Origin of the sequence: Veillonella sp. CHU594 (assembly GCF_003992265.1) — a bacterium.
Classification (GTDB): domain Bacteria; phylum Bacillota; class Negativicutes; order Veillonellales; family Veillonellaceae; genus F0422.
In genome coordinates this window covers 1-57,671 of sequence record NZ_RQVB01000008.1, presented here as the reverse complement: position 1 = coordinate 57,671, position 57,671 = coordinate 1, and the positions used below count along the sequence as shown (strand labels likewise).

The 57,671-nt window shown below is 40.9% G+C and carries 50 protein-coding genes and 8 tRNA genes (1 of these 58 running past the window's edge); 46 read left to right on the top strand and 12 right to left on the bottom strand.

The window, feature by feature from the left end:
• From EO111_RS06270 to EO111_RS08475, 4 genes are all read left to right on the top strand, one after another.
• Positions 1 to 333 carry the end of an Ldh family oxidoreductase gene (locus EO111_RS06270; protein WP_127011035.1) on the top strand. The gene continues 789 nt to the left of window position 1, outside the view, so only the last 333 of its 1,122 coding nucleotides appear in the window; its start codon lies off the left edge, out of view; the stop codon is at positions 331 to 333.
• Between the two features lie 217 nt (positions 334 to 550).
• The gene (locus EO111_RS06265) at positions 551 to 2,185 is read left to right on the top strand and encodes an L-lactate permease (protein ID WP_062403562.1); all 1,635 of its coding nucleotides are present in this window, start codon (positions 551 to 553) and stop codon (positions 2,183 to 2,185) included.
• 311 nt (positions 2,186 to 2,496) lie between these two features.
• Positions 2,497 to 3,159, top strand: coding sequence for a PepSY domain-containing protein (locus EO111_RS06260; RefSeq protein ID WP_126940820.1), 663 nt, complete (start codon positions 2,497 to 2,499; stop codon positions 3,157 to 3,159).
• Positions 3,160 to 3,550: 391 nt separating this feature from the next.
• A complete protein-coding gene (locus tag EO111_RS08475; RefSeq protein ID WP_370447269.1) occupies positions 3,551 to 3,631 on the top strand; it encodes a putative holin-like toxin in 81 nt (26 codons plus the stop codon).
• Between the two features lie 263 nt (positions 3,632 to 3,894).
• On the opposite strand, the gene EO111_RS06255 is transcribed toward EO111_RS08475, so the two are convergent.
• Genes EO111_RS06255 through EO111_RS06245 form a run of 3 tightly spaced genes read right to left on the bottom strand, consistent with a single transcriptional unit; the run spans position 3,895 to position 5,620 of the window.
• Positions 3,895 to 4,125: a hypothetical protein gene (locus EO111_RS06255; protein ID WP_038144502.1), complete on the bottom strand. Its 231-nt coding sequence runs from the start codon at positions 4,123 to 4,125 to the stop codon at positions 3,895 to 3,897.
• A complete protein-coding gene (locus EO111_RS06250) occupies positions 4,122 to 4,838 on the bottom strand; it encodes a metallophosphoesterase (protein ID WP_127011034.1) in 717 nt (238 codons plus the stop codon). Before EO111_RS06250 ends, EO111_RS06255 begins: the two co-directional genes overlap by 4 nt.
• Entirely contained in the window at positions 4,838 to 5,620 is a 783-nt protein-coding gene (locus tag EO111_RS06245) for a DUF4931 domain-containing protein (RefSeq protein ID WP_127011033.1), read from the bottom strand. Before EO111_RS06245 ends, EO111_RS06250 begins: the two co-directional genes overlap by 1 nt.
• Positions 5,621 to 5,709: 89 nt before the next feature.
• Between EO111_RS06245 and EO111_RS06240 the strand changes: the two genes are divergently transcribed.
• From EO111_RS06240 to EO111_RS06210, 7 genes are all read left to right on the top strand, one after another.
• The gene (locus tag EO111_RS06240; RefSeq protein WP_127011032.1) at positions 5,710 to 6,237 is read left to right on the top strand and encodes an 8-oxo-dGTP diphosphatase; all 528 of its coding nucleotides are present in this window, start codon (positions 5,710 to 5,712) and stop codon (positions 6,235 to 6,237) included.
• Positions 6,234 to 7,376 (top strand): A/G-specific adenine glycosylase, encoded by a 1,143-nt coding sequence (mutY, locus tag EO111_RS06235; RefSeq protein WP_127011031.1) that lies wholly within the window; start codon positions 6,234 to 6,236, stop codon positions 7,374 to 7,376. Before EO111_RS06240 ends, mutY begins: the two co-directional genes overlap by 4 nt.
• A 22-nt stretch (positions 7,377 to 7,398) precedes the next feature.
• On the top strand, positions 7,399 to 8,574 hold the full coding sequence (locus tag EO111_RS06230) for a metallophosphoesterase (protein WP_127011030.1): 1,176 nt from the start codon (positions 7,399 to 7,401) through the stop codon (positions 8,572 to 8,574).
• A 599-nt stretch (positions 8,575 to 9,173) separates the two neighbouring features.
• Positions 9,174 to 10,115, top strand: coding sequence for a metal ABC transporter solute-binding protein, Zn/Mn family (locus EO111_RS06225; RefSeq protein WP_062403587.1), 942 nt, complete (start codon positions 9,174 to 9,176; stop codon positions 10,113 to 10,115).
• Between the two features lie 26 nt (positions 10,116 to 10,141).
• The gene (locus tag EO111_RS06220) at positions 10,142 to 10,861 is read left to right on the top strand and encodes a metal ABC transporter ATP-binding protein (RefSeq protein WP_371413128.1); all 720 of its coding nucleotides are present in this window, start codon (positions 10,142 to 10,144) and stop codon (positions 10,859 to 10,861) included.
• 8 nt (positions 10,862 to 10,869) lie between these two features.
• Positions 10,870 to 11,718, top strand: coding sequence for a metal ABC transporter permease (locus EO111_RS06215; RefSeq protein ID WP_127011028.1), 849 nt, complete (start codon positions 10,870 to 10,872; stop codon positions 11,716 to 11,718).
• On the top strand, positions 11,715 to 12,560 hold the full coding sequence (locus tag EO111_RS06210; RefSeq protein ID WP_127011027.1) for a metal ABC transporter permease: 846 nt from the start codon (positions 11,715 to 11,717) through the stop codon (positions 12,558 to 12,560). Before EO111_RS06215 ends, EO111_RS06210 begins: the two co-directional genes overlap by 4 nt.
• Before the next feature lie 196 nt (positions 12,561 to 12,756).
• Here the strand turns inward: EO111_RS06210 and EO111_RS06205 are convergent, their stop codons facing one another.
• On the bottom strand, positions 12,757 to 14,841 hold the full coding sequence (locus EO111_RS06205; protein ID WP_009353181.1) for an OPT family oligopeptide transporter: 2,085 nt from the start codon (positions 14,839 to 14,841) through the stop codon (positions 12,757 to 12,759).
• 194 nt (positions 14,842 to 15,035) lie between these two features.
• Between EO111_RS06205 and EO111_RS06200 the strand changes: the two genes are divergently transcribed.
• On the top strand, positions 15,036 to 15,815 hold the full coding sequence (locus tag EO111_RS06200) for a hypothetical protein (RefSeq protein ID WP_127011026.1): 780 nt from the start codon (positions 15,036 to 15,038) through the stop codon (positions 15,813 to 15,815).
• A 156-nt stretch (positions 15,816 to 15,971) separates the two neighbouring features.
• Here the strand turns inward: EO111_RS06200 and EO111_RS06195 are convergent, their stop codons facing one another.
• On the bottom strand, positions 15,972 to 16,784 hold the full coding sequence (locus tag EO111_RS06195; protein ID WP_009353221.1) for a transglycosylase domain-containing protein: 813 nt from the start codon (positions 16,782 to 16,784) through the stop codon (positions 15,972 to 15,974).
• A gap of 366 nt (positions 16,785 to 17,150) precedes the next feature.
• On the opposite strand from EO111_RS06195, the gene EO111_RS06190 reads away from it, so the two are divergent.
• Together EO111_RS06190 and argH are read left to right on the top strand one after the other, a co-directional pair.
• A complete protein-coding gene (locus EO111_RS06190) occupies positions 17,151 to 18,365 on the top strand; it encodes an argininosuccinate synthase (RefSeq protein WP_009353173.1) in 1,215 nt (404 codons plus the stop codon).
• Positions 18,365 to 19,786, top strand: a complete 1,422-nt coding sequence (argH, locus tag EO111_RS06185; protein ID WP_127011025.1) for an argininosuccinate lyase — start codon at positions 18,365 to 18,367, stop codon at positions 19,784 to 19,786. The genes EO111_RS06190 and argH overlap by 1 nt, the downstream gene beginning before the upstream one ends.
• A gap of 158 nt (positions 19,787 to 19,944) precedes the next feature.
• Here argH and EO111_RS06180 read toward each other — a convergent pair whose 3' ends face one another.
• Positions 19,945 to 21,003, bottom strand: coding sequence for a TIGR00341 family protein (locus EO111_RS06180; protein ID WP_127011024.1), 1,059 nt, complete (start codon positions 21,001 to 21,003; stop codon positions 19,945 to 19,947).
• 365 nt (positions 21,004 to 21,368) lie between these two features.
• Here EO111_RS06180 and EO111_RS06175 point away from each other — a divergent pair, with 365 nt between their 5' ends.
• A complete protein-coding gene (locus EO111_RS06175; RefSeq protein ID WP_062403614.1) occupies positions 21,369 to 21,566 on the top strand; it encodes a hypothetical protein in 198 nt (65 codons plus the stop codon).
• A 445-nt stretch (positions 21,567 to 22,011) separates the two neighbouring features.
• Here the strand turns inward: EO111_RS06175 and EO111_RS06170 are convergent, their stop codons facing one another.
• Entirely contained in the window at positions 22,012 to 23,022 is a 1,011-nt protein-coding gene (locus EO111_RS06170) for a YeiH family protein (protein WP_127011023.1), read from the bottom strand.
• 336 nt (positions 23,023 to 23,358) lie between these two features.
• On the opposite strand from EO111_RS06170, the gene EO111_RS06165 reads away from it, so the two are divergent.
• From EO111_RS06165 to EO111_RS06150, 4 genes are all read left to right on the top strand, one after another.
• Complete coding sequence (locus EO111_RS06165) at positions 23,359 to 24,114, top strand: exodeoxyribonuclease III (RefSeq protein WP_126937749.1); 756 nt, start codon at positions 23,359 to 23,361, stop codon at positions 24,112 to 24,114.
• Between the two features lie 21 nt (positions 24,115 to 24,135).
• Entirely contained in the window at positions 24,136 to 24,801 is a 666-nt protein-coding gene (locus tag EO111_RS06160; RefSeq protein ID WP_127011022.1) for an ATP-binding cassette domain-containing protein, read from the top strand.
• A complete protein-coding gene (fetB, locus tag EO111_RS06155) occupies positions 24,788 to 25,561 on the top strand; it encodes an iron export ABC transporter permease subunit FetB (RefSeq protein ID WP_127011021.1) in 774 nt (257 codons plus the stop codon). The genes EO111_RS06160 and fetB overlap by 14 nt, the downstream gene beginning before the upstream one ends.
• A 152-nt stretch (positions 25,562 to 25,713) precedes the next feature.
• On the top strand, positions 25,714 to 26,970 hold the full coding sequence (locus EO111_RS06150; protein WP_127011020.1) for a Glu/Leu/Phe/Val dehydrogenase: 1,257 nt from the start codon (positions 25,714 to 25,716) through the stop codon (positions 26,968 to 26,970).
• A gap of 244 nt (positions 26,971 to 27,214) precedes the next feature.
• Here EO111_RS06150 and pyrE read toward each other — a convergent pair whose 3' ends face one another.
• The gene (pyrE, locus tag EO111_RS06145; RefSeq protein ID WP_126939506.1) at positions 27,215 to 27,802 is read right to left on the bottom strand and encodes an orotate phosphoribosyltransferase; all 588 of its coding nucleotides are present in this window, start codon (positions 27,800 to 27,802) and stop codon (positions 27,215 to 27,217) included.
• A 2-nt stretch (positions 27,803 to 27,804) separates the two neighbouring features.
• Complete coding sequence (gene pyrF / locus EO111_RS06140) at positions 27,805 to 28,518, bottom strand: orotidine-5'-phosphate decarboxylase (RefSeq protein WP_009353169.1); 714 nt, start codon at positions 28,516 to 28,518, stop codon at positions 27,805 to 27,807.
• 143 nt (positions 28,519 to 28,661) lie between these two features.
• Between pyrF and EO111_RS06135 the strand changes: the two genes are divergently transcribed.
• The 10 genes from EO111_RS06135 (at position 28,662) to EO111_RS06095 (ending at position 36,386) form a co-directional block, all read left to right on the top strand.
• Positions 28,662 to 28,931 (top strand): ACT domain-containing protein, encoded by a 270-nt coding sequence (locus EO111_RS06135; RefSeq protein WP_009353203.1) that lies wholly within the window; start codon positions 28,662 to 28,664, stop codon positions 28,929 to 28,931.
• 12 nt (positions 28,932 to 28,943) lie between these two features.
• Positions 28,944 to 30,302, top strand: coding sequence for a PFL family protein (locus EO111_RS06130; RefSeq protein ID WP_009353184.1), 1,359 nt, complete (start codon positions 28,944 to 28,946; stop codon positions 30,300 to 30,302).
• A 35-nt stretch (positions 30,303 to 30,337) separates the two neighbouring features.
• A complete protein-coding gene (locus EO111_RS06125; protein WP_009353153.1) occupies positions 30,338 to 31,294 on the top strand; it encodes a 2-hydroxyacid dehydrogenase in 957 nt (318 codons plus the stop codon).
• A gap of 151 nt (positions 31,295 to 31,445) precedes the next feature.
• Positions 31,446 to 32,519, top strand: coding sequence for an iron-containing alcohol dehydrogenase family protein (locus tag EO111_RS06120; protein ID WP_127011019.1), 1,074 nt, complete (start codon positions 31,446 to 31,448; stop codon positions 32,517 to 32,519).
• Positions 32,520 to 32,859: 340 nt separating this feature from the next.
• Positions 32,860 to 34,062: a P1 family peptidase gene (locus EO111_RS06115; protein WP_127011018.1), complete on the top strand. Its 1,203-nt coding sequence runs from the start codon at positions 32,860 to 32,862 to the stop codon at positions 34,060 to 34,062.
• Positions 34,063 to 34,121: 59 nt separating this feature from the next.
• Positions 34,122 to 34,197, top strand: a tRNA-Asn gene (locus EO111_RS06110).
• Between the two features lie 5 nt (positions 34,198 to 34,202).
• Positions 34,203 to 34,277 (top strand) — tRNA-Glu (locus EO111_RS06105).
• Positions 34,278 to 34,280: 3 nt separating this feature from the next.
• Positions 34,281 to 34,356: transfer RNA gene (locus EO111_RS06100), tRNA-Val, on the top strand.
• Between the two features lie 653 nt (positions 34,357 to 35,009).
• Positions 35,010 to 35,102: a putative holin-like toxin gene (locus tag EO111_RS08405; RefSeq protein WP_240629366.1), complete on the top strand. Its 93-nt coding sequence runs from the start codon at positions 35,010 to 35,012 to the stop codon at positions 35,100 to 35,102.
• A 342-nt stretch (positions 35,103 to 35,444) separates the two neighbouring features.
• Complete coding sequence (locus EO111_RS06095) at positions 35,445 to 36,386, top strand: RluA family pseudouridine synthase (RefSeq protein WP_240642259.1); 942 nt, start codon at positions 35,445 to 35,447, stop codon at positions 36,384 to 36,386.
• A gap of 209 nt (positions 36,387 to 36,595) precedes the next feature.
• Here EO111_RS06095 and prmA read toward each other — a convergent pair whose 3' ends face one another.
• On the bottom strand, positions 36,596 to 37,531 hold the full coding sequence (gene prmA / locus EO111_RS06090; RefSeq protein WP_164727613.1) for a 50S ribosomal protein L11 methyltransferase: 936 nt from the start codon (positions 37,529 to 37,531) through the stop codon (positions 36,596 to 36,598).
• Between the two features lie 488 nt (positions 37,532 to 38,019).
• Positions 38,020 to 39,381: an amino acid permease gene (locus tag EO111_RS06085; protein WP_009353213.1), complete on the bottom strand. Its 1,362-nt coding sequence runs from the start codon at positions 39,379 to 39,381 to the stop codon at positions 38,020 to 38,022.
• 268 nt (positions 39,382 to 39,649) lie between these two features.
• On the opposite strand from EO111_RS06085, the gene fusA reads away from it, so the two are divergent.
• The 16 genes from fusA (at position 39,650) to EO111_RS06015 (ending at position 52,477) form a co-directional block, all read left to right on the top strand.
• Entirely contained in the window at positions 39,650 to 41,719 is a 2,070-nt protein-coding gene (gene fusA / locus EO111_RS06080) for an elongation factor G (RefSeq protein ID WP_127011016.1), read from the top strand.
• A gap of 426 nt (positions 41,720 to 42,145) precedes the next feature.
• Positions 42,146 to 42,244: a putative holin-like toxin gene (locus EO111_RS08470; RefSeq protein ID WP_370106795.1), complete on the top strand. Its 99-nt coding sequence runs from the start codon at positions 42,146 to 42,148 to the stop codon at positions 42,242 to 42,244.
• A 334-nt stretch (positions 42,245 to 42,578) separates the two neighbouring features.
• Positions 42,579 to 43,052 carry a YhcH/YjgK/YiaL family protein gene (locus tag EO111_RS06075; RefSeq protein ID WP_127011015.1) on the top strand — a complete coding sequence of 158 codons (474 nt, stop codon included), beginning with the start codon at positions 42,579 to 42,581 and terminating at the stop codon, positions 43,050 to 43,052.
• 146 nt (positions 43,053 to 43,198) lie between these two features.
• On the top strand, positions 43,199 to 44,107 hold the full coding sequence (locus EO111_RS06070) for a DMT family transporter (protein WP_127011014.1): 909 nt from the start codon (positions 43,199 to 43,201) through the stop codon (positions 44,105 to 44,107).
• Between the two features lie 153 nt (positions 44,108 to 44,260).
• Positions 44,261 to 45,142, top strand: a complete 882-nt coding sequence (locus EO111_RS06065; RefSeq protein ID WP_127011013.1) for a prephenate dehydrogenase/arogenate dehydrogenase family protein — start codon at positions 44,261 to 44,263, stop codon at positions 45,140 to 45,142.
• A gap of 312 nt (positions 45,143 to 45,454) precedes the next feature.
• Positions 45,455 to 45,865, top strand: coding sequence for a hypothetical protein (locus EO111_RS06060; RefSeq protein WP_127011012.1), 411 nt, complete (start codon positions 45,455 to 45,457; stop codon positions 45,863 to 45,865).
• A complete protein-coding gene (locus tag EO111_RS06055; protein WP_127011011.1) occupies positions 45,862 to 47,205 on the top strand; it encodes an MATE family efflux transporter in 1,344 nt (447 codons plus the stop codon). Before EO111_RS06060 ends, EO111_RS06055 begins: the two co-directional genes overlap by 4 nt.
• A 564-nt stretch (positions 47,206 to 47,769) precedes the next feature.
• Positions 47,770 to 47,931, top strand: a complete 162-nt coding sequence (locus EO111_RS08325; RefSeq protein ID WP_164725679.1) for a hypothetical protein — start codon at positions 47,770 to 47,772, stop codon at positions 47,929 to 47,931.
• Positions 47,932 to 48,194: 263 nt separating this feature from the next.
• On the top strand, positions 48,195 to 49,241 hold the full coding sequence (gene cobT / locus EO111_RS06050; protein ID WP_127011010.1) for a nicotinate-nucleotide--dimethylbenzimidazole phosphoribosyltransferase: 1,047 nt from the start codon (positions 48,195 to 48,197) through the stop codon (positions 49,239 to 49,241).
• Positions 49,234 to 50,298 (top strand): nicotinate-nucleotide--dimethylbenzimidazole phosphoribosyltransferase, encoded by a 1,065-nt coding sequence (locus tag EO111_RS06045; RefSeq protein ID WP_127011009.1) that lies wholly within the window; start codon positions 49,234 to 49,236, stop codon positions 50,296 to 50,298. The genes cobT and EO111_RS06045 overlap by 8 nt, the downstream gene beginning before the upstream one ends.
• Positions 50,299 to 50,541: 243 nt before the next feature.
• Positions 50,542 to 50,616 (top strand) — tRNA-Gly (locus tag EO111_RS06040).
• Positions 50,617 to 50,626: 10 nt separating this feature from the next.
• Positions 50,627 to 50,702 (top strand) — tRNA-Asn (locus EO111_RS06035).
• A gap of 27 nt (positions 50,703 to 50,729) precedes the next feature.
• A tRNA-Lys gene (locus EO111_RS06030) sits at positions 50,730 to 50,805 on the top strand.
• 10 nt (positions 50,806 to 50,815) lie between these two features.
• A tRNA-Glu gene (locus EO111_RS06025) sits at positions 50,816 to 50,890 on the top strand.
• Positions 50,891 to 50,893: 3 nt separating this feature from the next.
• A tRNA-Val gene (locus tag EO111_RS06020) sits at positions 50,894 to 50,969 on the top strand.
• A 134-nt stretch (positions 50,970 to 51,103) separates the two neighbouring features.
• Positions 51,104 to 52,477 carry an LPO_1073/Vpar_1526 family protein gene (locus tag EO111_RS06015; RefSeq protein WP_127011008.1) on the top strand — a complete coding sequence of 458 codons (1,374 nt, stop codon included), beginning with the start codon at positions 51,104 to 51,106 and terminating at the stop codon, positions 52,475 to 52,477.
• A 150-nt stretch (positions 52,478 to 52,627) separates the two neighbouring features.
• Here the strand turns inward: EO111_RS06015 and EO111_RS06010 are convergent, their stop codons facing one another.
• Positions 52,628 to 53,338, bottom strand: coding sequence for a Crp/Fnr family transcriptional regulator (locus tag EO111_RS06010; protein WP_009352800.1), 711 nt, complete (start codon positions 53,336 to 53,338; stop codon positions 52,628 to 52,630).
• A 254-nt stretch (positions 53,339 to 53,592) separates the two neighbouring features.
• Here EO111_RS06010 and hcp point away from each other — a divergent pair, with 254 nt between their 5' ends.
• A complete protein-coding gene (gene hcp, locus EO111_RS06005) occupies positions 53,593 to 55,158 on the top strand; it encodes a hydroxylamine reductase (protein ID WP_009352798.1) in 1,566 nt (521 codons plus the stop codon).
• The last annotated feature ends 2,513 nt before the right edge of the window (positions 55,159 to 57,671 follow it).

Here is a 57,671-nt window from a genome sequence, read left to right as displayed (position 1 = left end):
TCCAATAAATGTATGACTGGTGGCCGTTCCAATATTTGTCATGGTTTCATGGCTATTAACCCAGCTATCTTCGGTAACCCAGAAGATGTTAAAAAACACTTCTCCACATTCTTACAAGAACTTCGTGAAGCTCCTAAAGCTGAAGGTGCTGAACGCATCTACACTCATGGTGAAAAAGAAGCAGAAGCTATCGAAGTTTGCCGTAAAGAAGGTGTGCCAGTTATCGACAAAACTGTGGCAGAATTGTTCGACGTATGTAACTTGTTGAAATTGGATCCTAAAAAATACTTCGGCGACTATGAACCACCTAAAGCAGTTGCTTCCAACTACTAATTTGCAGTTCAATAGCTGACAATTACAAATCTTTATCGATGCAGAATCAGTAGTTTTGTATCCCTAAGGAATACTTCTTAGAGACTGGTAACAGTCAACATCTTTGAACATATGAGAGAGGGAATCTGTGGATTTCCTCTCTTTTTGTTTATACCACACTGTGGCGTATGCTAGAATTGAATTACAGTGATTCACACTATAGAAAGGGATTGTTAATATGGATATATTTTTAGCAGTCTTGCCGATCCTATGGCTTATCGTAGCATTGGCAGTATTAAAAATGCCTGCATGGAAAGCATGTTTGGCAGCAGCAATTGGTACATATATTTTAGCTGTATTCTACTATGGAGAAAATGCATATATTATGTACACAGGAGCTATGGAAGGTGTAGCTCTTGCAGTTTGGCCAATTCTTTTGGTTATTACAGCAGCAATTTTTACATATCAATTAGTAGTTCATACAAAAGCTATGGAAACTATTAAAGTTATGTTATCTTCCGTAACTAGTGATATGCGTATCTTAGCCGTATTGTTAGCATGGGGCTTTGGTGCTTTCATGGAAGGTATGGCAGGTTTTGGTACAGCCGTTGCGATTCCAGCAGCGATGATGGTAGCAGTAGGATTTGATCCATTGAAATCCATCTTGGCTTGTTTAGTAGCAAACTCCGTACCAACTACATTTGGCTCTATAGCGATTCCAACAACAACATTGGCATCTTTGACTGGTCTACAACCAGCTGAATTGGGTACATTCATTGCAGTGCAATTATTCTTCTTAAACGTAATTACTCCATTCTTCATCGTAGGCATCATTGCGGGCGGTGTGAAAGCAATTAAAGGTGTATTTGTACAAACTTTATTAGCTGGTTTAGCATTGGCGATTCCTGAATTATTGATTAGCATGTATGCAGGTGGTCCTGAGTTAGCCGTTATGGGTTCTTCTATTGTAATCATGGGTGTCATCATTGCTATCGCAAAATTAATGCCTGTTAATGATCCAGAATACAAAGTTGAAACTGGCGCTGCACGTACAGTATCTGCTAAAGAAGGTTTAATTGCAGCATCTCCATTCATTTTGATTTTCATCTTGTTAATTGGTACATCTAAATTGGTGCCAGCTGTATATAATGCTTTGATGGTATTTAAAACATCTGTACCTATCCATGCTGGTGTAAATGCAAAACCTTACACATTCGTTTGGATTGCGACTCCTGGTATCATGATTTTCATTTCCGCTTTAATTGGTGGTTTTATCCAAAAAGCAGGTCTTGGAACTCAAAAACAAGTATTAACTAATACTTTCAAAACTTTGAAATTAACGTATGTAACAATCATTTCTGTAGTAGTAACTGCAAAATTGATGACATACTCTGGTATGACTGGCATGATTGCGAATGCATTAGTAGCTGCTACCGGTAGTATGTACCCTGCATTTGCTCCTGTAATTGGTGCATTGGGTGCCTTCTTGACAGGTTCTGGTACAAATGCGAACGTATTGTTCGGACCATTGCAAACAGCAGCGGCTCATCAATTGACACCTGGTCATGATACATTAGCATTGTGGTTGGCAGCAACTAACTCTGGTTCCGCTGGTGTTGGTAAAATGTTCTCCCCACAAAGTATTGCGATTGCCATCGGTGCCGTAGGTCCTGCTCTTAACACATTCATCGAAGAACACAAAATCGATGCACAAAAAGCTGACCAATTACGTCATTCCATCGATGCAAGTTCCATCATGGTTCATGTAGCTAAATACTTCTTGTTATACTTAGTTATTTCTGGTATTTTTGCTTACTTCGGTCAAGAATTCTTCCCACAATTGGAAGGTATCTTAACAATGGTTAAGCACTAATTACTATCTAGCATACTAAAACAGATAAAGAGACAACATTTCGGTGTTGTCTCTTTTTGTATTTGTTGAGTTTATATAGTTTGAAATAGCTTTCACTATGATGTATTAATATTTGTATATAAATGAGGAAATATATGTATGTAGCAGGGATTAAAACTTCATCTAATATTCATCATAACTTCATAGTTGGCTCATATTTTTTTCATGCTTTTTTCATATATAAAAGGTAAGATATAAACAAGTTAGAAATAACGAATATTCCTTAATAGAAAAACAAGACACGATGCATAGGGCACGTGAAGGAGGAAATTATGAAAAAAATGTTTCGTTTAGGAGCTGCTGTAATGGCTCTAGGTGCAGGACTTATGATGGCAAGTGGTGTAGCGAATGCTGCAAAAGTACAAGGTGTTCCTGCGGATCAAATGGCAAAAATTAATTCTTGGAATGGTGTAGGTAGTGTGGTACCTAGCGTATTACCATTGAGTGATGTAGATTATAAAGGGGTTGTAACAACTTTCAAATCCTTATATCCAGATGCACAAATTGTAGGTATTTCTTATGATGGAAAACATAATCCAACCTATGAAGTAGATGGCATTGTGGACGGTCTAAAAATTGAAATGCATATCCGTGAAAATGGAGATATTTTAAACACAGAAGTAAAACCAATGAAACAAGGTAAACATATGAAACAACAAGGTTCCATGATGTATGGGCAAGCTATGAAAGGTAGCCATAGTATGTCTAAAGCCTTTGATGTGAATGATATTATCATGCCAGAAGTAGCAGAAACAAAAGCTCAAGAAAAAGTGGGCGGTGCCTTTGAAGCCATGGATTGGTCTGTAGAAAAAGAACATGGTCGTCTAGTATATGAATTAGATATGATCGATGGCAGTGGTAAAGAAGCTGAAGTCAAAGTAGATGCAATGACTGGCGAAGTTATCAATGTAAAAGCAAAAACTAGCAAATACTAATCTTAGTATTATTCTCCTTAAAACTCCCTTACTATATAAATACAAATAACACAAACAACATAAATACCCCCCTTTTTAAGACGTCACTGGCTTCGTTATGAAACCAGTGGCGTTTCTTTTACTTAGCAAAGGGAAGAGCACGACATATTCCTCCACAAACTGATACTACGTTAGGTTTGCTCCGGAACATGTCGTGCTCTTCTAGTATTACTTTATTTAGATCAAAAAGGAACGCCACTGGTATTCTACACGCAACTGCGTTCCTTAGGGAATTGATAATTATTTTAATCTATATCAACGAAATGTAAAAATATGCTATACTATAAATATAGAAGATCTATCAACGTGAGTTGGGCTCATCTCTTCCTAATCATTGGGAGGAGGGAATACTATGACACCATTCGAGTTTTTTAGTTTACTAATACAATTTGGAATGTTGGTTATAGCATTTTTAACTTACTTAAATATGTAAGTGAAAAGCCTAACGTCAACATAAGTGTTGCAAGTACTTAACACGTTAGGCAAATCAAATTTCTAGTATTTGAGATGAGCCTAACGCCTAAGACACGTTGATGGCTCTTCTTTTGTTATGTTTAGTATAACATAGTTTGTCGCGTAAGGATACTTATTTTATTATAGGTGGTACTCTATTATGAATGACATATAATATTGCCATAGTATATACATGAATGAATTTGTCAAAATATAGTGCAACCAATATAGGTAGATGGTGCCTTAAAATGACCGTTTGCCTAGTTTTGGGTGCTTACACGGTTTTAATGTATATCGATCGATGATACGGCATGCTTCGTCTAGGGTTAGGTCTTCTTTTGTAGGCCCTTGTTCGAATATGCATCGAGGGTCGCTGGAGCCAACTTCTCCGGCGGGTAGGTATAGGTATTCTGAGTTATGAGGGTCACCAAAGATGTACCCTGCTTGTAAGTGTTCTTTGTGGATACGGCTCATGGTATCTCCTTCATCATAAAATTAGCAGCATCTGCTGAGACTAAGTGTAATTGTGTATGCCCCCAATGAGAAGGTACTTTTTGAAATGATGCTTTGTCATGTAAATGACCAAACACGCAGTGATCTACTTGGTACTGTTCTAGTAGGTCCGTAAATCCATTGGCATGATTTTCTAAGGTGGGTGGATAGTGCAGTAACAGTATGCGTGTTATCTGAGATGGGTCATCACCACTTTCAGTAATAGCAGTTTCCATAGCGTCTAGAGCTGCTTTAGTACGGATTAATTCCCGCTCATAGATGTGGCGGTCATCAGCTTCTTTAAAGAAAGGGTCTTGTGGATAGATATAGCCTTTCGTGCCACCGAAGGCGATGCCATTATGGTACAAACCTCTACCTTGTAAGAATGTGATACGTCCTTCCATAAGAGTATTCATTTTTTGCAGGCTTGTCCACCAATAATCGTGATTGCCACGAATCATAAACTTTTTCCCAGGCAGGGTTGCAATGGTATCTAGATCTAACTTTGCATCACTAAGGCGCATAGCCCAAGACATATCACCTACTAGAAAGACTAGATCATCAGGCTCTATATGTTCTCGCCAGTGTGCTTGGATACGTTCCCAGTGGTTATCCCAGTGTGGACCGAAGATGGTCATAGGTTTTGTTGGTGGTTGCCCAGATAGGTGTAAATCGCCAATGGCAAAAACTTTCATTAAACCTCCAAAGAATTGTGTAAATATGACTGTATATGACGGATGACCTCTAAGGCGCGTGTTTCATGACACACTTGTGGAATTCCATAACCGATGAAAAGTGGTGATGTTATATAGCGTGGCACAATTTTTAGATAGTGATAACCGTCATTTATATCGTAGAAAAATAGATTATAAGATTTTACATATTTAGAAAATCCTTCTAATACATAGCGTAAGGTACGTTGTAAATACTTGGCTAATATGGATGTATCAAATTGGGGATCAAACCGCATATTAAATTCAAAGAATCCATGGATAGGATGATTGGATAAGGTTATACGAAGACCATCCTCTTCATAGATGATCCATCCTTCAAAATGTTCTCTGTGAATATCTTCACGGTAATCATAGTCCTCTAGGCCAATGATTTGGCTGTGAGGGTGATAAATAGAGCCTCCAGACATGGGGCCGTAATTTTTAAAGAATAAGACGGAGGTAAAACGAGGGTCGGATTTTACCTCTTCCCATTTCATTCGCCCAAACTCTAAAATATGGACCGCATCTAACAAGGGCAATTTAGAATATTCTGTATGCACATGGGGCGGAGTTTCGATAATAACTGTAGGCCATGTGTGTTCTAATACAGGGTATTTATTCATGAGCCAAATGATGGACCCAGATGTATCTAGTATATCGGTTAATTGCGAGGGTTCGCAAAATGGGCAGTGCCCGTCGCGATTGTGCATGCTGTTGGGCTTCGTTTGTCCCAGAGCAATATCAAAAATTAATGGTTCTTTCATAGTTCACCTCACTATTACTATAGTATCATAGGGGGCGAGGTTTATGAAAGTGTGAAACATGATATAATAAAAAAAGAATAGGAGGAACTATGAGGCCTACAACATTATGTTTTCCAAAACGGGAAAATTTATTTTTATTAGGACGTAAAAAACGCGGCTTTGGAGCCGGCTATTATAATGGATTTGGCGGTAAAATTGAGGATGGTGAAAGTTTCCGTGCTTGTGCCGTACGAGAAGTCTTCGAAGAAGTATCCTTACTGGTGAAAGAAGAGGACCTACAATCAGTGGCGCTGTTGGACTTTCAGTTCCCTTACTCACCGGAGTTGAGCCATATTAGTTATGTATATATGGTAGAACAATTTCAAGGCATTCCTTTGGAATCGGAAGAGATGGAGCCTCATTGGTTCAGGTTGGAGAACACTCCCTTTGACCATATGTGGGCTGGTGATGAAGAGTGGATTCCACGGATTTGGCGTGGCGAGAAGTTGAAAGGTATCATTACTTTCAAAGAAGATAATAGTACGATAGAATCCATGCAATTTGTAACTGTGGAAGAGGTGCTAGAAAGCGACGATATAGGCCGTGTGACGGCTTGGATATATGAGGGCATGAAGTGAAACAAGTAGAACAGCAAAGCCAAGTGGCATGGACGAGACATTTATTAGATTGGTATGATGTGTATAAGCGTGATTTGCCTTGGCGTGAAAGTAAAGACCCCTATCGTATTTGGGTGTCGGAAGTGATGTCTCAACAAACACGGATTGAGGCTATGCGCCCCTATTTTGAAAACTGGGTAATACAATTTCCAACACTTGAAAGTTTAGCTAGTGCCGAAGAAGATACGGTGGTTCGGGCATGGCAAGGTTTGGGGTATTATTCTAGGGCTCGTAATTTGCATCAAGGTGTGAAAGAAGTGGTGGAAACCTATGGTGGACAGGTACCACGAACACGAAAAGAAATGGAATCTTTAAAAGGTGTAGGTTCCTATACAGCAGGGGCAGTGCTCTCCATTGCCTATAACCTTCGTGAACCTGCTGTCGATGGGAATGTACTTCGTGTCTATGCTCGCCTATACAATATCCATGAAGATATTTTAGGGGTCATAGGGAAAAAAGTGATTACTTCCTTGGTAGAGGATACTATGCCCTACGATCGACCAGGCGACTTCAACGAAGCCCTTATGGACTTTGGGGCATCTATTTGCATTCCTAAAACACCTCGTTGTGAGGCCTGTCCGTTAGCACAAGATTGTAAAGCGAAAGCAGAAGGCACGGAGCAACAGTTACCTATACGGATTAAGAAAACAAAGGTACAATCTGTCCAATTATACGTAGGGATTATTTCTACAGTAGATGGGTACTACCTATTGCATCGAAGACCCAAAGAAGGATTGCTGCAAAATATGTGGGAGTTTCCCAGTGTAGAAGGGGGCACAGCAGAGAGTCGCAAAGTAGAATTAATTGAGGGGTTACAATCTATTGGGGTTACCGTCACTATGGAACGACCTATAGCAAAGGAAGTAACCCATATTTTTAGCCATCGCAAATGGACGATGAAAGGCTATCGAGGGGGAGCGACAGAGGTGGCAATCGATACGCCGAATCCAATCGTGTTGGAAGGTGATGAAGCGGTGCAACAAGCTGTAGCAGAAGGTCAGATTATTCCTCTGAAGGAGGATTGGATTCTCTGTCGTAAAGAGGCCTTTCACGTCTTACCTTGGGCAGGACCTCATGGTAAATTCATTGATCTTTGTTAATCTATACCGAGGAGTGATATAGATGAGAATATATATATTAATAGGAATATTGGTGCTTGGAATGACTCTTTTTGGAGCTATGACAGGATACTGGGTAGCTTTATTTAGAAACGGTTCGAAACGAAAGAGCCTAATCTATGGTGGTGTACTGGGGTTAGCCCTTGCCATAGGAACGATTATCCTACAACGCCTTATGTACAGCATCCATGGTGGCATGGTGCTGGATCTAGTGCGCCCGGTTCTAATCGAACTGAATGGATTGGTCGTAGCACTGTTCGGCACCTTTGCAGTATTGACTATCTTCGGTGTATTCTATGGACTTATGCGTTTAGGGGCTCGCTCTGACAGCGGGGATAGTCCTATCGACGAATCACGGCGGAATTTCTTCAAATGCACGGCAGTGGTGGTACCTGCTGTAGTAGGTGTTACAGGATCAGTAGCGGCCTTTCAAGGGAATGGTGAACTACAACTACGAAAGATACAATTGGCTTTGAAAGATAGACCAGAGGTGTTGAAAGGATATAAAATTGGACAACTTAGCGATATTCATATAGGTCCTTTCATCGGCATGGATAAGTTGAAAGAAATGGTGGATGCCATTGCTAGTGAACACCCGAATCGACTGGTTATCACTGGAGATTTAATCGATGATTTGGGGTATCTTGATGAAGTGGCAGATTATCTAGATAGCCGTGTACAAGATTTTCCTGATGGCATTGATTATATTTTAGGGAATCACGAATACCGCGTCGATGTAGAGCGTGTGTGGAAGCGGTTACACCAAACGAAGATGCACATGTATCGCAATAGCCATCAACAGATATTCGATGGACCTCGTCCTGTGTATTTAGTGGGCATGGATTACCACTTTAAAGACGATGTGCAAGAGGAAAATGTACGATTGTTGGACAAAGCTATGAAAGGCATGCCCGACAATGCCTATCCTATCTTGTTGGCGCACCATCCGAACTATATTCCTGAAGCATTCCGTAGACATATTCCATTAACCTTATCTGGACATACCCATGGAGGACAGATTAATCTATGGGGCGTGAACCTAGTGCCGGTGTATAAGCCGTATTGGAAAGGACTCTACGAAGAACAAGGATTGTTTGCCTATGTAAGCCGAGGGTCAGGACATTGGTTCCCGGTGCGGTTGAACTGTGCTAGAGAAGTGACGGTGTTTACTGTTTTATAAAGATCTGGATATCTTATTTATGTTGTAAAATTGATTAGTTAATATTTTGCAATACGTAAAATTTTGTTATACTATAGATGTTACCTCCCCAATACTGGTGACAGGAAGGGGGTGCACCGATGGATTTGTTAATCAACGTAACAGTCTCTGTTGTGGCAGGGGTAATTAGTTATTATCTTTGCAAATGGCTAGACAAGAGATTTAAAGGTAACTAGCCTCATATAGAGGTCGCTCTCTATAAAAAGCAGAACCCCCACAGCTGGAACTGTGGGGGTTCGTTGTCCCGATGGACTTAATCAACGTTTATATCCATAGTATATCACACCTATAGAAGCTTGTCATCTATATGATAGGAATTTAGGTGCGATAAAAAAGTTGAAAATAATATATTTACATCCAAATAAACAATACCCATTATCATAAATATAAACGATAATAAAGGTAATAGCTAATTCTTTCATTCTTTGAAAGACATAATTAAAAATCTATATTGAGAAATACTATCAGTTGTGATATAGTATACATAAGTAAGACTCATGGAATTTTTAATTTAGGGATAGTACAGGACATCCCACATGTTTAGTAAGGGAGGAAAGACCATGAAAGAATTTAAATTATGGCGGTTGTTCATTGTGTTTGCCGTTTGTATTATGGCTATTGCAGGCTGTGGAAAGCAAGCGGATACGGTACAAGATAGTAAGCCATTACAAGTGGTAACTACTACAACAATGATTACAGATTTAGTACAAAAAATTGGTGGTGACCATGTAACAGTACAAGGATTGATGGGGGCTGGGGTAGACCCACATTTATACCAAGCTAGTGCAGGTGATGTATCTACTTTACAAAAAGGCGATATAATCTTCTTGAATGGTATCCATTTAGAAGGTAAAATGGGCCAAGTATTCCAAGAATTAAAAAAATCCAACAAAACAGTAGTGGAAGTGTCTAAAGATATGGATCCATCCACATTGTTAGCCTTTGAAGAAGAAGGTCCAGATGCAAAAGATCCTCATATTTGGTTCGATGTACAAAACTGGAAATTAGCTGCAAAAGTGGTAAAAGACACATTGGTAGCGAAAGACCCTAAACATGAAAAAGATTATGTGGCTAATTACGAAGCATATATGAAAGAATTAGATGCAGCAGATCAATATATTAAAGATAGAACGAAAGAAATTCCTGAACAATCTCGTGTATTAGTTACAGCGCATGATGCATTCCATTACTTTGCTCGTGCTTATGGCTTTGAAGTAAAAGGTTTGCAAGGTGTGAGCACAGCTACAGAAGCGGGCACAAAAGATATGAACGACTTAGTACAATTTATTGTAGATCACAAAATCAAAGCTATCTTCGTAGAATCTTCTGTTCCTCATAAAACAATCGAAGCTGTACAAGAAGCATGTAAAGCTAAAGGTTGGGATGTGGCTATCGGCGGTGAATTATACTCCGATTCCTTAGGTTCTCCTAACACAGAAGGAGGCACTTACATTGGCATGGTCAAAGCCAACATCGATACCATTGTAGGCGCTCTTAAATGATGAGTGACAGCAAGTGTATTTTGAAAGTGGATCATCTTTCAGTGGCCTATGATGATACGGTGGTACTGAAAGATGTATCCTTTCAGATTGAACGAGGAACGATGACGGCCATAGTTGGACCCAATGGCGCCGGCAAATCAACCTTGGTGAAAGCCATCTTAGGGCTTGTGCCATTAGTAGAAGGAACGATTGAATTAACAGTAGATACGAAGTCTGTCTCCGCTTATGGAGGGGCAAAGAACAATAGTATCTATAACCATATTGCCTATGTGCCACAAACATCGACGGTAGATTGGGATTACCCAATCACCGTCTTTGAAGTAGTGTTGATGGGCACTTATCGTAGACTAGGATGGTTTGCACGCCCAGGGAAACGAGAAAAAGAAGAAGCAAGAAAAGCCTTGCAAACGGTAGGTATGTTAGACTACGCACAGAGGTCTATAGCACAATTGTCAGGAGGACAACAACAGCGTGTATTCCTAGCTCGTGCCTTAGTAGAAAATCAAGATGTGTATATACTTGATGAGCCGTTCAAAGGTATCGATAAGACGACAGAGGCGGTACTCGTGAAGATTATGAAAGACATGCAAGCAGCGGGGAAAACATTGCTGATTGTGCATCATAATTTGCAAACATTAGAAGCGTATTTTGATCAAGTTCTCTGCATCAATCGCAGATTGGTGGGCATGGGACCAGTTCGAGACATAGTGGGATCCCCTATCCTAGATGAGACATATTCATACTAGGAGGTACCATGGAATTATTACAACAATATACATTTCAAATCGTAGCACTGGGGACGGTGATGTTAGGCTTGGTATGTGGCGTTATAGGAACCTTTGCAGTATTGCGTCAAGAAAGCTTACTAGGTGATGGCGTAGCCCATTCCACACTACCTGGGGTAGTGGCAGGATTTCTTCTAACAGGCGTGAAAGACACCACAGTGCTATTACTAGGTGCGATTTGCACGGCCTGCTTGTCAGAATGGATTATGTATAAAACATCCCAAAAAGGAGTTCGTTTTGATGCAGCCTTAGCTACGATTTTAGCGGCCTTCTTTGGATTCGGTACGGTTTTATTAACTCGGGTGCAATCCATGGAGAATGCAGGACAAGCGGGACTGAACACGTTTATCTTTGGACAAGCTGTAACCATGATGCAAAGTGACATTTGGGTGATGGCCATTTGTGGAACCTGCATTGTAGGTGGGGTTATTGTACTTTGGAAAGAATTGAGTCTTACCGTATTTGACCCTATTGAAGCCCAGTTGATGGGTATCCCTGTGTCAAAGGTACGATTTTTTTATCGAGCGGCGCTCGTAGTGACTATTGTGATAGGCATACGGACGGTGGGCGTTATTTTAATTAGCTCCTTGCTGATTGGTCCAGCCATGATTGGTCGTCAATGGACCCATTCCTTACGTACCCTAGTGATTATTGCAGCTATCAGTGGTAGTGTAGTCGCCTTTATGGGCACTTTTGTGAGTGCTCTATGGGGCAATCTTCCTACAGGACCCATTATCATCATTGTCATGACAGGCATGATCTTGTTGAGTTTAACGTTGGCTAATGGTAAACGCCTCGTAAGGAGGTGTGTAGGATGAGTCATATCTTAGAAATCTGGGCTATTGCCACAGTGACGGGCATTAGTTGTAGCCTCATCGGTACATTCTTAGTATTGCGCCGATTATCTATGATGGTGGATGCCATTACACATACTGTCTTTTTAGGTATTGTACTTGCTTTTTTGGTGACAAAAGATTTGAACTCTCCTTGGCTCATTATTGGTGCCACCGCGATGGGGGTAGGGACGGTGTATGCCGTAGAGTGGATGCAACGACGTCGTTATATTCGGCCAGATGCAGCCATCGGTATCGTGTTTCCCTTCTTATTTGCCCTTGCTATTGTGTTAGTTACCTTATTTGGTAAACACATACATCTCGATGTGGATACGGCGATTTTAGGTGATTTAGCCTTTGCCACATTCCAACGATTTATCGTAGATGCTTATGACCTAGGACCTATGTTATTATGGATTGCCATTTTAGTGTGTCTTATCAATGCAGTATGCATTGCGCTGTTTAAGAAAGAATTAATCCTTACCACCTTTGATCCTGTGTGTGCTAAGGTATATCAAGCGATGCCCATGGCAGTGTCCTATGGACTTATGACCCTGACGTCCTTGACGACAGTAGCTTCCTTTCAAACTGTAGGGGCTATCTTGGTAACGGGTTGTATGATTGGTCCACCAGCAACTGCATTTATGCTAGCTCGTTCTGTGAAAGCCTTGCTATTCATTAGTATGATAGTATCTACCGTAGCTACTACTATCGGTGTAGCATTAGCCTTTCTTTGGGATGTATCCATTGGTGGTATGATTGCCACAGTCATCGGATGTATCTATGGACTGGTGTGGATCTATAAATATGGTAGAAACAATGGATAATAGTATCATTGTATATGCTAGAAAGAATACATTAAGGTAGCATTGTATATGCTAGTATGATACAAATATAAAAGGACTGAAGTAAAATGATGCGTTAGAATTTACTTCAGTCCTTTATTATTTGTGTATTTCTTTAGCGAAGTAAAAAAGGCTGAAACCAAATGGTTACAGCCTCTTTTGTGATATGTGTAGTGTTTTATTTATTCATGTTTTCGATTGCTTCTGCTTCTGCTTTGTTGAATTTAGAAGCAATAACGATGCGAATTAAGCAAAGTGCAACGAAGATGTATGCTGCAAAGCCTAGCCATTCAGCTGTATCACCATAGGATTTTGCTTCAGTGAAAGCCAATTGAAGTGGAGCTTCGCTACCACCTGTACTTACGGAGAAGGCGATGATACCAGCGATGATAACGCCGATGATACTTTCACCAACGATCAAGCCAGAAGCGAACAATACGCCACGGCGGTTAGATTGTTCTACGTCAGCATCTGCATAAGCACCAGCACGTTCTTTCGCACGTTTTGTAATATAACGATTTACGAAGTAACCGATGATGGCACCCATTACAAGAGGCATTTCCAAAGTTGGAGGTAAGTAGATACCCATACCAATTGCAAGTGGTGGTAATGTTAAGGATTTTGTTGTAGATTTTAAAATTAAGTTTACAACGATAGCTACGATACCTACTACGATGCCGTAGAAAATGTATGTCCAATCCATATTAGCATTGAAGATACCTTCTGCGATTTGACGCATCAAAGTAGCTTGTGGAGCGGATAATGCTTGAGCAGGATCCATTCCTTCACGAGGCATAGCGCCTGTAAAACCATATGCATGGTATAACAAGTCAAGTACTGGAGCAATCGCTACGGCACCAGCTAAGGAACCAATTAATAGAGCTACCTGTTGTTTCCAAGGTGTAGCACCTACTAATTGACCAGTTTTCAAGTCTTGTAAGTTATCGTTGGAAATGGCTGCAATGGAGATAACCACGGATGTCATGAAGATCGCCAAGGCAGTGGAGAATTTTACGCCTTCTGGAGTAGATAATAAGTCATTGGCAGAACCGATGGCAAATACTACTAGAGAAGATACGATGATACCGATGATACCGATACCAGAGATTGGACTTGCAGAAGTACCAATCAAACCAGCCATGTAACCACAAGCAGCAGCTACGAAGAAGCCGATTAACAATGCCACTACGATACCTGCAATTACTAATGTCCAAGCAAGACCTGCAGACATTGGAAGAGCAGACACGAAAGAGTAGAAGCAAATGATTAAGCCAATAATAATTAATGCAAATACAACGCCAATAGTAGATGGTTTCATATCTGTATCCATACGGTGTGTGTCACGATATTCAGCGCTTGCCGTCATGGACTTAATAGATAATTTAATACCTTCAATAATTGGTTTGATCAATGTTAGCAATGTCCAAATCGCTGCCACACCGATAGTACCAGCACCGATAAAGCGGACTTTTGTTTTCCAAACTGTGCTAGAGAATTTGATAGCTTCCAAATTATCTGGGTTTGGTAGATGATTTGTTAAGTATGGTACGAAACCACCCCAAGCAATAATCATACCGATTAAGATAGCGATACCACTAGCAATACCAATTAGGAAGCCTGCGCCTAATAAAGCAGAGGAGAAACCGAAAGGAATTTGTGTAGCACCAGCACCTACAGGGAACCAGAATGATTTAGATTCGCCTAAGACACGTAAACCTTGTGTAACAAAACTGATGATACCAGCCAATGCGCCACCAGATACGATTTCTTTCATACCACCAGATTGTTTTACTGTTTCACCAGGAACACTGGAGCCTACTTTCAAGATTTCGGCAGCGGCACGGCCTTCTGGATATGGTAAGTCGCTGTTCATAACCATAGCACGGCGTAATGGAATGGTAAATAATACCCCAAGGCATCCACCGCAGGCGGATAATAACAATGTTTCCAATAAGTCAAAGTTTTGCCAATAACCAATCATTAATAGACCTGGCAATACGAAAATGACTGCAGATAAGGTACCAGCAGCAGATGCTTGCGTTTGTACCATGTTGTTTTCAAGAACATTGGAATCCTTGAAGAAGCGTAAGATTGCCATAGATATTACGGCAGCCGGAATGGAGGATGAGAACGTCAAACCTACTTTTAGCCCTAAGTATACGTTAGATGCAGTAAAGATTAATGTAATAATCGCACCTAGTAACATACCTCTGACTGTTAATTCCGGTAAGCTAATATCATGACTCATAAAATCATGCTTCATAGTTATACCTCCTTAAAATACACTACTATCTCATCCATTGTATCAGTATTCTCATAGACTTTCAATAAAAAATATAGTAAATATTGTATACATACGTCTTTTTGAGAGAATATAGTTAAAATATTCATATAAGGTTCATCTAGTTAGTGTATATATAAAGAAATAATTATTCCTATATCATAAGGAGACAGACTATGAAAAGAAAGATATTTGGCGCTCTATTCATGGCCGCTTGTTTACCGATGGCGTTACAGGCAGCAGATGTTACGGTGGTGAAAGAAACACCGATTGCTGTAGGTGAACGTATCTCTATAACAGCATCGCCAGAAACCAATCGCATCATCCGCGAAGAAACGATGAAATCTAGACAAGATAAAAAACAAATCGTAGCACCAACGGCAAAAGCGTTTACAGATCGTTTGCAAGTAACAGTCAAACCAGAGACAGTGAGAGAAAATCATATGGATTTGACATACCCACGAGTGCAATCTATAAGCCCTTACGTGACGAAAGCAATAAATAAGACGATTACAGATTATGTAGAAAAGCTTCGTAAGCAAGTCCACAAGATGAATGAAAAAGCAGTAGATGGAGAAAAACAAAATCTGTATATGAGTTATGATGTCAAAGCAGATGGGAATGGTATTTTTTCTGTCACTATCACATCCTATACAATAGAAGACAATGCGTCTCATGGGGTAAATGTGGAAAAGGGATTTACTTTTAATACCACCACAGGCCGGACGTTGTCTTTAAGTGATTTTGGTGGGCTTCCACAAGAGAAGATTACAGCAGGAATACAACAACTACCGAAAGATGGTAAAAAATCTATCTATGCAGATGCCACAGTAGGCAAGCCAAATAGTTTCTTTGCCCGTGAAAATCATGAGATTGTGTTGATTTACGACCAAGGGACTATTGCCCCTATGTCTAGTGGTAGCATTTATGTGCCAGTAGGAAACTTAGGGAAATAAGTTAAAAATCATAAGCCCACTCTGCAACTGTTAAGTAGTCATGCCTAGTGGTATCAAATATAGAAAGTATATGTACAGCTAGAGATTGTAAAAAATAAGTAGGAAATGAAATAGAGGAAAGTTGATAGGTTTTGTTCAACTTTCCTCTATTTTTATTTAGTGATTCTCTTGTTTCTTCGGAGCGTCAAGTCTCTTATAATAGGCTTTATCGATATCTGCATAGGAGATAATCCCTTGTTGTGCCATTAAGGTTAATACTGTCCGTTGTCGTTGTTTTGTAGCATCTATGTTGCTTACTGGGTTAAAGTAGGACGGCGCTTGTGGAATGCCTGCCAGCACAGCAGCTTGACTTAAGTTAAGGTCCTTTGGTTCTGTCTTAAAGTATCCTTCAGAGGCTGCTTTAATACCATAGTAATCGGTACCATAATAAATGGTGTTCAAATACATGGTGATGATTTCATCTTTGCTGTAATAATGCTCCATCAAATAGGCAAGAAATACTTCTTCCACCTTACGAGACATGATACGCTTGGAGGATAAGAATAAATTTTTTACTAATTGTTGGGTAATGGTACTGCCACCTTCTACGGTTTGCCCAGCTATGGTATTCGTATATAAGGCGCGACCAATGCTAAAAAAATCTACCGCTCCATGCTCATAAAAACGTTTATCTTCCGTAGCCACTAAAGCTTGTTTTACTATAGGGCTAATGTCTTCGCTGCGAACGCGATGCTCTAGTGGCACCCGTTTATCCATGGCCTCCTCTACAGCTTCTTTAAAATGAAAGAGACGTTTGATGCGGTCGATTCTGGAAAGTTGATCTTCCCCTTGTTCAATGGTTTGTTCTTTTATCGTATGCGCTACATGTTGCGTAGTCGTTTTAGCATCCTCTGGGGTATACCCAGCGAACCAATATAAACCACCAGCAGCAATGGCAAGCACAAGAATGAGTTTAAAAAGTGTTTTCATGGGTTCATCATATCACATCTAGGGGGTATCAACAATAGGATGGATAGAATCTTATAGTAAAATGGTTTGTGCTTGTTATATACACATAAGATATTTGTAATGTAACAGAGTAGTGATGACGTTGAGATTGTTAGAGTTATAGTATTTTTAGTAAAAAACAATAGACATTATGATTTAGCCCTTAGCAATTATGAAATGATAGGTTATAGGGAATGGCTATGGAATAGCAACATATAGATTAAAAATGTATATAAAAGAATTTTTATAAAAAATACTTGCATTATTATGCAAGTGGTTGTATAATACGTTCATAAGATAGAAACAGGTACTGCATAGCAGTCATTTACACAAAGAAAGAGGTTTATTATGAGCAACATTAACAAAGTAGTATTAGCCTACTCCGGCGGTTTAGACACATCTGTTATTATTCCTTGGTTAAAAGAAAACTATGGCGCAGAAGTCATTGCAGTATGCGTAAACTTAGGCCAACCAGAAGATTATGACGCAGTAGAGAAAAAAGCTATCAAATCTGGTGCTACAAAAGCATACATTATTGATGCGCAAGAAGAATTTGTATCTGACTACATTTGGCCAGTGGTCAAAGCAGGTGCTGTATACGAAGGCAAATACCTATTAGGTACTTCTTTTGCAAGACCATTGATTGCTAAAAAATTAGTAGAAATTGCCGCACAGGAAGGTGCTGATGCCATTGCTCATGGTGCGACAGGTAAAGGGAATGACCAAGTTCGTTTTGAATTGACTATTAAAGCACTTTCACCAAATACAAAAATCATTGCACCATGGCGTGAATGGGAATTGAAATCTCGGGAAGATTGCATGGAATATGCAGCGAAACACGATATTCCAGTAGTGGCTACTAAAAAACACCCATACTCCATGGACCAAAACGTATGGCATTTATCCCATGAAGGTGGCGATTTAGAAGATCCTAAGAATGCACCTAAAAATGATGTATATTTAGTTAGCAAATCTCCAGAAGAAGCTCCAGATGTACCAACTATGGTGACCATCGACTTCAAAGAAGGTGTTCCAGTGGCAGTGAATGGTCAAGCCATGTCTCCACTTACCATCTTACAAACTTTAAATGAAATCGGCGCAGCTAATGGTATCGGCATCGTGGATATTGTAGAAAATCGGTTAGTAGGCATGAAATCTCGTGGTGTCTATGAAAATCCTGGTGGAGCTATCATCATGTATGCCCATAGAGAATTAGAATATCTTTGCCTAGACAGAGCCACATACCATTATAAAGAGTTGGTGGCAAACAAATACGGAGAACTTGTGTATGATGGCATGTGGTTTGCTCCATTGATGAGCGCTTTACAAGCTTTCGTGGATAGCACACAACAAACAGTAACCGGTCAAGTTACATTGAAATTGTACAAAGGTAATATTATCAGCGCAGGATCTACATCTCCATATTCCTTGTATAACCAAGAATTTGTAACATTTGAAGAAGATGATGTATATAACCAAGCTGATGCAGAAGGGTTCATCAATTTATTCGGATTGCCTTTGACAATTAATGCATTAATGAAAGAGAAAGCAGGTTTAAAATAATGGCGAAACTTTGGGGCGGACGGTTTACCAAAGGGACGGATAAGGCAGTAGAGGACTTCACGTCCTCTATTTCCTTTGATTCCCGCATGTATAAAGAAGATGTGGCAGGCAGTATTGCCCATGCCACAATGCTAGCAGCGCAACACATCATTTCTCAGGAAGATAAAAATGCCATCGTAGCAGGCTTACAGGCTATTGAAAAGCAGATCGATGCAGGAGATTTCGAGTTTTCTGTGGCATTAGAAGACATCCATATGAATATAGAAAAACGCTTAACCGATACCATCGGTGAAGCGGGAGGACGCCTGCATACAGGGCGTAGCCGTAATGACCAAGTAGCAGTGGATTTGCATATGTATATTCGTAAAGCTGTGGTACACATGGGTGAGGAACTTGTGAATTTGCAACAAGCTTTCTTAGAAGTGGCAGAGAAGTATAAAGAGGTGATTATCCCTGGATATACCCATTTACAACGGGCGCAACCGGTGTTATTTAGTCACCACATGATGGCGTACTTCTCCATGATCAGTCGTGACTTTGATAATTTACTGTTAATCTTTAAACATGCTAATGTGATGCCATTAGGGGCAGGGGCTTTGGCAGGTACGACCTATCCTATCGATCAAAATATGACGAAGGAATTGTTGCATTTCGATGCCATCTATGAAAATAGTATGGATGCTGTCAGCGACCGTGACTATGTATTAGAGTTCCTCAGCTTTGGGGCAAAAGTGATGATGCATTTAAGTCGGTTAAGCGAAGAATTAATCCTATGGTCTAGCACAGAGTTTGGGTTCATCGAATTAGACGATGCCCATTGCACTGGTTCCAGCATTATGCCACAAAAGAAAAATCCAGACGTATGTGAACTCGTACGTGGTAAAACAGGTCGTATCTACGGTCATTTGATGGGACTTCTTACAACCATGAAAGGCCTGCCAATGACGTACAACAAGGATATGCAAGAAGATAAAGAAGGCGTTTTCGATACGATCGATACCTTGCATTTTGCTATCTCTATTACAGCTGACATGTTACGCCATATGAAAGTTAATGGAGACCATACAAAAGCAGTGTTGGACGATGATTTCTCCAATGCTACGGATATGGCGGACTACTTGGCGAAAAAAGGGGTACCGTTCCGTGAAGCTCATGCCATTGTAGGGGCAGCGGTACAACATTGCATTGAAAAAGGTTGTGTGTTGTTAGATTTGTCAGTGGAAGATTTCAAAGCTATTTCACACCACTTTGAAGCAGATATCTTGGATGCCATTACCATCGAAGCTTGCGTAGCAGGTCGTAGTAACTACAGCGGTACAGCGCCAGAGTGCGTAGCACGTCAAATGCAGATTGGACAAACAATCGTGGCAGAAGAAGTGGCACAAATCCAACAATGGAAAGAAAAAATTCATTTACAATAAATAGGTTTGTAGCAATATTCATATTGTATTCTCTTATTCGTATAAAAGTGGCATCTGTAAATGGTATATGGGGCGATTCTGGTTTAGCAAGACTATCGCAACTATGAAAAAAAGCAACGGCAAATCCGTTGCTTTTTTTTGAGATAAGTTCAATATCATTAATCCTTATCTTCTTCATTTTCTTTTAGAAGATCTTTTTGTGAATTTTTTTCAGAGAGTTTTTGATCGATATACTTATTAATATTTTCATAAAATTCTTTGGTCGTTTCACTATCCAATTTTGTCGAATTATGAATTTGATTCACTTGATTGACTTTTAAATGAACAGATTGAATACCGTAAGAGGCTTGTTTTTGGCGGAGCGTTTCTAATTGTTCTTCTGAAAGCGGATTGCCAACAATCGTCAAGACCAATTCATTTTTGCTTGACTTGTAGACTTGACTAATGACCGTATGATTGGTGAACTCTTTTCCTACAAACTGCTTGATTCCTTCTTTTCGTGCCTGATCCATCGTTAGCGTGACTGCTGAATAGGTGGCAGGAAGAATTAATAATACAATCAAGGATATCAACCCAATTCTCATTTTAATATTTAGTTCTTTAAATGAGCGTAAGGGCGATTTTCTCATCAAAATTCTTGTTCCAACAATATTGGTTAGCATGATAAAGACACAGTTAATTAAGAAAAGATAGAGAGCGCCATATATAAATTGTACATTTCCATTAGCTAAACCATAGCCTGCAGTACAGATAGGTGGCATCAGAGCTGTTGCAATGGCTACTCCTGGCACGATATTGTTCGCTTCTTTTTTTCTTGAACCAATGACACCTGCTATCCCACCTGCAATAGCAATGAGAACATCCCAAATGGTTGGAGAGGTTCGAGCAATCAACTCGCTACTTGCATAAGATATGGGAGAAATCCAGAAATACAGAGCTGAGACAAGCAAACTGACCACTACTTGAGTCAATAAAACATTTAGAGATTGTTTGATCAAACGGGTATCAAAAATAGCTAAGCCGAATCCCAGTCCAACAATCGGTGTCATAAGAGGGGAAATCAGCATGGCTCCAATAATAACAGCTGTTGAATTCATATTTAAACCTATAGAGGCAATAAAAATCGCGCACATCAAAATTACTGTATCGCTTAATCGAACATGAAGATCATCATATAATTTATCACGGTATTCACGTGCTGAATAGTTTCCTGTCATTGGTTACTCCTTTTATTTCATATAATCTTGTTTCCGCATGGGTGGTGGTAGAGCCTTCTGTCTAATCTTCTGTGTTTTAATTCTTACCGGTTATTCTATTGAAAGTTATCCATTACGTATCGCTCAGCCTAGCCTTAACATTATACCAAAATTTTATAGTATTTCTTTAAAGAAATTTATTAATTTAACAGATAGAAAAAGTAAGAAATTTTGCTTCATTTTCCAACAAAGATTTGCCACTGTCACCTAAAATATTGGGAAAGTAAATATCGAAAATATATAATAAAATGTAAGCGAATTCAAACAAAACGGTAATTTAGTGAATGCTGATTGCCGTTTTTCCATATGTTTAAGGAGGTAACAATATGCTTAAGGCAAAAATTTTTTATATATTTTTATTTTTGATCGTTGTCGAAACTATAGGCTTGTTGTTGTTGAAAAGAGGTCTAGAAATGGGCTATTTTGGCACAGAAGCTATTATCCTCGCAGTTTTTTCATTTGCTTTTTACAACCTATGTTCATTCGGTTGGGTCTACTTTACAATAAAAAACAATAAAAAATAAATAGAACAAATTGGAGGCTAACACCTCCGATTTTTTTGTATGCAGACCCCGAATTTTCGTTTTTTCATGCAAAAATAGCGTATTTTCGGTGCTGAGATGATGATCCTGGAGCTTTTTCAGATACTTTTGTGATGTATCTATCACTTGAAACGCCTACAGCGCCAAGGACTTTGGGCACTTTTTAGATACTTTCCTAAAGGAGTACATTTTTCCGAAAAAGTACAATTTTTCGGAAAGTTGTATGTTGTACCAAAATTGTCTCTACCACAACATATAGAAAAATAAGTGAAATGGATAGGGAATATCCCTTTTTATTTTGCTTTAAATCAGATTTTTGGATGGAATAGTAGATGATAAGACAAAATATCTTTGAACATACAAAAAGACAAACGCCAAAAATGACGTCTGTCTACGTTCTGAGGTAGCCTTTAGGCTCCCTTTTTTCTTAGAAAATACCGATGAGTAATTGCATGCCAAGACTAGTCAGGATGATAGCAATCCAGCAAAGGGCTCCAAGAAAAATGGATTTTCCACTGGATTTGATCATAGCAATGAGGTTGGTTTTGAGACCAATAGCACTCATAGCTATGATGATGAGGAATTTGGAGAGTTGTTTGAGAGGTGAAAAGAAGCTATTGCTGACACCGAAAGATGTGAGAAGAGTAGTTAGCAGAGAACCTAGGATAAAGTAGAGAATGAAAACGGGGAAGATTTTTTTAAGCTTTACTCCTTGGTTGTTTCCTTGTTGACGGCTTTGCCAATAGGAGAGGAAGAGAGTAATAGGGATAATAGCTAGAGTACGGGTCAGTTTGACAATAGTGGCAGACTCGAGAGTATTGCTTTGGTAAAGACTATCCCAAGCGCTAGCTGCGGCTGTTACAGAGGACGTATCGTTGACTGCAGTACCCGCAAAGAGAGCAAAACCTTCGTTGGAAAGATGGAGCCAAGAACCTAGAGTTGGAAAGATAAGAGCTGCCAAGACATTGAAGAAAAAGATAACAGAAATGGATTGGGCCACTTCTTTTTCCTTGGCGTGAATAACAGGAGCAGTCGCTGCAATGGCAGAACCGCCACAGATAGAAGAGCCTACACCAACCAGGATAGCTAGCTTTCTATCAAGGTTAAAAAATCGTTGGAAAAAGAAAGCTATAATCAGAGCAATTGAAATAGTTGAGAGGATGACAGGAAGGGAAGATTTTCCAACCTCGAAAACTTGAGAGATATTGAGTCCAAATCCCAGTAAGATAACAGCGTACTGAAGCAATTTTTTTGAGCTATAAGTCAAGCCGGCATCTAGTTGTTTATAGGAAGTGAGAAAGGGATGGAGAATCATTCCGATAAAAATGGCGAAAACAGGTGCTCCCACAACAGGCAGAAAGTCTCCTAAAACCCAAGAGATGATAGAAATGATCAGACAGGCTAACAGTCCTGCCCAATTTTTTGATAGAAATGACATAAAAACCTCCGAAAATAAATATACCTTATTATAACCTTATTTATCAGAAAAATAAAATCGAAAATAGAAAGTAGGAATAAAGTAGTAAATTAAAGGAATTTTGCGGTCAGAGAGCTTTTTGTAATATAATAGATAGATCAATTCATCATAAAAAAATGACCAATTTTTGACCTAAATTTATGGGTTAAATTTTTTGGGGCAAATAATATGGATTATACGGACAAAATCTATTGATTTTAAATAATAAATACCTATAAAAAACTAAATAATACATAATAAGAGTTTGTGATATAATTGATATATATTTTTGTTACTAAATACTATGAGGTACTAACAATGAAATTAATCTCTTGGAATGTCAATGGCTTGCGTGCAGCTATGACAAAAGGATTTATGGATGCATTCGATGCATTAGATGCAGATATGTTCTGCTTACAAGAAACAAAATTACAACCAGAGCAAATTGAAATGGTCTTGCCGAATCATGAACAATATTGGAATAGTGCAGTGAAAAAAGGCTATAGCGGTACGGCTATTTTCACAAAAGAAAAGCCAATTTCCGTAGTGAATGGCATTGGTATTGAAGAACATGACCAAGAAGGCCGTGTGATTACTGCAGAGTACGAAAAATTTTATTTGGTGACTTGCTATACACCGAATAGCCAACGTGAATTGGCTCGCTTGGAGTACCGTATGGAATGGGAAGTGGCATTCCGTGAGTATTTACTAGCATTAGATGCGAAAAAGCCAGTCATCCTTTGTGGTGACCTTAACGTAGCGCACCAAGAAATCGACTTGAAAAACCCGAAAACTAACCGTAAGAATGCTGGTTTCAGTGATGAAGAACGTGAAAAAATGACAGAACTACTAGCGGCTGGATTTACAGATACATTCCGCTATTTATACCCTGATGCTGTAGATGCGTACAGCTGGTGGTCCTACATGGGGAAAGCTCGTGAACGGAACGTAGGATGGAGAATTGACTACTTCCTTGTATCGAATAGCATTGCTGATAAGATCCAAGAGGCGAAAATCCATGCAGATATCTTTGGATCTGACCATTGTCCAGTAGAACTAGTGATCGATTTATAATTCCGATAATGAGTGAGTATTATGTCAGTATTACGTTTTAAACATATCTCTTTGGCGATTCATGGTCGTCCGATTTTGCAAGATATTTCTTTTGAGGTTCAACAAGGAGAAAGCATCACCATCATAGGTCCATCGGGGAGTGGTAAAAGTACAATTCTGAAATTGGCTAGCTCCTTGGTATCTCCTACGGGGGGAACTATTTATTTTCAAGGACAACCGGTGGATCAATATGCTCCTACAGAATATCGCCAACGAGTAGCCTATTGTTTCCAACAACCCTATTTGTTTGGGCAAACGGTGCGAGGGAATCTAGCCTTTCCTTTTACTATGAGAGGTCGTTCTGTTGACGAAACAAGAATCAAAGACCTATTCGAGTTGTTTCATATGGATCTACAGTTGTTAGAGAAGTCGAATACAGAGTTATCCGGTGGTGAAATGCAACGAATTTGCTTGATTCGTAGTTTGCTGTTTGCTCCTGACGTGTTGCTATTAGATGAGGTGACATCTGCCTTGGATACAGAAAATACGGAGTGGGTAGAACAAGGTCTTATGCAGTTGCATAAAGAAGGCTTAACCTTGTTACAGGTGACCCATAATCTAGACCAAAGTGTTCGTATGGGGCAACGTCGTATCACTGTGAAAGATGGACATATTGCAGATTGTGAGGTGCTACATGGGGAGCTTTAATGCCTTATCGAATGAATCCTTGTTGATGGCAACAGGACTCATCGTCATGGCTGTCATCGTGTCCTATCAACAGCGGTTGCGATTGGAACTAGAAATATTGCACAGCGCTTTGCGAGCGGTCGTACAACTTGTGGTAGTAGGCTATCTATTGCATTTCATTTTTGGTGCGGACAATCCTTTGTTTACTAGCGGCGTATTATTGGTGATGCTGATCAGTGCTGCGATCAATGGAGGTAAACGGGGACCTGGCATCAAACGTGCCTCATGGATTGCAGGTGTCAGCATCGGCATTGGTGCTGTCTTTACGTTAGCAGTATTATTGAGTGCTAACGTCTTATCCTTTACGCCGTATCAAATGATTCCTGTAGCAGGTATGGTTATATCAGGGGCGATGGCGGCAGTAGGATTGTGTTTCGGCCAAATTACAACGAACTTTAAGAGTCGCCAACATGAGATTCAGATTAAGCTAGCCTTGGGTGCTACGCCTATGCAGGCCTGTAAAGCTATTTTGCGAGGAGCCCTTATAGTTAGCTTACAACCGACCATCGATATTGCGAAAACATTGGGTATTGTGTCCTTGCCGGGGATGATGACAGGCTTAATCTTGGCAGGCATGAGCCCTATAGAGGCCATCAAATACCAGATTATCGTTATTTTTATGACCTTTTCAACTGTATCCATTGCCATTGCTATAGCAGGATACTTGAGTTGTCGACAATTTTTCAATGCAAAAGAACAGCTGATTCTATCTGACTCATGATAGAATCAGCTTCTTTTTTACAATAGTGTTTTTAAAGTTTTAACTTACCTATAAAATAAGTAGGATTTTTTGAAAATTTATAGTCATAAGGAATGAGTTGTGTTACTATTAGGATATACACATTCTATTTATATGTAAAACGAGGTGGTATTATGGCAAATTACAACCCTTATGAAAATATGCTGCAAACATTAGACTTAGCAGCGGACACATTGGGCATTCCACGCAATGACTATGAAGTGTTGCGTCACCCTGAACGTGAAATGAACGTGGCTATTCCAGTACAAATGGATGATGGACATGTGGAAGTATTTACTGGCTACCGCTGCCAACATAGCTCCGTTCTTGGCGCATCTAAAGGTGGTCTTCGCTTTCATCCAGATGCAGATGAAAATGAAGTGCGCGCTTTAGGTGCGTGGATGACCATCAAAAATGCCATTGCTCATTTACCATATGGTGGTGGCAAAGGCGGCATCAAGGTAGATCCGAAAAAACTAAGTGCAAGAGAGTTGGAACGTTTAACACGTGGTTTCGTTCGTAAAATTGCTCCTATCATTGGAGTAGAACGAGATGTGCCAGCTCCTGATGTGAACACAAATCCGCAAATCATGTCTTGGATTGTCGATGAGTACAGTGCGTTAACTGGTCAATGGACACCAGGGATCGTAACAGGTAAACCATTAGCCATCGGTGGTTCTTTAGGTCGTAATGAAGCAACAGGTCGTGGCTGTATGTTTACATTACTTTCCTACTTGGAAAAACAAGGTAAATCTATTAAAGATTTGACGATTGCTGTACAAGGTTTTGGTAATGTAGGATCTGTTGGTGCTTTATTGATGCATCGTGAAGGTGCTAAAATCGTTGCCATCGGTGATGTACATGGATCTCTGTACAATGCAAACGGCATCGATGTAGAAAAAGCTTACGAATATGCAAATTCTCATGGCCGTTCTTTAGAAGGCTACGAAGAGCCAGGTATGACACGAATCCCTAATCCAGATTTATTGTTATTGGACGTAGACGTGCTATACTTAGCGGCCTTAGAAAACCAAGTGAACGAAGCCAATATGAAAGATGTAAAAGCGAAATTAATCTTGGAAGGTGCTAACGGACCATTAACGAAAGATGCAGACTTATACTTCTTTGAAAAAGGTATTCCTGTATTGCCAGATGTATTAGCGAATGGTGGTGGCGTGGTGGTATCCTATTATGAATGGGTACAAAATAAAGCTGGCTTCTACTGGTCTGAGGAAGAAGTAAACGAAAAATTAGCGAAGAATATGAAGAAAAGCTTTGAAGAAGTATGGGCTATGCAAGAAGAATTTAAAGTATACCCAAGGCTGGCTGCGTACATGGTGGCATTGCGTCGTTTAGTAGAAGCATTAAAAATTAAAGGATATAACGGTTAATATATCTGCCCTATCTGCTCATCTTAGATGATGTAATACTTACTAGAGAGCTAGATGTTGTTATCATAACTAGATAGTCAGATGGAAACATAGATTGTAACGGTATATGAGAAAAGGAACTATACAAGATCGAATGATCTTTGCATAGTTCCTTTTTTGTGCTTTGTATAGGTTTTACTAAAGAAGAAAGGTCCTCCGTCTATTTTACAATAGACGGGGACCTATTTAGGTATATATAAGAGTTTTATTTAATATGTTTACTACCACGTTCTGTCATCGGTGTGCCATTTTGGCAAAGTGGGCATGCATCAGCTTCAAATGTTGGTACTGTTAAGTTCAACAAGGCTTGTACTTTTTCTTTTGGCACACCAAAGTCTGCTTTACCACCGCTGCGGTTTACAAGAAGGCCTACGCCAACGATTTCACCGCCAGCTTCGTTTACAACATCTACTACTTCACGAACGGATCCGCCTGTGGTTACGATGTCTTCTACGATAAGAACACGTTGTCCTTTTTCAATGCGGAAACCACGACGCAATGTCATTTTACCTTTTTCTCGTTCTGTAAAGATAGCACGAGTGCCTAAGGCTTTACCTACTTCGTGAGCCAATAAGATGCCACCAGTCATAGGTCCGATCACAAGCTCTACATTTTGATCTTCAAAACGACGAGCTAACTCTTGGCATAATTGTTCTGTATATTTTGGATGAGATAAGACGTTAAATTTTTCTACATACATAGGGCTGTGAAGGCCAGATGTTAGCAAGAAATGTCCTTCTAAAATAGCTTGTGTGTCGATCAATAATTGTTTTACATTCTCTTCTGTCATCATTTTTAAACTGTCTCCATTTCCTCAACAATTAAACGAACTGCTTCTTGTGGATTTTCTGCTTGTGTAATTGGTCGTCCTACCACAATGCGAGAGGCCCCATCTTGTAAAGCGCTACTAGGGGTAGCAATACGTTTTTGGTCGTTAGTAGCGGCAAACGATGGACGGATACCTGGTGTGACGATTAAGAAATCTTCTCCGCAGGCTTCACGAATTAGTTTCGCTTCTAATGGGGAAGCCACAACGCCATCTACACCAGCCTCTTTAGCTAGTTTAGCTAGTTTTACTACATGGTCTGAAATTGGTAAAGAACCACCAATAGCGGACCAGTTTTCATCATCAAAGCTGGTTAGCGCTGTAATCGCCAATAGTTTAGGACGCTCAATGCCTAGTTCAGCAGCTTGTTCTTTGGCGGCGTTCATAGCCGCTTCCATCATCACTTTGCCACCTTGACTGTGGATAGTGATTAATTTTGCTCCCAAACGAGTTAATGATTTAATACCATGGGCTACCGTATTTGGAATATCATGTAACTTCAAGTCAAGAAATACGGATTTATTGTGGTCCCGTAAAAATGCTACAGTTTGTTCACCTGCTGCATAAAATAATTCCATACCAACTTTATAATAGCTGACGGAATCGCCTAAGGATGTTACGATGGATTTCATCTCCTCTAGTGAGGACACATCTAAGGCTACAATTAAACGATCATCTGCCATAGGAACCTCCTTGTTTCACAAATCGTACTATTATTTCATAGTTTATAGTGAAAGTCAAGAACTTTATATATTCGTTGAAATTTAAATGACTATAATTTATAATGAAACTACAATTGGATACGTATTTGATAGGAGATGAAACTATGAAATTAGTTGTGACAGTGGTAGGGCAAGACAGAGTAGGTATTATTGCGGGAGTGACTCGTGTGTTAGCGGACAATGAAGTAAATGTAGTATCCATTAACCAAACTATTTTGGATGGTATCTTTAATATGATCATGATGTGTGAGGTCAGTGACTCCGCTGATTTAAGTGGTATCCAAAAAGCTTTAGCAGCAGAAGGAGAACGATTAGGGGTTCAAATTTTAGCGCAAAATGCAGCCATCTTTTTAAGCATGCATCGTGTGGGATAAGCGAGGGTACCTATGTTAAGTATTGAAAATATTTTAGAAACGAATCGGATGATTCAAGATAATAAGTTAGATGTGCGGACCATCACGATGGGGATTAGCCTATTAGGATGTATCTCGGAAGATGGGGAGCGCATGTGCACTCGTATTTACGACCATATTACGAAGGAAGCAGAATATTTAGTGAAAACAGGGGAAGATTTAGAGCGTGAACTAGGAGTACCTATCATTAATAAACGTATTTCTGTGACACCAATTTCTTTAATTGGTGGTGCCTCCAACTTACCCAACTATGTGTCCATCGCTCGTGCCTTAGATCAAGCAGCAAAAGCAGTAGGTGTAAATTTCATTGGCGGGTTCTCTGCCTTAGTATCGAAAGGGTATACAGAGGGAGATCGCAAGCTCATAGCTTCCATTCCTGAAGCGTTAGCGACAACAGATATCGTGTGTAGCTCCGTAGGTATCGGTTCTACAAAGGCAGGCATCAATATGGATGCAGTGGCTGACATGGGGCACATTGTGAAAGAAACAGCCCGTCTCACAGCCGATAGAGATGCTTTGGGTTGTGCGAAGCTAGTGATTTTCTGCAATCCTGTAGAAGATAATCCGTTCATGGCAGGGGCTTTCCATGGGGTCACAGAAGGTCAGACAACAATTAGTGTTGGCGTCAGTGGTCCCGGAGTAGTAAAACATGCTTTGGAATCTGTAAAAGGTGAACCATTTGATGTAGTAGCGGAAACGATTAAACGGACAGCTTTCAAAATTACTCGTGTGGGACAATTAGTAGCACAAGAGGCATCACGTAGATTGAATAAACAATTTGGTATTATTGATATTTCTTTAGCACCCACACCTGCCGTAGGGGACTCTGTAGCACATGTGCTAGAAGAAATGGGGTTAGAAGCGTGCGGTACCCATGGTACTACGGCAGCTTTGGCCTTGTTGAACGATGCTGTGAAAAAAGGTGGCCTTATGGCATCTTCTCACGTAGGTGGATTAAGTGGTGCTTTCATTCCTGTCAGTGAAGATAAGGGCATGATTGATGCGGTTACATTAGGCAGTTTGTCCTTAGATAAATTAGAAGCTATGACTTGTGTTTGCTCTGTGGGACTAGATATGATTGCTGTCCCTGGGGATACGTCGGCAGCCACTATCTCAGCTATCATTGCAGACGAGGCAGCTATCGGTATGATTAATAATAAAACTACCGCGGTACGACTCATTCCTGTACCAAATAAGACCGTAGGAGATATTGTAGAGTTTGGTGGACTCTTGGGATATGCACCGATTATAAAAGTGCATCCATTTAGTTCGGAAGAGTTCATTCGCCGTGGTGGTCGTATTCCGGCGCCGGTACGTAGTTTGACTAACTAATACCTGTATACTAAGTATGAAAGTGAGGTTATCTCATGAAACAAATTGTTGTGATGGAACCATTAGGAGTATCCGAAACATTGTTACAATCCCTAGCGGAGCCTTTCAAGGCAGAAGGCTATGAACTAGTCGTATACGGCACAAAGGAAACCAATCAAATAAAATTATTGGACCGTGTTCGTCAGGCGTCTATCATTATCTTGGCGAATCAACCTTTGTCAGGTGAGATCATTCGCCAATGTCCAAAGTTGGAGTTTATTTCAGTGGCTTTCACAGGAGTAGACCATATTGATTTGGAGGCATGTCATGAAAAAGGTATCATTGTGAGCAATGCGGCAGGCTATTCCACACAAGCCGTTACAGAATTGGTGTTTGGATTAGCCATTTCCGTACTTCGTAATGTATTGCCTTGCGATGGTCGCACACGGACAGGCGGTACCAAAGATGGACTACCTGGATTTGAATTGTATGGAAAAACCTTTGGTATCGTGGGAACAGGCGCAATCGGTAGTGCGGTGGCACGCATTGCAAAAGCCTTTGGCTGCAAGGTCATCGCCTATAACCGTTCAGAAAAACCGGAACTAGTGGCAGAAGGGATTACTTTTACAGACCTAGACACAGTGGTACAAGAAGCAGATATTCTATCCTTACATGTACCATTAACAGAAGAGACACGCCATGTAATCGATGCGAAACGCATTGATATGATGAAAGATACAGCCGTGTTAATCAATACGGCGCGTGGACCTGTGGTGGATAACGAAGCTTTGGCGAAAGCCTTGCATGCCGGTAAATTACGTGGCGCAGGCATCGATGTATTTGAAGTAGAACCGCCAATCCCAACAGACCATCCATTATGCGATGCACCTCGTACAGTATTAACACCACACATTGCCTTTGCGAGCCAAGAAGCATTTGTTACACGGGCTCATATCGTGATGGATAATATTGTGGCATTCCTAAAAGGGGAGCCTGTGAATCGGGTGTGCTGAGATATTCATAGAAATCACATATAACCATAGCACTATATATACACATCTCCTATAGTGATTGCAATTTCCTTTCAATCGTCCTATAATACTTTGTATTACGTTTTAACATACAATGGTACGCCCTAAATGGACTCATAGAAAGGATGATTGGATGAGACCTGTACATACATTACCAAGCTATAGCTTTGGAGGACACGAAATTTTTGACACCATAGGAGAGTATACGAAACAGTTAGGCAAGAAAACTGTTATTATCGGTGGAGATACATCGTTATCTGTGGCATTACCTTTCTTGCAACCAGCCCTAGAAACAGCTGGAGTTGAAGTACTAGAGGTGGTACATTTTGGCGGTGAATGCGCCTATGCAGTAACGAATGAATTAGCGAAAAAGGAATCTTTGCAGGCAGCGGATTTCCTTATCGGTCTGGGCGGCGGTAAGGCCCTAGATACCACAAAATTAACAAGTATTGCATTAGGGGATATTCCTGTCATCACAGTGCCTACTATTGCCGCTACTTGTGCGGCTACATCGGAGGCGATTGCCATTTATACTTTGGACCATACCTTTGATAGCGTAGCCTTCCTAAAACGTCCTGCAGTGCATACATTTATTGATGCAGACATTTTGGTGAAAGCCCCAAGTCAATATTTCTGGGCAGGTATGGGTGATACCATAGCGAAGCATTATGAAACGCATATGGCTACACGTGGTCGTGACTTGTCTTATAACGTACAAGTAGGCTTGTCGTTATCCAAGATGTGTGCAGAACCAATTTTCGCACATGGTCGTGAAGCTCTTACTGCTAATGAGCAAGGGGAACGCAATCGTCTTTTTGATGAATTGGTGATGGCCGTTGTACTGACCACAGGTATTGTATCTGGTTGCATGCCAGGAGATTTCAATAGTACCATTGCTCATGCTGTGTGTTATGGTTGCGCCGAAGACCCTCATACGGAAGAACACCACCTTCACGGTGAAATGGTAGCCTATGGCTTATTAGTGTTGTTTGCAGCAGACAAGCAAGATGAGGAGTTAAGTCGCTGGTTACCTGTGTATCGTCAAATTGGATGGCCTACGAAACTTTCAGATATGGGATTAACAAAAGAACATATCCCAATGATCGTGAAAAAAGCATCCTCCGTTCGTGATGTGGTCATCAGCCCTTATGTAGTAACAGAAGAATTGCTTACAGAAGCCATTTTGAAAGTAGAAGCGCACAACTAATCTATGCGAACATAGTTCGTATAGTACTGATCAACAGGTATCTCTAGTAGAAAGAGGTACCTGTTTGTGCTATGATGGGGGTATGTTTAGGATATACATTGGAATGGTATGGCATATGTTAGGAACTTGAGTCAGATTTTGGTGCCTATGAAATACTGGTGGTAGATATACAGGTGATGCCTGTTAGTAGAAAGGTTTAAATTCCATGGGATTGATATCTAATGTAGGTAAATTGAAAAGCAGTCTAACAAGCAAATCTAATGAAATTACAATTCAAAGTAGACAGTTTGTACACATTTAGGATACTCAGTGCAAAAAAACGAGAAGAAAGGAGCAGTAAATGACGATGGAACGCATAACATGGAATGAAATAGATTTTGTAAAGGTAGGAAATGCTACAGATGCTGTAGGTAAAACGGGTTTGACCGTATTGCGCTTTCCTCAGGCGGCTCAAGGGGGGCTGCACATCAGTGGTGGTGGTCCTGCGGCCCGTGAAAGCGGTGTCCTCGATCCGACGACAGCGCCAACTCCAGTGAATGCCTTGGTCCTAGGCGGAGGATCCGCCTTTGGGCTATGTGCCAGCGATGGGGTGATGCAATCTTTAGAAGCACGGAATATTGGATTTCCCACAGCTTATGGGGTGGTTCCAATTGTTTGCCAAAGTGATATTTACGATTTATCCTATGGCAATCCAAAATCACGCCCTACGGTAGAGATGGCCCGTGATGCTTGTGAAAGGACTTTCACAAGCACAGAACCTATGTCTGGCAATGTGGGGGCTGGTACAGGAGCTACCGTAGGTAAGGTATGTGGCATGGAACGGGCTATGAAGGGTGGCATTGGTTATGCGGCGGCGAAACTAGGGAACCTCGTAGTGGGCGCCGTCGTGGTGGTGAATGCCTTCGGCAATGTGTATGATCGTCATGGACATGCCTTAAGGGGCGTCATGGACGAAGGGCGCCAGAACATATTGGATGCTTGTCAGTTGATGTTTGACCAATATGAGGGACGTAGTGAAAGTAAACCTCTATTAGGTAAATTTGTGAAATCTAAGATGAGGAACGAAACTTTACAGGATGGTAACTCCCCGTGTGAAGCGGGCCTAGGTATGGAAAAAGGAAATACTACCATCGGTGCTATCGTGACGAATGCAGCCTTTCATAAAGGTGAACTAACCAAGATTGCTATGATAGCTACTAATGGCTATGCACGGTCCATTCGACCTGTAGGAACTCTGTCTGATGGAGACACTATCTATGCGTTCTCAGTGGATACTGAAAGCATGAGAGGCCGTAGCGGTACACATTGTCCTAGTACAGCAGTTGATGCAGAAGATGGAAATGGTGTTGCCCATTGTGAACATTCTGTTGTCAGCGAAAGCCTGTGTGGTACAAGTAAGCCTATAGTGGCTGATGTGAATGTGGTAGGCACTTTGGCTGCGGAGTTAATGTGCGAAGCCATCGAAGATGCTATGCAATCTAGCAAGATAGATAATTCCGAGTTTTTAGCAAATACAATTGATTTACACGAAGTGAAAATTTAAAATATATAAAAAATGCTTGCATTTTATATGAAAGTGCTATATAATAACTCTTGTATTATTCCTCGATAGCTCAGCAGGTAGAGCAATCGGCTGTTAACCGATCGGTCGTAGGTTCGAGTCCTACTCGAGGAGCCATACAAGGCCCGTTGGTCAAGCGGTTAAGACACCGCCCTTTCACGGCGGTATCGGGGGTTCGATTCCCCCACGGGTCACCATATGGACGATTAGCTCAGCTGGGAGAGCGCCTGCCTTACAAGCAGGATGTCGGCAGTTCGATCCTGTCATCGTCCACCATAGCTAAGAACCATCCGGAAGGGTGGTTCTTTTTTTATGTCGTTACTTATGATGCTATGTAGCCTGTGGCGTTTTTTACTTAATGGTCAAAAGGGAAGAGCACGGTATACCCCTCTCAAACGGCATTTCATGATGTTTGCTCGGGGCACACCGTGCTCTTCTTGCGTTTGTGAGAGTTAGGTAGTAAGGGAACGCCACAAGGTTACTACGCCTAACTGCGTTCCTCAGGGGGAGGTTGTTTTGGACTACGTTGTGATTTTCTGCGTGTAGGATATTGGTATGAATGCCATAAGGTGTAACTGTATTATAGTATTGTTTCAATGAAAGTATTACAAGGTTATGTATGGTCATAAGTTGGGGAGTTGGTGTATATTTTAGGTAATATAATTAGAGAAAAAATCTAGGAGGGATAGCTATGAGTAGATTTGTACAGTCAGATAAAGAGGCAGAAAAAGCATTTCGGAAGATGGTGAAGGATAGTATTCTATTGATGCTAGCATCGTTATAATAAAAAGCTGTAACACAATGTACTATTGGGTTACAGCTTTTAAATTCATTTATTCGAAAATAATACACATTATGACAAACATATGTTATACTGTTAATGAAGAGTAAAACGTGGTTTAGGTTCATCTCCGAAAGGGGGTGATGCTATGTCAGTATTTGAAATACTTTCCCTAGGGATTAATTTCTTAATGCTCATAGTAGCGATTATCACCTTATATGTAATGCTACAGCGTAAGTAGTGTTCTTATAAAAGAAACCGTGCCTAATGTAAAGAGAAGTATCTCATCACGTTAGGCACAAAAATCAATTTTTTGATGAGCCTAACGCGCCACACGTTTTGCTCTTCTTTATATATAGGATAGCATACTTTGCCAAAAAGGTAAATGTAATCGTCTTTATATAAGGTTAAATATGATAAAATATAGGTAGAATAGCAGAGGAAAATGTAGTATAAAGTGGGAAACCGTGAAAAAGTTTTTTTGTTATATTTTGACCAAAGTATGGATAGACCCAATAAGGTCTAAAAGATACGTATTGGAAGATGACTTAGGCACCAATAACTAAGATGAAATGGAAAATCTATGAAAGATAAACGAACGTTAACATATACAATTGAAAATACGATAGCACCGACGTTAGGGGAATGGCTAGGTATTCATCAATTTCCTCGGAAAACGATGAAAGAACTCTTCGGGGCCAAGGCTGTTCGATTAGATGGACAACTGTGTACGGCGAAATCTGAACTTTCAAAGGGGATGGTATTAGAAATTATCCCTTTAAAAGAACGCATCGACCACGACCCAATAGAAATGCCCTTAACGATAGCCTATGAAGATGAAGATATTCTTATTGTAGATAAAGCATCGGGAATCACGATGAATTCGAAAGGACAAGTATCTTTAGCGAATGGGGTAGCCTACTATTTTAAAACACATAAGATTTACAGAAAAGTACGATTCTTAAATCGATTGGATCGTGATACATCGGGTTTGGTGGTAGTAGCTAAGCATGGCTTGGCACAACACTTTTACCAAATGCAGATGGATGATAATCGCTTGGAAAAATGGTACCGAGCGACGGTACAAGGGCGATTGGCACAACAGCATGAGGTACTAGAATTACCTATCCGCAAAAGTGCAGATGGCATCCATCAAGAGGTACACCCAGAGGGTGTGATGACAAAAACGGAATATGAAGTACTACACTATGATGCGGCACAAGATACAACAGATGTGCGTATTCGCTTGTGGACGGGCAAGACCCACCAAATTCGAGTGACCATGGCACATATAGGACATCCACTAGTATATGATCCGTTGTATGCTGATGAGGGCGTGTTGGAATCCAGACAGAGTGTATGGGGGATAGATGATGCACAATGTCATAAAGGCTTACAACAAGAGGTAACAAATACAGCAAACGGACAGATAGAAGACATAGGCAAGACGTTTGCTCTCAGGGCTTATCGTTTAGTGTGCTATCAGATGCGAACAGGTGAGCAAATCGTAATAGAAGTACAATAGCCGTATATTGTTATAGCTGTAGTTACTAACCTAATTCTTACCAATGCTATAAAAACGAGAAAAAGCACGAAAACTAAAATCGTGCGCGAAATCGCGTTTTTTGTGTGCGAAAATTTTAGAATCGTGCTTTTTTGTTCCATATTTAGTTTCTATATGTGATATAAGAATCTATCGCTATTATGTTGTAGGGATGACCATAGCACTCTCCACTATTTATGGCAGGTAATGCACACCCAGTTGTTTTCTGTGGTAGTAGATAAATTGATAAATCCAGCCTCTGAGGCTGCATCGATAAGTGTTTGTTCCTCTCCCTCTTGAATCCCACTCATAATGAATATGCCCTTAGGTTCTAGACAACGGTAGGCATCGTCTAATAAACGTAACAAGATAGGGGTAATAATGTTAGCCACGATGAGAGAGGCTGTTTCCGCCACGCCTTCTAATAAATTATTTGTTTGTACTTGCGCTACGGATGCTAGCTGGTTTAGTTCAACGTGATGTTGTGCATTAGCCGTGGCGCTTTCATCCAGGTCGAAAGCAGTCACAAAACGAGCGCCAAGAGCACCTGCAGATAGAGCAATAATCCCGGATCCGGTCCCTACGTCAAAGACCGTACTGTCAGGAGTGAGATGTTGTGCCATCGCTTGGATCGCTAAGCGAGTTGTAGGGTGGTCCCCAGTGCCGAAGGCAATACCAGGTTCGATGCGAATGATGTGTTCTCCTTCACGAGGCGTATAATCGGACCAATCTGGAATAATGGTAAGATTGTCCGTCATAGGGATAGGTGGATATTGTGTTTTCCAATCATCCCAACCAGACTCATCAGCCATAGTAATAGATAGATTGAGGGGACCGAAATCCATGGTGAAAGTACTTTGTAACTGCTGTAGTTCCCCTTCGATAAGGGATTGTAATTCTGTTGTAGGATATAGGTCTGGGTCTATATAGGCTTTCACAGTCACATCAGAGGAATCATACAGTTCTTCACGGTCTGGTTTGATAATGCCAAATCCATCATCTGTGAGTTGGTCAAATTCATAGGGATCTTCCGTATAGACCCCTTCTGCACCTAGTGAGAGCAATGTATCTGTTATAAGTTCAGATGCTTCATGTGTCGTGGTCAGCGTAATTTCTAGCCATGCCATAGTGGTACCTCGTAAATAAAACGCAAATAAAACACAAATACAACGTAAATATAGTGTATATATAACATAACAAAAGCATAACGTAATCATAAGCGGTTATATTATCATGTATACTAACGTATCTGTAGTTCGAAGTCGTGTTCACCGTTACTAATGACGACGTTAGTTATCACTAGTATACTATCATATCTGTCATACTTAGCGAAACCGCTTCTTGTAGGAAATTCTAAATATAGTACTATCTAATACATAGGGAGCACTTTCATTTGCAAAAACTGCGATTTTTTCCATTGAAGAAAAATTCATTTGCAAAAAGTGCGAAAATTTCCATTGAAAGTTTGCATTGTTACCAAGGTGGGAAAAATGCTATATTTTAAACTCAATGTAGATATACTCAAGTCATGCTAGAGGCTCACAAATTCATAGTAATGGGGATATAAGAAAAGGATAGCCGAGTCAACCTCAGTTATCCTTTTTAGATCCCCATATTATTTTTTCTTAAGTTTGTACGCAATGTACAGAGCACCAATCCAAACGGGAATGATGTAGATGGATGTGCGCATGGAATCCATTGTTAACATAACGCCTACTGCCATAGCGATGAAGGCAAAGCAGAAGTAATTTGTAAACGGATACAAGATGGATTTGAATTTCAATTCATCAAGGCGACCCTCACGAGCAAATTGTTTGCGGAATTTAAGGTGCGTCACTGGAATGATGAACCATGCAATGATGAGACCAGCTACGATGATAGCCAATAATTGTAGGAACACATCACTAGCACTTGGGAAGATGTATGTTAAGAATACAACGATCAAGGCTAAGGCTGCACAGAACAAGGTAGCGATCAATGGCACTCCTGTAGCTGTTAAATTCTTGAAGATTTTAGGTGCATCACCAGATAATGCCATGCTGTGCAAAATACGAGAATTACTGTATAGCAAGCTATTGTACACAGATAATGCGGCTACTACAACAACGAAGTTCAAGATATGTGCGGCTGCGGGAATGCCAATGTTCGTAAAGATTTGGACAAATGGACTCGCATGAGTACCTAATTCGTTCCATGGAGATAGTGCCATGATGATAGTCATCGTACCTACATAGAAAATCAGGATACGAGCTAACAACTCGTTAATCGCTTTTGGTAACGTTTTTTCAGGATTTTCAGCTTCCCCAGCAGTGATACCAATGAGTTCCACCCCACCAAAGGAGAACATCACCACAGCGATAGAGGCGATGAAACCATACGCACCATTTGGAAACAATCCGCCGTGAACCCAAAGATTAGAGAAGTTTTGCGGAAATGTACCCATATCTCCGAAGAAGATGAGGAAGATGCCGAAACCAATCATAGCAATGATGGCAACCACTTTAATGAGTGATGCAAAAAATTCCACTTCTCCATAGGCACGTACATTGATGAGATTAATCGCCGTCACTAATGTAATACAAGCTAGTGTAGTCATCCAATGGGGAATACCAGGTAACCAGAAATCTAAGTATACTGAAATAGCAGCAAGTTCCGCCATACTGGCAAGCATGTACACAATCCAGTAATTCCAACCAGATAAATAGCCAGCAAAGGAAGACCAATATTTACTTGCAAAATAAGTAAAAGAGCCAGACACAGGTTCACGAACTGACATTTCTCCTAGCATACGCATTAAAAAGAAAATAAAGATACCAGTTAATAAATAGGAGAAAATAACACCTGGTCCTACTAATTGGATTGTTGGGGCAGATCCGTAGAAGAGGCCGGTCCCCACAGAGGCGCCTAAGGCGATCATTTGCATGTGTCGACTTTTCAGTCCACGATGCAATGACGTCTTTGATTCATTATCTTTCATACTATATAACTCCCTTCCCATGTATGTTCTGAAATGATATATCTAATAGAATACCATAAACTATAGAATTAACCTAGTAAAATTTTAGTTTAGTAGAGAAGTAACGGATATATAGGTAACTATAAGTGATACTAGTTTTTTTCATACATGACTCTATACTATGCGTAATTTGCATATATAAAATCCAGTATATTCAAAGGAGTTTATAAAAGTATGTAGAATTACTTAAACAATAGACTGTTTTCGGCTGTAAAGGAGGACGATGTTCATGAAAGAATATACTAGTGATTTGATCAGAAACGTGGCGGTGGTCTCCCATGACGGGGCGGGTAAAACAGCATTAGTAGAGTCATTATTATTGTCTTGTGGTGCTGTAGACTTTGTTGGTAAAGGTCAAGATAATAAACATATTATGGACTTTGAGCCAGAAGAAATCAAACGGAATGTCACTATCCAATTAGGCATGGCGCCTTGTGAATGGAATGGTCATAAAATTAACTTCATCGATACTCCAGGTTATTCTGAGTTTCATGGGGAAGTACGGTCTGCTTTGCGCGCAGCAGACGGTATGCTGATGGTATTATCTGCTGGTACAGGCGTAGAAATCGATACCATTCGTGCTTGGGAGTATGGCGTAGAATTGCAAATGCCTCGTATGGCTTTCATCAATAAAATGGACGTTGAAAAAGCAGACTTCTTTGGGACTTTGGAAAAAATGCGGGAATTATTTGGTAAAGCGATTATGCCATTGCAAATTCCAATCGGTGAAGGGCCTACTTTCAAAGGTGTCGTAGACGTAGCAAAACGAACTGCCTATGTCTATGAAAACGGTAATATGAGAGAAGTGGAAGTACCAGCTGAGCTAGCCGATAAAGTAGAAGAAATTCGTGAAATGACTGTGGAAGCGGCTGCAGAAGGTAATGATACATTATTAGAAAAATATTTAGATGGACAAGAATTGACCTTAGAAGAAATTCGTCAAGGTTTGCGTGAAGGCATGTTGACGGGCCGTGTATGTCCTGTCATGTGTGGTACTGCCTTGAGCCGTATAGGTATGGACCAAGTCTTAGATCGTATGATTCGCTATATGCCAGATGCAACGAAAAAAGTGATGACCGCTATCGGAGTGGATTCCCAAGAGGAGCATATCGTGGTGGCAGATAAACCATTTACTGGCTTCGTATTTAAAACAATTCTTGATCCATTTGCAGGAAAACAAAGTTTTGTCCGTGTATTCTCTGGGGAATTGAAAGTAGGAGATAAACTCTATAATGTGACCCGTGATGTAGAAGAAAAATGGGGCAAAATGGTGACCTTAATTGGTAAACAACAAGTACCAGTAGAGGTTGCAAAAGCTGGGGATATCGTGGTCATCCCTAAATTAGCAGAAACGAAAACAGGGGATACCTTTGGTACAGCTGAATTTAAAGTGAAATATGCACCAATCCGTTTCCCACAACCTTTATACCGCATAGCTATGGTACCTGAGAAAAAAGGGGAAGAGGAAAAATTAGCGAACGCTTTGGGACGTATTTCTGAAGAAGATCCAACTTGTGAAGTGGTGAAAGATGTGGAAGGTCGTCAAATGCAAGTGCGTTGTATGGGCGATGTCCATTTAGAACATATTTTACAAAAAATGGAACGTAAATATGGGATACGTGCAAAATTGGAAACTCCGTATATTCCATATCGTGAAACCATTCGAGGCACAGTGGAAGTAGAAGGTAAACATAAAAAGCAAAGTGGTGGTCATGGTCAATATGGCCATGTGAAGCTTGGTATTGCGCCATTATATGAAGGTGAGTTTGAGTTTATCGATAAAATTTTTGGTGGCGCAGTGCCACGTCAATACATTCCGGCTGTAGAAAAAGGCGTTCGTGAAACGTTGGAAAAAGGTCTTTTGGCAGGGTATCCAATGATTGGTATCCAAGTAACATTATTAGACGGCTCCTATCATACAGTGGACTCCTCGGAGTTGGCGTTCAAAATGGCGGCAGCCCAAGCCTTGAAAAAAGGTGTGCCTGATGCGAAACCGATTTTGTTAGAACCAGTCTACAATGTGAATGTCATCGGACCAGAAGAATTTATGGGCGATATCATGGGTGATTTGAATAGCCGTCGTGGTCGCGTACTCGGTATGGATCAAGGTGTGCGTGAAGGAATCACTGTGGTGAAAGCCCAAGTTCCATTGGTGGAAATGCTAGATTATGTAACAGTATTGCGCTCCATGACACAAGGACAAGGTGTGTTTAATATGGAGTTCAATGGATACGAAGAAGTGCCACATAAACAAGCAGAAACAATCATTGCGGGATTTGCGGGTCACGAAGAGTCGTAACTTGTGATGCTATGTAGCCTGTGGCGTTCTTAACTTAATGCAAAAGGGAAGAGCACGGTATACCCCTCACAAACGGTATTTCATAATGTTTGTTCGGGGCACACCGTGCTCTTCTTGGGATTGCTTGATTTAGGCAGTAACGGAACGCCACAAGGCTGCTACGCATAATGGCGTTCCTCAGAGTAAGGGAAGAGCACGACACATTCCTACGCAAACTGATACAGTGGTTAGGTTTGCTCCGGAACGTGTCGTGCTCTTCTTGCGTATGTGTAATTTAGTCAGTAAAGGGACGCCACAAGGCTACTACTCGTAACGGCGTTCCTTAGGGAGTAGGTTTTTTGATAAAAATTAACAGTACGAGTAATTTTGTAGTATAATAGTAGTTGAAGAGTCAACGACGTGTTGTTGGGCTCATCTCTTCCTAATATGGGAGGGGGTGTTACTATGACTACATATGAAAAATTATCTTTATTGATTCAATTTTCTATGTTAATCGTAGAAGTTATTCGTTGCTTTTATAGCTAATGAAAAGGCCTAACGAGACGAGGTTTAACGGACCTCACACGTTAGGCAATTTCTGCTTCTATAGTTCTTGAGATGAGCCTAACGCTAGCTGCACGTTGGTGGCTCTTCCTTTGTTGCTTTTAGTATAGCATAGTTTGTGAGAGAATAAAAGTAGAGTTTCTTATGTTGCATAATTTAGGAAATAATGGAATGCTGTAGGGTGGCTTTGTATTACTGGGGTTCTCAGAATTTGTGTTTGACCTTATATGGTGTTGCTAGTATAGTAGATAGAGATAGATACGATTCATAGGGCGCTGTGGGGTGCCTTTTATATACGGAGATAAAGGAGTAAGTCATGATATATCAAAATATTGCTATAGATTATACACAGTTTCGATATCCTAAAGCGGTAGAGAGGGCTCTTGAGTTTTTGAAAGCGCATGATTTCACGACGTTTGCAGGTGGTCGCTATCCGATTGAGGGTGACTTGATGTATGCCAATGTGGATATTGTGAACACAAGGGTCTATGAGGAGACGAAGATTGAAGGACATAAGGATTACATGGATGTGCAATTTCTAGTGACTGGGGAAGAGCAAATGGAGATTCTCATTCGTCAAACTTTTCCGGACGTGGTTGAGGCTTATGATGATAAGGATTGTTACTTTTACGATCCTACAGAAAGTGGTACGGTAAAAATTGATGTACGCCCAGGGGATTATTGTATTTTTTATCCTGGAGAATTGCATCGCACCTTGATTGCACCGAATGAGGTACAAGAAATTCGCAAGGTCGTGGTAAAGATTCATAAAAGTCTATTAGCCGAATAAGATTAGGCGTTGACTGCACATTATGATGCTATATAATCTTACACAGACACAGACACAGACACAGACACAGACATGATGTAGCGATGATGGTAATTAGATATTCCGTAAATCGGTAATAATTTGTAAGGGTAGTAAAAGGAGAGACTATGAACGCATATGTAATGAAAGGTATGTTACTAATTGCATTAGGCGCCGTTCTATGGGGCTTTTCTGGAATGTGCTCACAATTTGTGCAACAACAGCGGATGATGTCAGCAGAATGGGTAGTAGCTATGCGCCTTGTCATTGCTGGTGTGATTACGGTAGTAGCGGCCTTTTACCAAGGAAGAGCTTCTATTTTTAAGGTTTTTTCTGACTGGAAAGATACATTGCGGTTGGTTATATTTGGGGTCCTTGGTATGTGGATGTGCCAATACACCTATTTTAAAGCGATTGCCTATGCAGGGGCAGGGATTGCGACGGTCTTGCAATATGTAGGTCCTGCATTGATTATTTTATACATCTCTATTACACGTTTAACGTTGCCAAGGGTGGCAGAAGTAGTCAGTGTAGTACTAGCTACGGTGGGGACGGCGATTATTGCTTTGCAAGGTGTGTGGGATATATCAGCGTTAGACGATACACTTCTGACCTGGGGGATGCTATCTGCTGTAGCAGTTGGTATTTATACGCTACAACCAGTGCCACTATTGAAAAAGTATGGTACAGCACCCATCGTGGGATTTGGCATGCTTATCGGCGGGGCCTTTGCGTGGATAGTTACACAACCTAGTTCTGAAGGAATTGTATGGGATTTGTGGACCTATGGTGGGTTTTGGAGTATCATCATTTTTGGTACAGTAGTCTCTTTTAATGCATACCTAGAAGGGGTGCGACGAGTAGGTGCTGTGACGGGGTCCATACTTTCATCCATAGAACCTATTTCGGCAGCGGTACTGGCATGGTTGTTGTTGGGCAATGAGTTTACACAGTGGGATATCATCGGCATGACCCTTATCATTGTTACAATATTTATCTTGGCATGGGATAAAGGTCGTGCTATAAATAAAAGTTGACCGAATCTATAATTCGTGGTAGAACTAATAAATACAGAATGAAGGGTACAGATGCTTGTAAAAGTAGCTGTACCTTATTAGTAAGTGGGGGCATCTTAAAGCCTGTATAGGGTAGATAGATACGTTTCTCGAGGTTACGTGTAGGAGGAATAGATGGCACGAACGGTTGGTATTATTGGATTAGGATTGCTAGGGGCCTCTCTAGCAAAAGCATTACGAGCATATACGACATATGATGTCATCGGTTACGCGCGGCGTCAGGAAATTTGCGACCTCGCCTTGGCTGATGGTTGTGTGTCACAGGCTTTCACAGCGGTGGAACCTGTTATCATGGGTGCGGATATTGTGGTCTTTGCCTTACCACCACAGACAAATAGTGAACTTTTTGTGAAAGTAGCCCATCTGTTTCAGGCGGGGCAAGTGGTGACCGATGTGTCCAGTGCGAAAGATGAATTTGCTCATGCCGTGTACGCTCATATCCCAGAGGGCGTTCACTTCGTGTCTGTACATCCTATGGCAGGTTCTGAAAAAGGTGGCTATGAAGAAGGCCATAAAGACCTCTTTCAGAAAATGGGCTGGATTGTCCTAGAAGATGAGGAACAACCAGCATACGATGCCACAGTGGCGCAGGAGCTAGCCGACATGGGCCGTGCCGTAGGGTCTCGTATCGAATACGTGGACATGAAACGCCACGATGGGTGTTTGGCTATGGTGAGCCATATGCCGCATATGTTGGCATCCGTCATGATTACCGCCGTAGGTAATGATGAACTGGGAGATAAGCGCATGAGCTTGTCGGCGGGAGGCCTACGAGACAGCACTCGTACCGCCAGTGGTTTGCCGAGTATGTGGCAAGAAATTATCTACGGAAATCGTACGAATGTGTTGAAAGCCATTGAACAAGTAGAGCAAGAATTAGTTGCTGTAAAACAGTTGCTCCATGCAGATGATAATGGAGATAGTTTAGGGCAGTACTTAGAGCGAGCGAAACAGATACGAGATCGTTTGCCGAGTCTGACAATCGATAAGAACTAATATATTTGAAAGTGCAACCTCGCTCTTTATCCATGCCTACCCATCGATAAGAACTAATATGCTTGAAAGTACAACCCTGCTATCTATCCATATCTTTGCATAGTAGGGAAATAGCATGAACGATACATGCATTACAATGTAATACGAGGGAAGGCTTTCAACATAGGCTATACGTATAGCCTGTGATATAATAGCAATAGATGTTTGAATGAAACATGGCATATCTATGGGAGAACTTTCAGCATGGTCTTATAAATGTGGAATAGTAAGAGATAGATATAAAAGACAAGCATAGAAAGGAGCGATAGTAAGATGGACACAGCACAAAGTATAGTGGATCAAGTGCTAGAGGAAGTACAAAATACACCAGGTGTAGGGGTAGACAATCCCTCGGAAGTGGCGAATCAAGCGTTGCAAGACACATTGGGAGCGAGTGTCATCCCTGAGGAGTATTGGCCTGAGATTGTATCTTGGGTATCCGAAACGGGTTTAGATACAGTCTATTTAGACAGTCGTGACCGTATAGGTGCATGGTGGGCGTCTAAAGAAGTGCGCTCCATGGGGTATACCTTGAATTTTACGAAATGTGGCAAGGTACCTAGTGAATGGTTCCCTGTGGGTGAACATTGGAAAGAGGCAGAAGTGGAGGCGCGCTATCGCTTGGTAGCAAGCTGGGAATCTTTAGTGGAGAACGGCGCCTTAGAGAAAGTTGAATTAGAATGAAAGTAACAAAAAGCGTACCTTTATCGGTGGGGGCACTCAGTGTCCCTATCTTTATAGAATTATTTTTACTCATGTTATTGGGCAATGTGGACCAATTCATGCTCAGCCAGTATGCAGAAACGGCAGTGGCTGCCGTAGCCAATGCGAACCAGATTATCAATATTATCTTGTTTTTGCTCATTGTCATGAGTACAGCTACCACCATTTTAATCGCTCAATATTTGGGAGCTAAGCGTGCCGATAAAATTGATGAAGTATATACGATTAGCGTTGCCTTTCATACGGTGTTCAGTGTTATCGCAGGGGCTGTGGTCATTATCTTTCATCAAACTCTCTGCGAATGGCTTGGGGTCCCAGCGGAGATTATAGAAGAAACCGCACTCTATTTAAATATCACCGCTGCCAGCATTCCTATTACGGGTATCTACATGACCTATGTAGCAGTGTTTCGGGGGCACTCCATGCCTCGTATCACCATGTGGATTGCCCTTGTCATGAACGTGGTCCATATTATTCTGAATTACGTACTTATCTACGGTTGGGGTTCCATCCCAAGCATGGGTGTCTTAGGCGCATCCGTATCGAGTGTGATTAGCAAGGCATTGGGACTGGGTCTTATCATCTGGTGTCATCAATCACTGTTGACAGCTCGTCTGAAAGTAGAGTATCTTCGCCCATTCCGTTGGGAAACGTTACGACAATTGCTGTTTATTTCCGTACCATCTGGCGGAGAAACACTGTCCTATCAGCTTTCACAGACAGTGATCATGAAAATGATCAACATCATGGGGCTCGTGGTGATTACAACAAAAGTATACGTATATATTATTGCTACTTTCTGCTATATGTATACAATTGCATTGGCCAATGCAGCACAAATCGTGGTAGGATTCCTCATGGGAGCTAAACGAGAAGAAGAAGTGTCCCGCCGTGTGTGGCTCACAACGGCAGCAGGCGTTTCCATTGGTGTCGGATTGAGTACCTTCTTTTATTTTGCCTGTGAACCAGTGATGCGACTTGTGACAGATAATCAGGAGATTATAGATCTGGCGAAAGCTGTGCTGTTTATTGAAATTTTCCTAGAAATTGGACGTGGTGCTAATATCGTATTGGTGCAATGTTTACAAGCGGCAGGAGATATTCGAATCCCTATGTTTGTCGGCGTTTTTGGCATGTGGGCCTTTGCGGTGACTTTGTCCTACTACTTTGGTATCGTCCTTGGTTGGGGACTTGTAGGTGTGTGGATTGCCATGGCTATCGATGAGATTATACGAGCGATTATATTTGTGTGGCGGTGGCAGTCAAACAAATGGAGAGGTCGTTCGCTCATATCGGTTTAAATTCCTGTGGTTGTTAAAGCCAGCATATGTCACATAAAAACTGCCCTACGCGAAAGTTTTTATTGCAACATATGCTGGCTTTTCTGTGGAGAATTTAAACGGCTCTGAGCGGGGTGGCGACCTAGGGGAAGAGTGTGGTTTGAGAGCCCCCCGTGTAGGCCCCGAAAACTGCCCTACGCGAAAGTTTTTGACAGAATACACGGGGGCTCCTTTGCGTTTATCGAGAGAGGGGAATTTAAACCGCTCTGAACAGGGCGCCCTGAGGGGAAAAGGATGTGGTTTGAGCCCAATGTAGGCCCCGCAAACTGCCTTACGCGAAAGTTTTTGACAGAACACATGGGGGCTCCTTTGCGTTTATCGAGGAGGAATTTAAAGCGCTCTGAGCGGGGGCGACCTAGGGGAGGGAAGAGTGTGGTTTGAGTCGCTAAAGGAGATTGGTATTGTATAAAAGTATGATATACTGTAGATATGAATAAAAATTGCGGCTGAGGGTTTTCTGTTATGGGGATTTTAGAGATAAGTGAATAATGCCTAAAGTAAAGTTGACAGTATGGAGGTATTTTTATGTTTAAAGATATCAATTATTGTGACATACCTAATGAAATACTATATTCTTCAGAAGAAGAGTCGATGATAGACGAACAACGCATTCTTGATGCAATACATGTATTACACCAAGAGCCGATATACGATCATGAAGAAGTTTGGGCGGAGCTAGGTATTTAGGGTTTTCCCCACCAATTTTCCCCCGGTCTGTTTCAATTTTTATAGTTTCATCTTTGCTACTGTATAGGAAGCCCACATGTATGTTGTCAAAACTTTCGCGTAGGGCAGTTTTTACAACATGCATGTGGGCGACTCCACTCTAACAACGAAATGAATATAAAAATTGAAACTGATCAAAAAATACTTTATAATGGAATCAACTTGGCATAGTCTAGGGCTATGCTTTTTTGTATTCTTATGATGGGTTTCACATAGGAGGACGTATGAGTTTATATGAAAGTACATTGGCACGGATTGTGCCACGGAATAAAGAGATTGAACGAGCAATTGGGGAACAGTGGAGTAAGGGGACTCCATACGGTTCATATGGTAAGTTAGCGACGATGGTAGAGCATTATGCGGCAGCTACGAATCAAGTGAATCCAGCAGCTCCTAAGCCTTGTATGATCATCGCCTCTGGTGACCATGGTGTGGCAAAAATCGGTGTCAGTGCCTACCCGCAAGAGGTAACGGTGCACATGACTATGAACTACTTGATTCCAAAAGGGGCCGCAGCCAATGCGCTAGCGAATTATTGTGGTGCTCAAATTGAAGTCATCGACGTAGGGGTAGCGGCAGATATGTCCGCTGTGCCAGGCTTACACCATCACAAGGTAATGCCGAATGGTACGAACAACATGCTAGAAGAACCAGCTATGCCTATGGATAAAGCTATTGAGGCCGTTGAGGTGGGCATTGCTTTCGTAGAAGAAAAAGTGAAAGAAGGCTTCAACACCTTCCTAGTGGGGGAAATGGGTATCGGCAATACTACGTCCAGTGCGGTGATTACAGCAAAATTCTCCGGACTTTCAGCGGATGAAGCAACGGGACGAGGCACGAATATTTCGGACGAACGATTGAAAGTAAAACAAAAGGTCGTTTACGATGCGCTAGTAAAATATGCAGATATTCCACCTACAGACGGATTGGGCATCTTGTCTGCCGTAGGGGGATTGGAGTTCGCTTGCCTAGTAGGGGTTATCCTAGGGGCGGCTGCGAATCATGCGTTGGTGGTGATTGATGGATTCAATACGACCGCTTGTGCTTTGATTGCTCATGCTATGAACCCGCATACCATGGATTACGTGATGGCATCTCATTTGTCGGCTGAGAAAGCTCATAAGGATGCACTGAAAACATTGGGTTTAGAGGCCTATGTAGACCTTGGATTCTGCTTGGGTGAGGCCACTGGGGGATCTATGCAAATGCAAATGTTGAACTTAGCCGTGGACATGTTCCACGAAGTTGCAGGAGGTGAGCACCATGCGTAACTTTGTCATCGAACCATTGCACAAACCGTCCATGGAGGAATGCCGTTTGCGCATCGACAACCTAACAAAACCATTGTATTCCTTAGCACGCCTAGAGGGGATTACAGAGCGTATGGCAGGGATTCTGAAAGAGGAAAAACCTAACAATCTTCGTCATGCTGTTGTTATCGTAGGAGCTGATATCGCTGTAGATGGACCACAAAACCAAACTCATGGTGTAGAAAGTTTGAAAGCTATGGAACGGTTAGCCTCTGGACATTCTGCTACCCACGGAGCAGCGAAGAAAATTGGCGCTCCTGTGTTCTTAGTGGATGCAGGCTTAGAATTAGATACAAGTCACATCGAAGGTGTGCGTCAACATAAATTAGCCAAAGGATCTAAATTTTTCCGCATGCATGCCGCATTGACACCTGACATCGTGGAACAAGGTTTGGAAGTAGGTTTTGCCTTAGCTGATGAATTGAGTGATAAGGGCTACCAAACGATAGCTATCGGTACTGTCGGTGAAAGAAGCTTACTTTCAGCGTTGGCAGTCACAGCAGGAATCACAGGATATCCCATGGCAGAGTTGTTGGTAGAGAATAATTGCACTTTGAGTATTCAAGAAAAGGCAAAACAGTTGACCGCCAGTTTGGCAGAACACGATTTGCCGAGCCAAGACGGCGTGCATGTATTAGCCACCGTAGGCTCTCCAGACGTGGTGGTCTTAACAGGACTTATCCTGGGGGCGGCAAGCCATCGTATGGCAGTGGTCTTCGACACGGCGGAAACAGGAGCAGCCGTACTAGCTGCAAAATGTATTAACGAAGCAATCATGGATTACGTGTTCCCATCTGTTCATACAGGGGAACCAGTGCAAGCAGCACAAATGAAATACTTGGGAATCAAGCCACATCTGTTCTATGGATTTGAAATGGATGAAGCCTTAGGATCCACCATGGGGCTATCCGTCCTTGATGCGGGTATGCATATGTTAAATGATATGAAAACATTCGGCGAAGCTAGCGTAAATGTAGCCGTCGATGGACCAGGCTCTAAGCGTCAGGACGGACGGTAATCCACATTTATACTGTTACAGTACAAAATATAATTAAGGTTGTAGCGAGATATACTACTATATTTTGCTACAACTTTTTTATGTAAATTACCTACATAACTCTTCCTGTGTACTCATCATAGGGCAAGTTGGTAGGTGATTCTCGAGTACAAAAATATTTGTTAAAAATATGTTGACAACTATCCAAATTTTTTGGTATTATAAATGAGCAGTCGCAAGAAAGAAAACTAGGATTGCATACATGCGGAAATAGCTCAGCGGTAGAGCACCGCCTTGCCAAGGCGGGGGTCGCGAGTTCGAATCTCGTTTTCCGCTCCAGTTTGTTCATTCCTCGATAGCTCAGCAGGTAGAGCAATCGGCTGTTAACCGATCGGTCGTAGGTTCGAGTCCTACTCGAGGAGCCAACTTACTTTCGGTTAGTATACTATCATGACCCACTAGCTCAGTTGGCAGAGCACCTGACTTTTAATCAGGGTGTCCCGCGTTCGAGTCGCGGGTGGGTCACCACTTACAACATGGCCCGTTGGTCAAGCGGTTAAGACACCGCCCTTTCACGGCGGTATCGGGGGTTCGATTCCCCCACGGGTCACCATATGGACGATTAGCTCAGCTGGGAGAGCGCCTGCCTTACAAGCAGGATGTCGGCAGTTCGATCCTGTCATCGTCCACCACGCTAGGAACTACCTAAGGGTAGTTCCTTTTTTATAGGTAAAAGTATGAATAGTACTTTTAAAGATACACATAAATCGGTATAATAAGGATAGTAAAGACAGATAACATTGCAGTATAACTAGGAGGATTTTCTATGGATGGATTAATAGAACTTTCATTGCGATATGGACCATATGTGGTTATTTTAGGAGTGATTTGTCTATTTCTTTTATGTTGCTACTTCTTATTTCGGGATAAGAAAGGAAGTACTAGCAACAAAATAGTGGATTCGCTATCATATGATGATCCTTATGAACACCAAAGAAGGACATTTCAAAATCCCTATGCTCTTCGAGACGAAGAACTATCCGTAGATCCTGTGGAAGATGATTTTGTAGAAGGTATAGTCTCAGAAGAATTAGTCCGTGCTGTGAAAGAACAACCGCCGGAAGAAGCAGAAGATGCGACTAGAATTATGCCAAAAGTAACGGAACGTATGATTACCGAGACGATAGAGGCTCAACCAGAGGCGTCTATTAAACTAGCTGTAAAAGAGCAAACATTACTAGATAAAGCGGTAGCTCAATATAAATCTGCATTCGGTATTTTAAATCCTGAATCTGAAGAAAAGGTTACTGAGATTACAGAAGCCATATTGGCGCAATTAGATACTAAATCAGAGGAAGAAACTACGCATTTATTTGAAAATATAGCGTTACAAGAAAGTTTATTACATGTACAAAAGGCGTATGTAGCGAATTCTACTGAGTGGATGAAAGAAATCCTCTTAGAAACTTTCAAAGATGTGGTGGAACAACCTCAATCTAGCACATTATATTTGGTAGCTGTTGATGCATTGAAGAGTTTAGTACATTTACAAGTGGGACATTTGCAAGCATTAGCTATCTCATTGATCATACAATATTCTAAAAATTCTAATAACTATTCAGTAGAAAATTTCCGCCATTATATGGAAAAGTATATTGAACCATTCATGAGCGATTTGCCACGAAAAGAAGATATGTATCAGCAATTAGAATATTTGCGTTGTATCTCTTTTGGGGAAACCTTGTCATTCCAACAAATTATGAGAAATTCCTATCCTCTTGTATTTGATTACCGTGGATTTAGCCATGAAGAATTAGCTTTCATAGTACAAGATACGCCAGTGAAGATGCCTATTGTCGTAGAAAGTATTAACTCTTCATTATTGAAATTGATGGCTGTGGATGAATATATGTTGCCTAGCTTATTCAAGCGAGCTGGACTCACAGATATTAGTATCCAAAATGGGTTAACTCGTCTTGCTTTTGGTAAGGCTGTTGATTGGGATAGTACATCGTTTGATGAAGTATTGGAACGTATCTCTCCATTATTAGTGGATTTTAGTCATATTTATGATCGAGCACCGCTTAGTCGCTTGCATCTCACTTTGCTAGGTATTTATTTGGGCAGTGCTATGGTACGTGCTACTATTCACGAACAATTTGATGTATCTCCTTGGTTTGATACTTCTGGACGACACTAGAAATAAAATTGAATACAATAATCCCCTACACTTCCGGACGAAAGCATCGGATGCGGTAGGGGATTTTATGTTAATAGATGCAGAATTTACGTAGGAGAAGTGTCAGTTTAGAAGGAAAAAAGGACGCTGCTAAGGCAGCATCCTTTTATATTAAAATGAAAAATCTTCGATGGTTTCAATATCCACTAACTCTACTTCTTTGCCGTGGAATTGGATAATCCGTTCGTCTTGTAAACGTCCCAGTTCGCGACTGAGTGCAGTGCGGCTTACGTTGAGGACATCTGCCATTTCTTGCCGATTGTGTGGCAAGGTGAGGATGTTCTTTTTTTGCACTCGGTGAAGGTCCATAAAGTAGGCAAAAATTTTCTCGCGCATCCCTTTGAGAGATAGATAATGTACTTTGCGGGTCAGTTGCATAGCCTTTTCGGATAGGTCGTGCATGAGGTTCGTGAGCAATTGGATTTGGCAAGTTTGACAGTCCGGAAATGCTTTGGTGAAAGTCTCAATCGGTAAAAACAAAACGATCGCATCTTTTGTGGCTTCAATCGTAGCAGGCCACAGAGGATGGTTACTAAAGAGCAAGGCTTCTCCGAACATAGAGGACGGCTCTAGCTCCGTTACGATAGTTCGTTGTCCTAACATGTTTTCTCGCGTTAACAAAGCACGACCTTCTAATAAGATGCCAATGCCTTCCATAGGATCACCGGCGATGGCGATGAAGGAGTTTTTCTTGAAACTTTGCACCTTCACATTTGCATGGGATAAAAAAAGTGATAAATTTTCTGGTGTAATATGTGCACATAAGGGGGATTGTTGAATCGTATTCATGTATGTTTCTAATGTAGGATGTAATGTCGACATAGGACCTCCGTTAAATTAGAGAGTATACTTTATTTCTGTACTTTCATTATAGCATGAATAAAAGTATAGGGAAAACTATATAAAATGTAGCCAAGGATACGTTTTTTCTGCTTTCAGTATACTATACTAAATGCATAGATAACAAGATAATGCTATGCACTCCTGTTGTAGGATGGTTGTGTATAGAAACGATATCTAAAACAAAGTATGTTGTAGGAAACATGTTTATGGGCAAAGTTCCCAAGGAGGTTATTATGAGTATGTTCTGTTTCCAATGTGAACAAACAGCGCAACCAAATGGTTGTACAGTACAAGGTGTATGTGGTAAAACAGCACCGGTTGCAAATTTACAAGACGAATTAACAGCGGCGTTGATCGGTTTAGCTCGTGCAATGCAAGCTACAGAAGTAACGTTAGAAAACGTACAATTGTTAAAACGTGGTTTATTCATGTGCGTAACAAACGTAAACTTCTCCGAAGATCGTGTACAAGAGTTTATCGATGTGATCAACAATGCGCATAACAAATTAGATGCTAATATTCCTAACTTTGATTGGGAAGAATTGTGGAAAGGTCATGAAGACATCGTATCCTTACGTTCCACATTGTTATTAGGTATGCGTGGTATGGCTGCATACGCATGGCATGCAGCAGTATTGGGCTATAACGATCCAGAAGTTGACGCTTGGTTCGTAAAAGGCCTTGTAGAAATGGCGAAAGACCACAGCGCAGAAGAATGGTTAGGCCTATTGATGGAATTCGGTGGCATCAACCTTGCTTGCATGGCGTTGTTAGACAAAGCAAATACAACTACATACGGTACTCCAGTTCCAACAACTGTACCTTTAACAGTAGAACCAGGTCCTTTCATCGTAGTAACAGGCCATGATTTACATGACCTTAAAATGTTATTGGAACAAACTGATGGCAAAGGCGTTAACATCTATACACATGGTGAAATGCTTCCATGTCATGCATACCCTGAATTGAAAAAACATCCTCAATTGAAAGGTAACTTTGGTACTGCATGGCAAAACCAACAAAAAGAATTTGACGGCGTTCCAGGTGCATTCTTGTTCACAACAAACTGCATTATGCCACCAAAACAAACATACATTAAGAACATCTTCACAACAGATATGGTTGGTTTCGATGGCTGCGGTCATGTGGAACACAACGAAGATGGCACAAAAGATTTCTCTGCAGTCATCGAGCGTGCTATTGAATTAGGCGGTTATAAAGAGCCACAACAATTCACTGGTATCAACGGTGGTACAGAAGTGACAACTGGTTTCGGTCATGGTACAGTACTTGGCGTAGCTGACAAAGTAATTGATGCGGTAAAAGCTGGCGCTATTAAACATTTCTTCTTGGTAGGCGGTTGCGACGGTGCTAAAGTAGGCCGTAACTACTACACTGAGTTCGTAAAACAAACTCCAGAAGATACTATGGTATTGACTCTTGCATGTGGTAAATATCGTTTCAACGACCTTAACATCGGTGAAATCGGTGGCTTGCCTCGTATCCTAGATATGGGTCAATGTAACGATGCGTACTCTGCTATCCAAGTAGCGGTAGCATTAGCAGGCGCTTTTGAATGTGACGTAAATGAATTACCATTGACATTAGTATTGTCTTGGTACGAACAAAAAGCGGTATGTATCCTATTAACATTATTGTCCTTAGGCATCCGCAACATCTACATCGGACCATCCTTGCCAAAATTCTTGTCCGGCACAGTACTTGGCATCTTAGTTGAAAAATTCAACTTACATCCGATTACAACACCAGAAGAAGATATGAAAGCGATCTTAGGCTAAGACGTCTCTTGTTTCGCTATGCAGCCTTGTGGCGGTGTTAACTAAATAAGATAAAGGGAAGAGCACGACATATTCCGACCCGAACTGATACAGTGGTTAGGTTTGCTCCGGAACATGTCGTGCTCTTCTTGCATTTTCGTAATTTGGTCAGTAAAGGGCGCCACAAAGGCTGCTACTCGTAATGGCGTTCCTCTATCATTTGCAAACTTGCGCTTTGCTTAGTTTGCTGTTAGTAATGGCGTTAAGTCAATATAAACAGTACGAATAGATTATGTTATAATAAAATTACAAGAGTCATTAACGTGTTGTTAGGCTCATTTCTTCCTATTATGGGAGGAGGTGGTTGCTATGACTAAGTATGAGAAAATCTCTTTGATGATTTCTATTGCTGGTTTAGTAATTCAGCTCATTGATCTACTTAGGTAGACAATGAAAAAGCCTAACGTAAAGAGGTCTGACTACCTCACACGTTAGGCTAATTTCATCTTTATTATTGTCTTGAGATGAGCCTAACGCCAGCTGCACGTTGATGGCTCTTCTTTTGTTGTCTTAATTATAGCACAGGTTATAGGTACAATACAATCGTTTCTTGTTTCTTTATGCAGCCTTGTGGCGTTCCTTAGATAGATGTTCATAATATTGTTATTTTGTACATGGTATGGTTAGGTGTATAATGAAGGTAAGGGAGTCACTAACGTGAGTTAGGCTCGTCTCTTCCTAATATAGGGGGAGGTGATACTATGAGAAAGTATGAAACGTATAGTTTATTACTTTATCTAATTTCTGTAATAGTAAGTATCATTGACCTGTTTAAAGATTTATTTAAATAAGCAATGAAAATGCCTAACGTAACAATAAGTATTCGCAGTACTTATACACGTTAGGCATTATCAGATTTAGTTATTTGAGATGAGCCTAACGCCAACCACACGTTAATGGCTCTCTTTTTGATACTCTAAGTATAGCATAGTTCGGATTTAAATACAATTATTACTTGCTTCGCTATGCAGCCTTGTGAGGATATCATTTGCAAACTTGTGCTTTGCTTAGTTTGCTGTTAGAAATGGCGTTAAGTCAATATAAACAGTACGAATAGACTATGCTATAATAAAATTATAAGAGTCATTAACGTGTTGTTAGGCTCATCTCTTCCTATTATGGGAGGAGGTGGTTGCTATGACTAAGTATGAGAAAATCTCTTTGATGATTTCTATTGCTGGTTTAGTAATTCAGCTCATTGATTTACTTAGGTAGACAATGAAAAAGCCTAACGTATAAGGTCTCATACACCTTAACACATTAGGCTAATCCAGTTGTATTGTTTTCTGAGAGGAGCCTAACGCTAGCTGCACGTTGATGGCTCTTCTTTTGTTGTCTTAATTATAGCATAGGTTATAGGTGTAATACAATCGTCTTTTGTATCGTCTCTTATGATGCTATGCAGCCTTGTGGCGTCTTAACTAAATAGGACAAAGGGAAGAGCACGACATATTCCGACCCGAACTGATACAGTGGTTAGGTTTGCTTCGGAACATGTCGTACTCTTCTTGCATTTTCGTAATTTGGTTAGTAAGGGGCGCCACAAAGGCTGCTACGCCTAACTGCGTTCCTTTGGGAAAAGGGAGCTTGAGGGGATGTCAGTTGCAAACTTGCGCTTTGCTTAGTTTGCTGTTAGAAATGGCGTTAAGTCAATATAAACAGTACGAATAGACTATGCTATAATAAAATTACAAGAGTCATTAACGTGTTGTTAGGCTCATCTCTTCCTATTATGGGAGGAGGTGGTTGCTATGACTAAGTATGAGAAAATCTCTTTGATGGTTTCTATTGCTGGTTTAGTAATTCAGCTCGTTGATCTACTTAAGTAGACAATGAAAAAGCCTAACGTATAAGGTCTCATACACCTTAACACGTTAGGCAATCTCATATTTCTGTTTTTTCGAGATGAGCCTAACGCCAGCTACACGTTGATGGCTCTTCTTTTGTTGCCTTTATTATAGCACAGGTTATAGGTACAATACAATCGTCTTTTGTGATGCTGTGCAGCCTTGTGGCATCTTAACTAAATAGGGCAAAGGGAAGAGCACGACATATTCCGACACGAACTAATATAGTGGTTAGGTTTGCTCCGGAACATGTCGTGCTCTTCTTGCATTTTCGTAATTTGGTCAGTAAGGGGCGCCACAAAGGCTGCTACTCGTAACTACGCTCCTTAGGAGTAGAGGGGGCTATAAAGGCATCGTTTCTTAGTCTGTGAATACAGTATAAAGGATAAAGAGTGAAAAAAGTTATCTTAGTATAAATTTAATGTAGTATAGTAAGTAAATTCTGTGCATAGAATGAGCATTTTTGTGTAATACTATATGAATACATGATGCAATAAAAGAATGAAGTAGTAAATTCTATGCATTTTAGGTATATTTAAGATAAAATAGCAGAAACTAATATATATAATGTGATTTTCAAGCCTATATAAATTCGTTTATAAATATTCAAATAATGTGTAAAACAAT

What these genes read in the sequence shown, in the direction of transcription:
- EO111_RS08475 (WP_370447269.1), top strand. Translation starts at nt 3,551, where the DNA reads ATGACACCATTCGAGTTTTTTAGTTTACTAATACAATTTGGAATGTTG.
- EO111_RS06230 (WP_127011030.1), top strand. Translation starts at nt 7,399, where the DNA reads ATGAGAATATATATATTAATAGGAATATTGGTGCTTGGAATGACTCTT.
- EO111_RS06265 (WP_062403562.1), top strand. Translation starts at nt 551, where the DNA reads ATGGATATATTTTTAGCAGTCTTGCCGATCCTATGGCTTATCGTAGCA.
- EO111_RS06210 (WP_127011027.1), top strand. Translation starts at nt 11,715, where the DNA reads ATGAGTCATATCTTAGAAATCTGGGCTATTGCCACAGTGACGGGCATT.
- EO111_RS06160 (WP_127011022.1), top strand. Translation starts at nt 24,136, where the DNA reads ATGTCAGTATTACGTTTTAAACATATCTCTTTGGCGATTCATGGTCGT.
- EO111_RS06125 (WP_009353153.1), top strand. Translation starts at nt 30,338, where the DNA reads ATGAAACAAATTGTTGTGATGGAACCATTAGGAGTATCCGAAACATTG.
- EO111_RS06205 (WP_009353181.1), bottom strand. Translation starts at nt 14,841, where the DNA reads ATGAAGCATGATTTTATGAGTCATGATATTAGCTTACCGGAATTAACA.
- EO111_RS06095 (WP_240642259.1), top strand. Translation starts at nt 35,445, where the DNA reads ATGAAAGATAAACGAACGTTAACATATACAATTGAAAATACGATAGCA.
- EO111_RS06015 (WP_127011008.1), top strand. Translation starts at nt 51,104, where the DNA reads ATGGATGGATTAATAGAACTTTCATTGCGATATGGACCATATGTGGTT.
- EO111_RS06120 (WP_127011019.1), top strand. Translation starts at nt 31,446, where the DNA reads ATGAGACCTGTACATACATTACCAAGCTATAGCTTTGGAGGACACGAA.
- EO111_RS06115 (WP_127011018.1), top strand. Translation starts at nt 32,860, where the DNA reads ATGACGATGGAACGCATAACATGGAATGAAATAGATTTTGTAAAGGTA.
- EO111_RS06075 (WP_127011015.1), top strand. Translation starts at nt 42,579, where the DNA reads ATGATATATCAAAATATTGCTATAGATTATACACAGTTTCGATATCCT.
- EO111_RS06065 (WP_127011013.1), top strand. Translation starts at nt 44,261, where the DNA reads ATGGCACGAACGGTTGGTATTATTGGATTAGGATTGCTAGGGGCCTCT.
- EO111_RS08325 (WP_164725679.1), top strand. Translation starts at nt 47,770, where the DNA reads ATGTTTAAAGATATCAATTATTGTGACATACCTAATGAAATACTATAT.
- EO111_RS08405 (WP_240629366.1), top strand. Translation starts at nt 35,010, where the DNA reads ATGTCAGTATTTGAAATACTTTCCCTAGGGATTAATTTCTTAATGCTC.
- EO111_RS06055 (WP_127011011.1), top strand. Translation starts at nt 45,862, where the DNA reads ATGAAAGTAACAAAAAGCGTACCTTTATCGGTGGGGGCACTCAGTGTC.
- EO111_RS06190 (WP_009353173.1), top strand. Translation starts at nt 17,151, where the DNA reads ATGAGCAACATTAACAAAGTAGTATTAGCCTACTCCGGCGGTTTAGAC.
- EO111_RS06215 (WP_127011028.1), top strand. Translation starts at nt 10,870, where the DNA reads ATGGAATTATTACAACAATATACATTTCAAATCGTAGCACTGGGGACG.
- hcp (WP_009352798.1), top strand. Translation starts at nt 53,593, where the DNA reads ATGAGTATGTTCTGTTTCCAATGTGAACAAACAGCGCAACCAAATGGT.
- pyrE (WP_126939506.1), bottom strand. Translation starts at nt 27,802, where the DNA reads ATGATGACAGAAGAGAATGTAAAACAATTATTGATCGACACACAAGCT.
- EO111_RS06255 (WP_038144502.1), bottom strand. Translation starts at nt 4,125, where the DNA reads ATGAGCCGTATCCACAAAGAACACTTACAAGCAGGGTACATCTTTGGT.
- EO111_RS06240 (WP_127011032.1), top strand. Translation starts at nt 5,710, where the DNA reads ATGAGGCCTACAACATTATGTTTTCCAAAACGGGAAAATTTATTTTTA.
- EO111_RS06175 (WP_062403614.1), top strand. Translation starts at nt 21,369, where the DNA reads ATGCTTAAGGCAAAAATTTTTTATATATTTTTATTTTTGATCGTTGTC.
- EO111_RS06250 (WP_127011034.1), bottom strand. Translation starts at nt 4,838, where the DNA reads ATGAAAGTTTTTGCCATTGGCGATTTACACCTATCTGGGCAACCACCA.
- EO111_RS06150 (WP_127011020.1), top strand. Translation starts at nt 25,714, where the DNA reads ATGGCAAATTACAACCCTTATGAAAATATGCTGCAAACATTAGACTTA.
- prmA (WP_164727613.1), bottom strand. Translation starts at nt 37,531, where the DNA reads ATGGCATGGCTAGAAATTACGCTGACCACGACACATGAAGCATCTGAA.
- argH (WP_127011025.1), top strand. Translation starts at nt 18,365, where the DNA reads ATGGCGAAACTTTGGGGCGGACGGTTTACCAAAGGGACGGATAAGGCA.
- fetB (WP_127011021.1), top strand. Translation starts at nt 24,788, where the DNA reads ATGGGGAGCTTTAATGCCTTATCGAATGAATCCTTGTTGATGGCAACA.
- pyrF (WP_009353169.1), bottom strand. Translation starts at nt 28,518, where the DNA reads ATGGCAGATGATCGTTTAATTGTAGCCTTAGATGTGTCCTCACTAGAG.
- EO111_RS06045 (WP_127011009.1), top strand. Translation starts at nt 49,234, where the DNA reads ATGCGTAACTTTGTCATCGAACCATTGCACAAACCGTCCATGGAGGAA.
- EO111_RS06070 (WP_127011014.1), top strand. Translation starts at nt 43,199, where the DNA reads ATGAACGCATATGTAATGAAAGGTATGTTACTAATTGCATTAGGCGCC.
- EO111_RS06260 (WP_126940820.1), top strand. Translation starts at nt 2,497, where the DNA reads ATGAAAAAAATGTTTCGTTTAGGAGCTGCTGTAATGGCTCTAGGTGCA.
- fusA (WP_127011016.1), top strand. Translation starts at nt 39,650, where the DNA reads ATGAAAGAATATACTAGTGATTTGATCAGAAACGTGGCGGTGGTCTCC.
- EO111_RS06245 (WP_127011033.1), bottom strand. Translation starts at nt 5,620, where the DNA reads ATGAAAGAACCATTAATTTTTGATATTGCTCTGGGACAAACGAAGCCC.
- EO111_RS06165 (WP_126937749.1), top strand. Translation starts at nt 23,359, where the DNA reads ATGAAATTAATCTCTTGGAATGTCAATGGCTTGCGTGCAGCTATGACA.
- EO111_RS06135 (WP_009353203.1), top strand. Translation starts at nt 28,662, where the DNA reads ATGAAATTAGTTGTGACAGTGGTAGGGCAAGACAGAGTAGGTATTATT.
- EO111_RS08470 (WP_370106795.1), top strand. Translation starts at nt 42,146, where the DNA reads ATGGGAGGGGGTGTTACTATGACTACATATGAAAAATTATCTTTATTG.
- EO111_RS06060 (WP_127011012.1), top strand. Translation starts at nt 45,455, where the DNA reads ATGGACACAGCACAAAGTATAGTGGATCAAGTGCTAGAGGAAGTACAA.
- EO111_RS06180 (WP_127011024.1), bottom strand. Translation starts at nt 21,003, where the DNA reads ATGACAGGAAACTATTCAGCACGTGAATACCGTGATAAATTATATGAT.
- EO111_RS06200 (WP_127011026.1), top strand. Translation starts at nt 15,036, where the DNA reads ATGAAAAGAAAGATATTTGGCGCTCTATTCATGGCCGCTTGTTTACCG.
- EO111_RS06170 (WP_127011023.1), bottom strand. Translation starts at nt 23,022, where the DNA reads ATGTCATTTCTATCAAAAAATTGGGCAGGACTGTTAGCCTGTCTGATC.
- EO111_RS06085 (WP_009353213.1), bottom strand. Translation starts at nt 39,381, where the DNA reads ATGAAAGATAATGAATCAAAGACGTCATTGCATCGTGGACTGAAAAGT.
- EO111_RS06195 (WP_009353221.1), bottom strand. Translation starts at nt 16,784, where the DNA reads ATGAAAACACTTTTTAAACTCATTCTTGTGCTTGCCATTGCTGCTGGT.
- EO111_RS06225 (WP_062403587.1), top strand. Translation starts at nt 9,174, where the DNA reads ATGAAAGAATTTAAATTATGGCGGTTGTTCATTGTGTTTGCCGTTTGT.
- EO111_RS06010 (WP_009352800.1), bottom strand. Translation starts at nt 53,338, where the DNA reads ATGTCGACATTACATCCTACATTAGAAACATACATGAATACGATTCAA.
- cobT (WP_127011010.1), top strand. Translation starts at nt 48,195, where the DNA reads ATGAGTTTATATGAAAGTACATTGGCACGGATTGTGCCACGGAATAAA.
- EO111_RS06130 (WP_009353184.1), top strand. Translation starts at nt 28,944, where the DNA reads ATGTTAAGTATTGAAAATATTTTAGAAACGAATCGGATGATTCAAGAT.